The sequence below is a fragment of the Dictyobacter alpinus genome (assembly GCF_003967575.1).
In the GTDB taxonomy this organism is placed as follows: domain Bacteria; phylum Chloroflexota; class Ktedonobacteria; order Ktedonobacterales; family Ktedonobacteraceae; genus Dictyobacter; species Dictyobacter alpinus.
Genome location: NZ_BIFT01000001.1, coordinates 4,613,718 through 4,671,388, shown reverse-complemented (window position 1 = coordinate 4,671,388; position 57,671 = coordinate 4,613,718). Strand labels below are relative to the sequence as shown.

Sequence of the window (57,671 nt, the reverse complement as noted above, 5' to 3'; positions counted from 1 at the left end):
AAAAACGAGGAGAAGCAGGAGCGCACAATGCGCCCCCACATCAATCGGGATCGCCAACAAGCGCTGGACAAACAGAAAGATAAGCAGCCAGGCAAGATGTCGGCCACGATTGGAGTCATAGCCGGATCAGCCCTGACCGTGCTGATTGAGTCCATACGCATGCGCCGTGGTGGCAAATAAACGTTGAGCCACCTCTAAAGTGAGACCGGACCAGCTAAGGCCGTGGGCGAGCAGAGCCGCGCCCCGGGCGACCTCAAAGCCAGCTGGTTCGGTCTCACTATGTGGAAACAGAAAAAACTGGTAGCGATCCTCAAAGTACTCCAGGACCCGCTCCTTCCGTTCAGGGGCAGCACGAGAGAGCAGGACCACATCCTCCAGTTGATGCAGGGCCAGGGTCGCCGCCAGATCTCTGGTCAATTGCTCAAGCAGAGCCTGCTCCATCTGATCCGCTGGACCATCCAGGGCCACCCACTCCCCATAGCCATCAACGATCTGACCATTGCGTAACACTGTCAGACGATAGGATGTCTCCCTGAGTTCCAGACAACAGAAATTCAGCTCCGACCAGCCCGCATCCTGCCGACGCATATGATAGAGCAGCAAAGCCACCACGCACAGCATATCCGCCAGACCCAGACGGGGCCTCATCAACAAACGATACGGCGGAACAGTTGGCAGATAGCGGAGCGAAGGCAAGACAAAGACCCGATGTGAAAGAGAAGACAGGGTAGCCAGGAATGCTGGTAGCGGAGAAGTCTCCAGCGACTCACGCGAAACCAGCGATAGTCTCGTCTCATAAGGGGCTGCAAGCCCGATACTCATCTCGGGATAACAGCCACAGGTCTGCTGCAAATAATGTTCAAGCACCGTTACCTCATCAAAGGACCGGCACTCCAGCACCATATCATCCTCCACCAGACAGGTTCGCCACGCACTGGTGGCATACTCAATACCGATACTGACAGCCATAGAAAGAAAACTCCAATAACCATAGATGCAGACAAAATATTTCGCGTCACTCCACGCGAGTGCCGCCATTATACCATGCCAGGGACGTTGGAGCCTAAGCGTGTCGTCTTGTAGGCCGAGTGGGCACCTTGCGCCAATGGAACATACGCCGAGTGGGCGCCACACGCAAGGCCGCACTGCTGGGTTTTCGTGGGCCAACGCGCATGAACGAGACGCAGTGCTGTGGCGCCTACACAAATCACGGTGGATGTGGCCGCATGGATAGGGAACGTTTGGCGGACCATATTTTCCATCCGGACCCGTCTCTTGACGAATAGGATCCTCAACATGCTTCGGAGGCATGATCGCCAAGCGGGAACGTTGCTGAGCGATCATGCGCACAAATCATGATTGGTGTAGGCGCCACAGGCATGCGATGCTCTCTAAACACGTTTAACCTTTGATCAAGCCGCATGCTGGCCTTGCGTGTGGCGCTACTCGACGTATGATCGGTCCGCTTCTCACGCGGTCCCATCCAGGTTTCATTTATCTTGAGAGAAACGTACTGGCCGCAAAGATTTGAATATACACGTTGTTTTTTGCTTCTTTTTTATTGGCATTCAGGAGCACATTTACGGGGAAATTCTTGTTGTGGGTGTGGCGCCTTTCTTGACGTGAAGTAGATTAATCTGCTACACTTTGACTCAACTAGAGAAAATAACCTCTACTGATATGCCTGGCGAATTTGCTGGCAACGAAGATTTGCGCCATCTATGCATCAAACGCATTTTCCATACGAGGTCCGATTTATGCAAAGTGAAAGTCCAGCATCTACGACCAGCCAGGAGCACACACGGCTGCTCAAGGCGTTGCGTGAAAGCGAATTGTTGCGGGAGTTGTCAGAATTGCTGGCCTCTTCTCTGGATACAACACGCATTTTGCAGGTATTGGTGAAAAGGGCAACGGAGGTCTGTGAGGTCTCGCGTTGCGCGGTCTGGCTACTCGATGAGGCCCAATGTACCTTTCGGCCTTCGGCCTATCATATGTCAACCCAGCATATCAGTGGGAAGGTGTTGCAGGTCGCGGACCGTATGTGGCACCATAGCTCGATCCAGTTTAGCAATCCAATTATTGGGCAGCTCCTGACGGAAAAAGGTGTGCTGGCCCTCAAGGATCTGGCAACAGAGAGTACGCTGCAACCCCTGGCAGAAAAGTTTTTTGTGCGTTCAGTGCTGGTGGTGGCGCTGATTCGCGAAGAACGGATCGTCGGCATGATGTGCCTGGATAATCCTGGCGAGGCCATGGAATTTACGCTGGATCAGCAGCAGTTGGCACGCGCCATCGGGCAACAGGCGGCGGTCGCCATTGATAATGCGCGACTATACCAGGAAGCTCGTAGCGAGCGGCGCCGGGCCGAGCGCTTGATTGAAAGAGCACAATCCATTTATCAGGTGGCCATAGCGGTAAACTCAGGCGAGGAGCTTCCACAGGTCCTACAGATCGCCGCCGAGCATCTGGCCCGTGGCCTGCATAGCGAACATGCCGCAATCGCGCTGCTGGAGAAAAATCAGCTCAAGTTGCTCACCAGACACAGTCCGGCACAACCTGTTGCGATCCTGAACAAACTTCCCCATTTCGATAGCGCCGTCAATACACTGGCCCCACAGTTTGTCCAGAAAGAACATTTCACCGCAGATGAGCTAAGCTGGTTCCAGTATCTACAGATGGAAAATGTGTTGATTATCCCGTTGTTGGCCGGTGGCATACAGCAGTCCGCAGGCAAGACAAAGGGCCGCATACAGGGCCAGGAAAAACACTGTGTCGGCTTTGCCTTTGTTAATTATCGCGCCACAGCCAGGCCACCATCATCGGGCTACCTGGCATTCGCCCAGGATATCGCGGCCCACTGTGCGCTGGCAATCGAGAAAGCCCATAATCTAGCCGAAGCCCGGCGTGCCGAGGCCCTGGCCAATCAACGCGCCAACACACTGGACGCGGTCTTTAACGCCATGAGCGAAGGACTGATCGTCTTTGATGCCAACGGAAAAGTCATGTTGAGCAACGCCAACGCGGCCCGCTTCATCGGGCTATCGCGCAAAACAAAGAAGCAGCTGGCCACCTATCTGGCCCAAAATCCGGTCTACACGCTGACAGGTCAACCATTGGCCGCCGAAAACTTTCCGATATCGCGCGGACTCAAAGGCGAGCGCATCCGTGGTGAACGCTATGTAGGCAAGGCCGGCGATGGTAGTGAGCGCACTATCGAGGTCAATATCGAGCCTTTGTTGGACAATGACAAAAACAAGATCGGTATCGTCAGTGCCTTCCGTGATATCACCGAACAGGTGCGGGTCGAGAAAAAGATACGCCGGGCCCTCGATACCATGCTCCACGCAGCCGAAGCCGTCTCAGGACTGACCGACATCAAAACAATCCTCTATCGAGTCCTGGCCATGACCCTGACCGCACTCAACAGCGAACGCGGCGCGATACTGCTCTACAATGATCAGCAACAAAGCTTTAATCCACTACTCTCCATTGGCTTCAGTGCAGAAGAAATCAGCCCCTGGCTGGCAAAGCAGACCCAGCGGTTAACACCTACAGACCAGGAAGATCACAGTAGCATCATCGACCACAGCATGGTCCTGGCTACACCAATTACCCATAACAAACAACTCCTCGGCATCATGCTCCTGGACCGCTCAACGCAGTCCAGGGTTCCCAGCGAACAGGATCCTCAGACCACCCAGCCCCTACCAATCCTGGGCTTCAACACCTGGGATATGGCCGTCATCGAAGGGATCGCCCAATTCGCCGGACTGGCCATCGAGCAGACGCGCTGGCAACAAGAAGCCGAGATTGCCCGTACCAATGAAGCCAGTATGCGTGAATCCAACGCCCTCAAAGACGAATTCTTAGCCATTACCGCCCACGAGTTCCGCACCCCCCTCACCGTTATCCTGGCCCATAGTCAGATGATGTCACGTATCCTCAATCGTACCGCCGAGGTCGCCCCGGATCTTAAGGAGCGGCTCGACGAGAGCAACTTCTACATCGAGGAGCAGGCGCGCCAGCTCACCAATATCGTCAACACCTTCCTGGAAGTCACGCGCCTCAATCGTGGCCAGATCGAGATCAATGCAGAGGAACTGGATATCGCCGAGATCATTACCCAGATGGTCTCTAAATATAGCGCCACCTCGGCCAACCACCAGATCAGCTGCAAGATTGAGCCCGCGCCGCTCCCCTATTACCTGAGAGGAGATCGCGCCCGGCTCCAACAGATCTTCGCCAACCTGCTCCAGAACGCCATCAAATACAGCCCCGATGGCGGGCCTGTTACCATTACGCTGGCGCAACATCAGCCCGCCAGCATCAAAATCACCATTGCCGACAAAGGCCTTGGCGTCCCACTCACGGCCCAGGAACACCTCTTCGAGCGCTTCTATCGCGCCCCCAATATTAACAGCAGCCAGGCCCGTGGTGTCGGCCTCGGACTCTACATCGTCGCCGAATTCCTGTACCTGCATGGCGGCAGCATCGAAGTCCAAAGCAGCGGCATCGCCGGCGAAGGTAGCCGCTTCATCATCACCCTCCCCATCCTGGAACACACGGACACATCAAAAACACCGTAGCGGCTCAATGGATGTGAGCACAATCGGCAGCAAGGACCGAATCTATGACGACGACGATGATGGTTTGGGTGTGCGCAGGGTGCGGGAATCGGGTACGGTGACGGGAGTGGCGGCAATAGCTGGTTTGCGGGCGGCGCTGAGTTGGCAGAGTTTTTCGCCAAGGCGCATGCCGGGTAGCTCGATCCGGCGATAGAAGATGAAGGAGAGCGGAATAGCGGTGACAATCACCCAGAGGACGTAGGCGGCGTATTTGGCGGGTCCACTCCATTCCATAGCCTGGAAGTGTGGAAGCAGGCTGCCAAGGAAATAGAGGATTAATGGATCATGCCACATGTAGAGGCTGAAGGAGATGAAGCCCAGCCAGCGTAGTGGGGACCATTCAAAAGGACGCTGGAGCCAGCGGGGGCCGAAGAGGATGGCAAAGAGGGCAAAGCCATAGCTGAGCGAGAAACCAACCTGCATGAAGATGTCGCGATAGCCTTCCAGAAATTCGTGGTAGGGATCCAGGAAATGCAGGCTACGACCAATCATGTAGATGACATAGTAATGCCAGAGGTTGACCACACATAAGAGCGTGATGCCAAATAGGAAACTGAAGGGCGCGAGTAGACGCAGGCTACGCCTGGTTTTCGCAATTGGGCTCGCATGCTGGGAATAGATATAGATCATACAAACGAACATGCCGATAGCGAAAGATTCAAAGAATTTGCTGACCGTGCCAAAGATAAAGGGACGTAGCGTATCCGCAAGGCTATGAGGAATGAGGTAATCTAACTGATTGGTATCCGCCAGTTTGAAGCCCCAGTAACGTGTGGCCATACCCCAGGTAAACATGACAAGCAGACAAATGGTCAGTTTAAAAAGACGCATGTTAAGGCTGCCCCAGCGCACCAGTCGGCCCATCAGCCAGGCAATGAGAGGGAGCAAGAGATAAAATTGAAACTCGATCGCCAGGGTCCAGAAAGGCGCATTGAGCTGCTGGTAGGTCGCCGGCAGATCCATGCGGAAGGTCAGGAAGAGCCAGAGCTTATCTCTGTATTGTGGTAGTAAGTAATCAGGACTCAGATAGAGCAGCATCAGGAAGAGCGTAACGTAATAAGCGGGCAGGATGCGGAAAACACGACGAATATAGAAGCGGCGTAGAGAGGGCCACTCGCTATCAAATAACATAGCCTTCGCATAGGGTAAAAATAAGAGAAAGCCTGAGAGCACAAAAAATAACAGGACACCACTCTCCCCCATCAGTGCCAGCGAACTAAAGATCGCGCCAGTATCATCCAGAGCTGGCGACCAGACATGGCCGATAAGGGACCAGAGATTTAAATGGAAACTCACCACACCCAGACAGGCAATGGCCCGAACCCCATCCAGAGAACGAATACTCTTTTTATGCTTGCCATCCTCCAATGTATGTGTAACTGACTGACTAAAAACCTGCATCTGCACAAGCAAATTACGATATATTTCTTGAGTCCTTATACTCCATCTCCACATCACAACCACCATCCTTATTATCTGTCAGCAATTTACTCTAATTCTATTGTAAAGTATGAAAAAAATAGTTCATACAGACCAACTGGTTGACAGTGTAATTTCCAGCAAGGTATACTGATGGCGACTTAGCAGTAGTACAAGGAGATTCCACTATTTATGGCTGCAACCACGCGGCGCTTCGCATCACAAACAGCTGAAAATGATGAACGACGTCTGAAGCTTGTTCAATCCGCCTATCAACTGATCGCGGAAAAGGGCATGGCAGGACTACGCATTCGTGAAGTGGCTGCGCGCATCCATCTGAATCATGCTACCTTGCTCTACTATTTCCCGACCAAAGAAGCATTGATACGCGGCGTCATCGACTACTGCATTCAACAGTTTGAGGTCGTACACCAGCAGCCGGATGCCTCATCACAGCCAACCAGCAACGAGCTTTTTCAGCAACGCTACTTCGCCGACCTTGCCTACCAGCTACGCACAGCACCAGAACTCTTCCTCGTCCTGGATGAACTGCTCCTGCATGCCCGCCGTGATCCTCTCACCAATCACATCTTCACCGAAGCCATGGATATGTGGCTGCAATTCTTAATCCAAAACTTTGAGGATGAAGTCTCCCAGGGACGGCTACGCGCCGACCTGGATGTTAGAAGTGCGGCCTTCATGGTCATCACCTTTTGTCAGGGCATTAGCCTGCTGCTCAATGCTCGCCCTGACGACATTGATAACATTATCCACCAACTTGAGCACTGGCTCCTCAATTCGATTCTACCATCCAGATAGTCACACACTAAATTTAGAGCCTTAGCACTGTTTTACACATCAACGCTAACCACGTGGTTGACATCGCAGCGAAAACTGCGTATAATGGCCAGAGTCAACCACGTGGTTAGCGTTGATGTGATATGGGGATATCTAGCACAATACAAAAAGATGAAACGCATTGCATATGACAAAAAGTAAGCATCTGGGTCTGATTGATGCCTCCGGCATCAATCAGATTTTTCTTGTGCCGTGGCGGAAAATTGTCGGCACTGCCGACAATTTTCCGCCACGGCACAAGAAAACTTTTTGCTCTGCGAAGCAGAGGAGGCATGTGAGTCCGAAAGGGCACTGAATAGTTATGACAAAAAAAGAAAGAGGCACAAAAAGTAATGCAGAAACAAAGGAAACGATCCTGGTTGATGGCGCTACCCTTTGTAGGTGGATGTATTGCCACGGGTTTCCTGGGTAGTTACCTGGGAGGAGGATTCACCAGGCAATCCTGGTATGAGGATAATGCTAAACCTCGGCTGTGGCCGCCTCAATGGTTCTTCCCCACCGTATGGATCGGCAACTATATCTTGATGGGGCTCGCACTCTGGCAGATATGGCTACAGCGACAGAAGAGCAATATTGCGGGATCACTCGTGATCTTTGCCCTGCATCTGCTCCATAATTTCTCATTTTTCGCGGTGATCTATCACTTCAAACGAAGATCGGTCTATGTGCTGATGGATGTGATCGGACTGTTCTCAGGATTACTGACAAACGTGGTGTTTGCACGCATTTCACGTGCGGCGGGCTGGCTGATGTTACCCTATATAGGCTGGCTGTTTTTCACCACAGGTATCAAAGTTCTCTGGTGGCGCATGCAAACTTCAACTATTGATCAGGAATAGAGAGATGGGCTCCGATTACTGACACGCGATGTCCTGTTCTGATTCAGTGAAAGGAAACAAAGGGGTTAGTCGCCGTCAGCTAACCCCATTTATTCTACCCATCATGGACACTTAAAAAAGTTCTCCGAGCAAGATGATATAGTTGAACGATGCCCGCATGGTTGTCGGAGCCGTCAGGTGCACGGTGAAGCCAACCTGGGGCTGGAGCGTGATGTATTGGACAACAACCGGACCTGGATTACTGGTCAGTGTGGTCAAAACGACACTGGCTGAGGTGATACATGGATTAGCGATGGTCGTGTCACGCTGTCCACTCTCAAAGAACCCACTTCCAGATAGCGTTCCCTGTGCCGCCTTCTCCAGCGTACCGTTAAGAATGGCGGGCTGCTGTTGAGCTGACTCAGTAGCAGCATTTTTGTCTATAGGAAAATCGCTCTGGATGGTCCCGATTTCTGCCGGTGAAGTTTTCTGTATGGTCGGTAGATGTACACTGGTTGAACCTGTTTCCTCGCGCAACGGCGAGATCGCAGCCAGATGGATGCCGGTCGTATTGGCCTCTACCGGATGTGCCTCTAGAGGTCTGAAGTCCTCCCTGGTCTCCGCCACCAGAAGATCATCGTGGGACGCCACTAGCGGGCACTCCTTTGCCTTCTGGGAGGCCACACCGGGCACTACCTCCAGGCGGATCCGGGTAGACCTGCCAGCCAGGCGCTGACGCCCATGAGGGTCTCTGGACGTTGGATAGGCCGAACTACTCTTACGCATATCTCTTGGTAGAGGTCCAGTCATAGTCGAGGCGGTACAGACCTCTATATCCGCAATAGATGACAGTGAAGATGCTTTCAGGCTCCTGGAAAGCTCACGAGCAGCGGGCTCAAGCGTAGCCGAGCCGGACATATATTCCCCGGAATGGGATGAGTCGGTCGTAGCATTAAAAGAGCCCAGAGACGACGTTAAACGTTGCGCGAAACGCAACAGGATATTCGAATTGTGTGCAGTGATATTGGGTTTTCTCTCCCCCACCTCACCCGCAGAAAAAACAGCATATGGGGTCGCGTCAGCAGCCGCAATGCATTCAGATTGGATCGCTTCAATCGTACGCGACTGCAAACTAAAACGCGGTGGAACAATGGAGGCATCATACGCGGAACGCGTAAAATTGGTCGATCCACGCTCATCCTCATCCCACTTAAATTCATCTGACAACCCATCCTCTAATGTCTCCTCAACCGAGACCGAGAGGCCGCGACGTTCACGCGCCACACGCGAACGCCATATATGCTGATTTTGTTCCTCATTTTCTTGATGCAACACCATAACAGCTCCCAACACAACACAATTTTCAGACATTCTATACATGTTAAAGTATATAGAGGTATTATAGCATATAAAAAATATATGACCAGTGTATATAGCACATTTTCCTTATTAATATTGATATGCTTCAAAACGCCTATGCTAAAAGGGCAGGAAGGGCAGGCTAGGAAATTTGGTACAATTGCATGTTCCTACTTGAAACTCGGAACAGAAACCGCTACAATAGTGCCTGATCATATAGATCAATACGAACATAGTTATTCATGTTCGTCAACTGACGTGGCGGGCGTCAATATTTCAAAAACTCAGTTAAGGAAGGATTTTCCTAAATGAAACTCAACGGAACTCACAAGTTCAAAGCCAATAGCGCACAGGTTTTCAACGCTATTCTCAATCCTGAAGTACTCAAAGCAAGCATCCCAGGTTGTAACGGTGTCCGTTACGAGGACCCCAACACCCTGTTTGTTGAGATCACCACAGGCCTGCCCGGCCTCCGCGGCCCATATGGTCTTAATCTGAATATCGTCCGCCGCCAGGATCCAAGCTACCTCGAGCTGCAGTTGCTGCGCAAAGGTAAGGGTGGATCTATCAACGCTCTGGCTCAGATCAGCCTTGTTGATGAGGCCGATGGTGCTTTGTTGACGTACAATACCAATGCTGAACTGGAAGGTCTTGTTGCTTCTGCTAACAATCCAATTGGTCAGGGTATTGTAAAGAGCTCTTTGAGCTCATTCTTCAAAAATCTGGAGAAAAATCTCTAATTTTTTGCAGGATGTAAATAAGGGGCATGGATGTGTGGGTGCACACATCCATGCCCCTTATGTTTTTGGAGCTCCCGCTTACCGGGACCATTGCGCTCACCCGCACTCGGGCACTAGAGTGCCCATACTTTTATTTAAGATGTGGTGTTGAATACTGCGCGGTGCGCAGTATTCAACACCACATCTTAAATAATTTGTGCGTTGTGGGCGCACAGTTGCGTCATATCCGGCAATAACTAAAAGCCATGAAATGCAATGCCAACATAGAAAGATGGCAGGCTTTAGTTGCTGGCGTCGGGGGCCTGGAGGTTGGTTTTCAGGCAGGAAAAAAATTGGCCGGTGAGTTTTTCGGCGGTGCTGTTCATGAGGCGGGCTCCGATGCTGGCGAGGGTGCCTCCAACCATGACGTCTGCGTTCCAGTCCATGCGGGTCTCGGTGTCGTTGACTGCTGAGAGGTGCATGGTGCCACTCAGGTCTACGGTACTGCCAGGGGCCTTGCCGCGCGCTTTAACGACCATTTTCTCGGGCTCGACCATCTCTGGTCGGGTCACATCCAGGGTGAATTTGGCTTTCACAGGACCAATGCCGACGGATACAAGGGCTTTCCAGTGTTCTGGCCCCAGTTCTTCCAGGCTCTGAAATCCGGGCGCACAGGTCGCCACTTTACTGACATCTGATAAATATGCCCAGACCTTCTTAATTGGGGCTGCGATTGTTTGCGAACCAGAAAATTGCATAAATAACTACCTTTCGCAAAAAAATATTGAACGTATACCAACTTCATCATATCATAAGCAGCCCTAAGAGCGACATAACCACTATTTCGCCAGTCCAGTACTTATCCCCATAGGGAGATTGACATAGATCTTTATCCCAACAATAATAAATGTGGAGGATTTTGTAATGAACAACGAAAATCGCAATACTATCTATCTTATCCGCCATGGCGAGAATCCTGCGAATATCAACCATGAATTTTCTTATAAAAAAGTAGATTACTCACTCACGCCTAAAGGCAGGCTACAGGCCCAACAGACGGCGGAGTATTTTCAGCATAAACAGATTGATGAAATCTATGCATCACCCCTCAAGCGTGCGCAGGAGACCGCTCAGGCTATTGCTGACGTCAAGCAGTTACCGATAACGTTGATCGAGTCTTTCCGCGAGATTAATATTGGCGATCTGGAGGGACAGGCTCCTTCGGATGAGAACTGGCAACTCCACAATCACATCGTACAGGATTGGGTGGATGGTCAGCATGACAGAACGTTTCCCGGTGGCGAAAACTATACGTCCCTGCTCGGTAGGATGCGCAATGGACTTCGGCAGGTGAGTACAGGCAAGAGCGGCAAAAATATCATCGTCGTCGGACACGGTGGTATCTTTACGCGCACCATCAAAGACATTTGTCCCGATCTGGATCTCGCCGTACTCTTTGCGACCGAAAACTATAATTGCTCGATTACAGAGATCGAGCTACTCACCACAAACGACCAGGTCAGCGGAACCGTCAAGGTCTGGGCCTCATTTGACCACCTTCATGGAGAGGCCGCCAAACTCGTTCCCGGCACCATGATCGTACAACGGCCCGCCGAAATTCAATCGTAGCGGCGAGACGTGTCCCAATACATTCAACGTGACAATTTTTCATGCCCAACCATGATCATGATTGGGAACCTTGACGAGGGCCAAGGAGACGGCAACCCGCAAGGGGATTGCGTCTCCTTGGCCCTCGTCAAGGTTCCTGTTCACGATCGTGTTCGTACGTGTACAGGTTGCAGGGGCAAGCCCTGCCGCTACTATGAGATGCGGCAGAAGACGGCTTTGAGGTATGCGGTTTCGGGCATGGCGATGTTGATGGGGTGGTCAAGGCCATGGGTATAGGATTCGAGGACCTGGACGGGCCGGTGGAGGCGCTGGGCGCTGACTGAGATGGTGCCGAGCAGGTCGTCCATGCCGATGACGCCAGAACAGGAGCAGGTGAGCAGGAGGCCGCCGGGCTTGAGGACTTGCATGCCGAGGTAGTTGAGGCGGCGATAGGCTTTGAGGGCATGGGTACGCGCTCCCTGGGTTTTGGCGAAGGCGGGCGGGTCCAGGATCACACTGTCGAAAAGTTCGCCACGTTTCCAGGCTGCTTCAAGGTACTCAAACACGTCTGAGACGATGAACTCGTGATCGTCGGGATTGAGGCCGTTCATGGCGAAGATCTGTTTGGCGGCGTCGATGGCGGGCTCAGAGATATCGACACTGGTGGTCTGGGCCGGTGGATTGTTCAGGGCGGCATAGACGGAGAAGCCAGCGGTATAGCTGAAGCAGTTCAGGACACGCTTGCCACGGGTATATTTGCGCAAGGACTCGCGTTTATCACGCTGATCCAGGAAAAATCCGGTCTTCTGGCCTTCCCAGAAGTCGATAAAGAAGGAGACACCGTTCTCGCGTACTTCGGCCTGGGCTGGTACTTCGCCAGCGACGACGACAGGTTCCTGGACAAACAGACCTTCACGGCGGCGGGATTGGCTGTCATTACGCAGCAGGATGCCTCGGGCACCGGTCTCTTGCATTAAGGCTTCAATGACCAGTGGACGCAACTGCTCCATGCCTGCGGTATGAATCTGGGCCACGAGAATGTCAGCATAACGATCCACCACCAGACCCGGCAGACCATCACCTTCAGAGTTGATCAAGCGATAGGCGTTGGTGACTTCGGGCTCAAAGACCTCACGCAACTGCATCGCGCTACGGATACGGCGACGCAGAAAGTCACTATCGATCGCCTCATCGGGATCATGGGTCAAGATGCGAATCGCGATATCGGTATTGGCATTATAATAACCACGCGCAATAAATTTGCCGGTATCAGATTTTACATCCAGAATACCACCGTTCTCAACCCAGTGCGGGGCCTGCTGGAGCGCACCCGAAAAGATCCAGAGATGGCCACTTTGTAAACTCTCATCACGACGAGGTTTTAGACTAGTGGCAGGATAATGGATAGCAGACGTCATACCACGTACTCCTTCTATGTATAACCGCTCACGGCGGTAGGAAAGCAAGGGAAAAAGGTCCTTGTGCTTTTTGATATCGGCTTATTATCGCATAGATGCGCAAAAACACAAAAAAAACCGAGGGGGCGCCATTCATAGCGCCCCCTCGATCAAAAAGATGAATAATTGCGGGATAATAAAGACCAGTCGCCTGTTGAGTACTATTGCTTCTGCAAGCGGATCGCGGCCACCAGTGGATCGGTGTGATGCTCTCCCATACGGATCTCTGCCTTACGTAGATTGTTCGCACTATTGATCAAAGCAATATGCGTAAACGCCTGTGGATAGTTGCCTAAGGCCATATCTCTCTCGGAATCAATTTCCTCAGCAAACAATCCTAAGCGGCCAGCATGGGTCAATAAACGCTCAAACAAAGAACGAGCTTCATCGACACGGCCCTGCATGGCCAGGTTATCGACTAACCAGAAAGTGCAGATCGCGAATGTGCCTTCCGAGCCTTCCAGACCGTCTTCCGCGTGGTAGCGATAAAGGAATCCATGCTCATCGGTCAGCTGTTCGATCATACGATCAACCGTTGAACGCATACGCGGGTCATCAGGTGCGATGAAACCGACCAGCGGCAACAGGAGATTTGAAGCATCAAGTGTGCCATCACCATAGGACTGTGTAAATGCACCCAGGGTTGTGTCATAGCCATTCATCAAGATGTCGGCCCGAATCTGGTCACGCACAGCGATCCAGCGTGGGAGATCGGCCTCCAGGTGTTCCTGCTCAGCGGCCCGGATACCACGATCCAGCGCAACCCAGCACATAACCTTGGAATAGACAAAATGACGCAGGCCACCACGGACCTCCCAGATACCACTATCTGGTTCCTGCCAGTGGCTACAAACATGATCAACCAGCATACGCATCATGGACCACAATGGACCATCCAGGGTCTCACCGTAGCGCTCAAAGCTGCCCTGGCGACGGTACAAATGGATACAATCCAGTACCTCGCCAAACACATCCATCTGCTTCTGCTCGGCCGCACCATTACCGATACGGACAGGACTTGAATTGTAGTATCCACTTAAATGATGAAGTTCAAATTCTGCCAGATCACGCTCACCACGGATACCATACATAATCTGTAGATCTTCACCATTGGCGTAAGAGAGACGACGCAGCCAATGGGTAAACGCGCGTGCCTCTTCAGTAAAGCCCAGTACATTGAACGCGTAGAGCGTAAAGGTCGCATCACGTAACCAGGTAAAGCGATAGTCCCAGTTGCGTACACCACCCAGATCTTCAGGCAAAGAAGTCGTAGGAGCCGCAACGATCGCACCCGTAGGAGCATAGGTCATCAGCTTCAGGGCCAGCGCGCTGCGCTCAACCCACTCGGCATAAGGACCGTGATAGCTGCTACCAGCGACCCATTTGCGCCAGGCGTGTAACGTATGAGCCAGTTCAGCATCAAAGTTACGGGTCGGCAACTCTTCTTGTACCAGACGACGTGCTGAACGAGCAGTACGCCCCATGCCAACCGCAAACAATAAACGCTCACCTTCGCGCAACGTTACCTGTGCAACTATCGTCGCATGTGTATCCTCGGCCTCTTTTACCACCTGTACAGAGTACGATGGCAACAGGCCCGCGCCAACAATCGCCAGAGCCACATGTTGCTGACCACTGGTAATCAAAGCTCCCAGGTGATCAGGAACCAGTTCAACATCACTGGCATCGCCAGCATAATTTGGTGTCACCTTGAGGCGCATAGTCACCGACATCTCGCCATGCATGCATTCAACGATGCGCACCATACAGTGGCAAGAACCATCTTCACGAGTCCAGGTATTGTTATTCATAGCCTTATACGGCCATGCGCTCAGGGTCTCAACAGGCATAAAGTCTGTCAGCACCACCTCACCCGCAATACTGGCAAAGCGCGTCTGTAACACATTACTTCCACGCAAGTAACGCTGAGAACCAGGAATATTTCCTTCAGTCGGAGCAATCTGGAAGAAACCGCCCCGCTCAGCATCCAACAAACGACAAAAGATGGCCGGGCTATCAAAGTCCGGTAGACATCCCCAGTCTACTGACCCGTCCGGCGATACGAGTACCGCCGAATGGCAATCGCCAATGACGCCATACGAATTAATCGGCAGATATGTGCGATTGAGTTCGTTTTTCCCAACCATTACACAACACTTCTCTCTTTTTTAATAATTTGTGATAACGACAACCTTAGAAAAACCTTAAAATTTATATTAGAAAAACCTTAGTTCGAAATGTAGTTCCCTTATACCAAAGAAAAACGCAATAGGCAATAGAATGGTAACAGGATTTTAAAGGAATTTCTTTTTTTAATCTTTTGGTTCTTTAAGGTACTTACAAAGACTCACATTTCTGATAACACCAGACATTTTTGCTGTTTTCCCCTATAGACATTGGTAGCCCATATATGCTACGTTACCTTTGTAGGTTTCGACGTTGGTTCCTACTGGAAAGCCGAACTATCCATGTTTTAAGGGCAGCTATTATCAGTATAAAGGGCAGGCATACATGCACGTACTACAACAGGTTATGCGACATCCCGCGGGTAGAATTGGGATCACCCTGGGCCTTACTTTTGGGTTTATTGCTACTTTGATGGGTGAGGCTGGTAAGGCTTTGTTGTTTGCTGGGTTTTGCCGCTTTCTGGCGGGGAAAATGCATTCTCCGCGTTAGGTGATCTCCTTTGTAATGTAAAAAGTAACGGCAGGGCTTGCCCCTGCAACCCGTTCACGTACGTAACGTTGTTCAAAAAACGTGATCGTGTAAAGGCGAACATATCCAGGCGCGTACTGCGTACTGCTTGTGCATGGTCGTGCGTCCACCGGTTGCAGGGGCAAGCCCTGCCGTTATGTGGCTACCAGGTTATAAATGAGGGCAGCGCTGATTGTTGTTATTCAGCGCTGCCATTTATTGCCACTATAACACAGTCTGCAAGGGTTAGCTACGTAGCCATTGGGCGACTTCTGGTGCGAAGTAGGTGATGATCATGTCGGCACCAGCACGGCGGATGCCGGTGAGGATCTCCATGACGACGCGTTGTTCGTCGATCCAACCATTCTGGGCTGCGGCCTTGACCATAGAATACTCCCCGCTGACGTTATATGCAATCACAGGGAGGTCACAGTTGTCCCGTACCTGACGAATGACGTCGAGGTAGGATAGGGCTGGCTTGACCATGACCATATCGGCTCCCTCGCTGAGGTCCTGCTCAAGCTCGCGTAGAGCTTCGCGTACATTGGCGGGATCCATCTGGTAGGCACGGCGATCACCAAACTGTGGGGTGGATCCGGCGGCCTCACGAAATGGTCCGTAGAAGCCAGATGCGTATTTGACCGAGTAGGACATTATGGGGGTCTGGTTAAAACCATGCTCGTCAAGGAGGAGCCGAATCGCGCCGACACGACCATCCATCATGTCTGAAGGGGCCACAATATCCGCGCCAGCTTCGACATGTGAGAGCGCCATTTGGGCTAGCAAATTCAGTGATTCGTCGTTTTGTACGGTCCCATTGTGGATGACGCCACAGTGACCATGGCTGGTGTACTCACAGAGACAGACATCAGTAATGATCAAGGTCTCAGGTGACTCCACTTTGATGCGGCGAATCGCCTCCTGGATCACACCATGTTCGGAATAGGCCTGTGAGCCCACTTCGTCCTTCTCATTGGGAATACCGAAGAGCAGGACAGCCGGGATGCCAAGGTCAGCGACGCGTTTGACTTCGCCACCAATCTGGTCCAGGGGCCATTGCATAATACCAGGCATCGAGGAGATCTCGCTGGGCTCGGTCAGACCTTCCGCGATAAAGAGCGGGTAGATCAACTGATCGACGCGTAGATGCGTCTCACGAACCATGCCACGGATCTTCTCATTCTGACGCAAGCGGCGCAGGCGCACATGGGGAAATGTATTCATCTTCATCCTCTCACTCCACTTCTTTCTTTCTATGATATAAGTGCGCCCAGGCAGGTGGACGCCGCACGGATCGTCTCTTCGAGCATAGCATCCTCAAGAGCAAGCGAGATGAAACAGGACTCAAATTGGGATGGTGGAAGATAGATACCGTGCTCTAACATGTTCCAGAAGTACTGCGCAAAGCGCGCCGTATCTGAATGTTTGGCAACGGTATAATTGACAACTGGCTCTGCGTTAAAGTACAGGCAGAACATGGCGCCGATACGCACAAAGCTGGCCTGGATATGGTGGTCCTGGAGCGCCTTTGTAAAGCCTTCTTCAAGCACCTGACCCTTACGCTCAAGCTCCTGATATTGTCCAGGCTTACGCAACTCGGTCAGGGTAGCGATGCCCGCGGCCATAGCTAAAGGATTACCCGAGAGCGTACCGGCCTGATACATAGGTCCAAGGGGGGCGACCAGAGACATAATCTCGCGGCGTCCGCCATAGGCACCAACCGGCAGGCCACCACCAATAATCTTACCAAAGCAGGTGAGATCAGGCGTAATCTGCGCACGCTCCTGCATGCCGCCGAGCGCGACGCGGAAACCGGTCATCACCTCATCAAAGATCAGGACCGCATGATGGCGTTCAGTCAACTCGCGCAAGGACTCCAGAAAGCCTGGGGTGGGCGGGACAAGTCCCATGTTGGCCGCGATTGGCTCAACGATGACGGCGGCGATATCATCGGGATAGGTCGCAAAGAGTTGTTCAACGGCTGCAGTATCGTTATACTCGGCGGTCAGTGTATTCTGCGTCGTCTGAGCCGGCACGCCAGGACTATCGGGGAGTCCCATGGTAGCCACACCAGAGCCGGCCTGCACCAGCAGCATATCGGCATGTCCATGATAGCAACCGCTAAATTTGATAATCTTGTCGCGACCAGTATAGGCGCGGGCCAGGCGGAGAGCGCTCATCGTCGCCTCGGTCCCCGAATTGACAAAGCGGATCATCTCAACCGAAGGCACCGACTCGATAACCAGGCGAGCCAGTACATTCTCAGCCTCTGTGGGAGCCCCAAAGCTAAAGCCGCGCTGACTGGCATTGATGACCGCCTCAACCACCGAAGGATAGGTATGACCAAGGATCATCGGACCCCAGGACTGCACATAATCCAGGTAACGGTGGCCATCCACATCATGTAGATAGGCCCCATTGGCGCGCTCAATAAAGACAGGCTCGCCACCCACGCCACGAAAAGCACGTACAGGACTATTCACGCCCCCTGGCAGCAACTGCTGGGCCTCCGAAAAAAGCTCCTGCGAACGAGCCAGCGAAAACGCGCCAGAATGTGATGTCTGCATAAATTATCCCCTCAAAATCCTAACCTACGCCCCAAGCGACTCCAGTATCTGATCGAATGGCTCGGCCACACAGGTATACATTGGAGTATCGCGTAAGGTATACATACTGGCCTCGGTCTCACGTAACTCCTGCACCAGATCCAGGAAGTCATGAATATTATCAGTCTCAAACGCCACCACGAACTCCTGGTCATCGATACCAAAGGAGTAGGTCGTATTCAGCGAGACACTCGGATAGGTGAGGCCGACACGGATATGCTCACCCATCATGCGCTTGCGATCTTCCATCGGCAAGGCATACCAGGCACGCGTCTTGATGAAGGGATAGACAAACAGATACTTGCGATCCTCAGGAGTAATTACCAGGCGGGGATCATGGGCACCGCGAGCGTTTTTACCTACATAGACCGAGCGCTTGGTCATCGACAGCATCGAACGTTCCTCACGCAGGTAGGGTCCCATCAGACTGCGGCGCACCAGACTACTGAAACGGCGCAGATTATCCACATCATAGGTCGCCTGCCAGATCATAAAATCGACATCTGAACGCAGACCATAGAGCGAGAAGCTGCGGATCAGCTCATCATCGGCCGCGTAATCGGCGTAGAGCTGCTTGAGTTGCTGCTTGCCTTTGGCGCGTACATCTTCAGGCAACAACTGCCACTGTGGATCCAATTTATAGAAGCTAAAGCGCACTAACTGACGAGGCTGCTTTGGCTTTGGTCGAGCCGCGGCTGGCTGCGCATCAGACTGTGGGGTAGCATTGTCAGCAATTGAAGTTACTTGATCTGCCATTATTTCTTTTCCTTATATAACACTAGTGCATGCACCAGACCCTCGATAGTGAACTCGGTCGCCTCAATATCAACGTTGAGGCCAAGCTCGCAAGCCGTCTGTGATGTAATGGGACCAATACTCGCCAGGAGTACCTGCTGCCGCACCAGTTTGAGGGCGTCAGGGGCACAGCTGTTCAGCCAGGAAACAAAATTGCGTACGGTTGAAGAACTGGTAAAGGTTAAAATATCGAGTTCGCCCTGCTGGAGTTGCAGCAGGATCTCACGTCCGCGCTCATCGTCGCGTGCGACGGTCTGAGTATAGTAGGCAGGCACCTCATCAACCAGCGCACCAGCTGCGCGCAGCTCCAGCGGCAGAATCTTACGCGCCTCAGCGGCCCGGGCCAGCAGCACACGCTGTCCCTTCAGTGAGATACCACGCTCCTGCGCATCATTCAGCAACGCACTGATCACGCCTTCAGCAATATATTCATCAGGAACCAGATCGGCATGTAAGCCATATTCAACCAGCGCCGCCGCCGTGGCTGGTCCAATCGTAGCGATACGTACATTTTGCATGGCCGCGGGCTCATAGCCGAGGTCGCGCAGACGCTGCATACAGATATGGACACCATTGGTGCTGGTCAACACCAGCCAGTCATAGTGTTCAGCCGCAGTAGGAGCATAGAGACGGCGCAAGGCTGCATCCAGCTCAGTCCAATCCGTAGGAGGAACGATATTGATGGTTGGAAACTCAATGGGAGTAGCCCCCAGGCCACGTAAACGTTCACTAAGCGCACTGGCCTGTTCACGTGTACGCGTCACCAGGATGCGCTGGCCCGCTAAAGTAGCAACAGAATTCCTAGACATTGAGACGCTCCCGATCCCGAGGCAGCGTGAGCTCCTGGATAATCTCCTGTGCACCCTGAACCAGAGCCGACTCGGCCAGTGAGACACCGAGTTGATCCGCCTCAGCCAGAGTCGAATGTTCATTCCAGGAAATAGCCTGCTGCACTCGAATGCGTCGCTGACCATCCAGGCTGGCGACGATACCTGCAATCGAAAGAGTTTGGTTGGCAATAGTACTATGGGCCGCCACCGGTAGATAACAGCCAGCGCCCAGGCGGCGCATAAACATACGTTCAGCGGTCGTTGTCGCCTCAACCTCAGCATCGCGCAGGGGAGCCAGTAGCTCCAGAATGCGATCATCGGCCCGGCACTCAAGGGCCAGCGCCCCCTGACCGGGAGCCGGCAACATCAGCTCAACGGGTAAGTAGGTCAGACGATCAGCCAGTTGCTCCTGTAAACCCAGGCGGTGCAGGCCAGCCGCCGCCAGCACAATCCCATCATACTCGCCCGCATCCAGCTTACGCAGGCGCGTATCAACATTCCCACGCAAAGAAAGAATACTCGACTCGGGAGCAAAGTCCCGCAGTTGCGCGGTACGGCGCAGGCTACAGGTGCCGATGCGCAAGGAAGCCGGAGAAAAATTCGTGGCCGCAACGGGCTGCAAACGGCGATCCTCCAGTTGGAACGGCTCACGCGACACAAAGACATCACGTACATCCTCGCGTGGTCCCACAATCACCAGCCGCAGATCATCAGGCTGGACCGTTGGTAGATCCTTTAAACTATGCACGCCCAGATCAATTCTTCCCTCATGTAAGGCCCGCTCAATCTCGGTCACAAAGATTCCATCTGTGCCAATTTGAGAAAGAGGAACATTGGTTACACGATCGCCGGTCGTATGAATATGTTCAACAACGATCTCAAGGCTTGGCCACTGCTGGCGTAATCGCTGGACAATCCACTGGGTCTGGGTCATGGCGAGCTTGCTGGCTCGCGTTCCTATCGTCAGTCGCATGATTATTCTCTTCTAAATTAAACAGATAGCGCATAGCTTCAGCATAGATATGCCCCTGGCCGACCGCCGCCGCATCTTTTAAACGCAGCATGGGAGTATGTAATAATTTATTCATCAAACGATTCGTAAGTTCCTGCACCGCCGCCATCTCACGCTCCGAGAGCGTAGGAGATAACTGACGCATCGTACGGGCCAGCTCTTGCTGACGTAGCGTGTCCGCCTTGCGTCTTAGATCACTGATCGTATCCACCACACCTAGCGAGCTCAGCCAGCGCTCAAAGGACTCAACCTCCTGCGCGATAATCGACTGCACATGCTCAACTTCCAGTAGACGTAGCTGTATACCACGTTCAGCCTCGGATTGCAGATCATCCACATTGTATAAATGTATATGAGTCATGTCGCCGACAGCGGGATCGATATCACGCGGCAAGGCAAGATCGATTAATAATAAAGAACGATCCTCGCGCTGCCGCATAATAGGCTCGATAATATCTGGTGTAATAATCGCATGGGGAGCTTTAGTAGAACTAATCACCACATCAGCATCCAATAATGCCTCAGAAATTTCTTGAAAAGGACGCAGGGTGGCCTGTAAGGATTCAGCTAATTCAACAGCATGGGCATGGGTACGATTAATAATGACAATTTGTTGGGCCCCATTATCCTTTAAATTACGGGCCGCCAGCTCGCTCATCTTACCCGAACCGATCAGCAACACATTCGCTTGATGGAAATCTGGCAGCAGATGACGGGCCAATTGGACCGCAACATGGCTCAAAGAGACCGCATTGCGACTGATGGCTGTCTCGCTGCGAGCTCGCTTCCCCGCTACTACAGCAGCCCGGAAGAGAGCAGAGGTCACAGGTCCGGCATGGCCACTGCCCTGCGCAATCTCTAATGCATCCACCACCTGACCCTGAATCTGCGGCTCACCTGGAACCAGAGAATACAGGCCACTCGCAACCCCAAAGAGATGCGCGACCGCCCGCTCATCCAGAAAGCAATAGCAATGTGACTCAAGTTCAGCCAACGGCACCTGTCGCGTCTCGCTCAAAACACGCAACAGATCCAGGCGCCCCTGGACTGCATCCGAGCATACAGCATACAGTTCAACACGATTACAGGTAGAAAGAAAAACGCACTCGCTCGCTACCTCTCGGGTCGCCTGAAGCTGCTGGGGAATATAACGCGCAGAACAAGCGAGGCGCTCACGCAATGCAATAGGGGCCGTAGTATGATCGACGCCAATAACAATGATATGCATGCAAACCTCATAAACCTCTAAATAATTTTTAGTCTATAGAGATTTTAGCGTTTTTTTTGGGTTAGTCAAGGCTGAATTTCCCGATATCTTATCAGGAGAACACCCTATATATCCTGGTATACCGTGAAACAAGCTGAAGATCCACACAGGCCAGGGGGTAATTTTCGATGTAGCCAGTACCAGTACCTATTTACCTCAGGCCTCCTGAAAGCTGGACCGATATGGGTTGCACAGGTTGTTTGAAAGGATGAGAATGCTATTACCCATTCTCTGTTTCGCGAACATCAAGATAGGTGCATAGGGTGACGCGGAGGGAAAAAAAGAGCATGCCTCCTGTGGTACGCGCTCGGGCTGATGGCCTCTTAATTTCATCCTATGTATTATCCTTTGCTATTGTCCGCACTCGGGCACTAAAGTGCACCATTATGTTATGTTGTGTGGTGGGTGGCGGCAGGGCAGGCGCGCGCCTGCCCTGCCGCCACCCACCACACAACATAATGTTATTTGTGACCTTAGCGGTTAGCAAGTTCCTCTACCAGCCTGCCATGCTTCACTTGAGAAGAGATCAGGATCTGTGCTCCAGCCTCTCTCCCCTAACCTGACGACGCATAAAGCGGGGATGCAAGGGGCGGCCAGCCCCTTGACTGGGGGTTCGGGGGCTGTGCCCCCGGCCTCTCTCTCCTCCTCCCGCCTGCGTAGCAGGCGAACAAAACCACCCACAGCACAACAACAAAGTACTGGTAAGTGCATCCATATTTCCCAATAAAGATAGCAACTAGTAGCAACATACCTTTTTTTCGGATATGATTACAGTAATATGCTACAATGTTCTCTCTTCTAATGAAAAATATTATACGACGCTATTCAGTACCAACCCTGATTCGATGCTAAAAAAGATCAGGGAGCCAGCACAACAAAGGTGAGGTAAATGCTTTTCTGCCCTAAATGTCAGACAGAAGTACCAGACAAGGCGCGTACTTGTCACAACTGCGGTTTTTACCCGATCAACACAACCAGTACATTGGCCGCACCAGCCAGAGAATCATATCAGCCTGCGACAATGCCTCCCCAAAAAAATCCACAACCATCTCTACATACTTATACAAATCAGGACCAGTCTTTATTTCCTCCTGCGCCCAATAGGGCTCCTGTCAGTCCTCCTCAACGTCCAAATAGGGGCGTGTCAACAACCAGTCAGCCACTACGCCGCCTGAATGGTTTTAAAGCTGCTCGGGTAGCACCAGACAAAGCAGCCACGCCTGAACAGTCAGCGCAAGCAGAAACTCCAATCCAGCCACAAAATGTGGAGAAGCCGGAAGCGCCAGCGAATAAGTTGACGCTCACACAGCGCTACAGCGCCGATCAGTCAACTAAAATGGTCGCGGCAGCCTCACAATTAGAGCCAGCGATTGAACAGGATAATGCAACCAATCCTAAAATTCCAGCGATCCCTAAAAAGCCAGCGGTTCCGAACACACCGTCTATACCCAATACGCCTGCGGTCCCAGAGGCGGCGGCTCTACCTGACACGTCTGCGGCCCCAGAAATGGCCTCTATACCTGACACGCCAGCGATCCCAGAAGCGGTGGCCCTACCCAATACGCCAGCTACTCCTGATGCTGCTGCCAGTAAGTTGACGCTGACACAGCGCTATGTTGCCGAGCAGTCAACCACAGTAGTAGCCGCAGCCACACCTGAGCAGATTCCACCTCAACCAGAATGGAAAAAAGAGCCAGAAAAGCCAATCCTGACTCCGGCCCAGGCCAGAGCCATCCAGGGTATCTTACGTCCAGCCTATATCGCCAGCACCAAATCAGTTGTGCGAACCCGCTATAAAACCAGGCATATTCAGCACGCAGACTTCTGGATATTCTTTGCCATCATCATCGGCCTGATTGGCCTGCTTGGCATCTATATATTTATATCCTACCATGGCACAAAGGTTTATTATCCCCATGAGCAGACACGCACCATCACGCTAGTACACACCACCTCTGTAAAAAAGATATAGCCAGAAGGAGACCAGTCCAGATACAACAGGGAACCATAACTATAGAGGAATAGTGGCTCGTAGGTAGCGAGAAAAAGTTGTATGATATAGAAAAATTCATTGGCACGTTGACGGCTCGTGTAAAAAGTGGTGGACTGGGCCCGAGCCGTCATGCAGGAGCAAATTATCTATGATTCATCTTGATCCGCGTTTTACTGCTATCATCAGCGTCCTGTTCATTGTGATGGGACTCTTCAATTTGTATGTGGGACTGAAACGGCTGAGAACCTTGCGGGCGCGAGGCTATAAAACGACGTGGTATAAGCAAGTCGGACTCCTAACGGGTATTGAATATAGCCTGCTCGGCATTGTCCTGCTACTCAATTTAGGAATTTCAACTGGCTTCTTCCCAGACTCACTGGCGGCGGTGATTGTGCCGCTCTACACGATAGTTCTGGTTCTGGCGGCGGCAGTGCTGCTATTAATTCTTTTCCAGGGCATCACAGCCTCACGACGCCGCTCACAGAACGCAAAAGCACCTATCACAACCCCACAGGAAGTAGCAGGTAGTGTAGAGAAAGAGTTAAACCCACAGCAACGAGCCGAGCAGGAGCGTCGTCGTCGTGATCGACGCAAAAAAGCGGCAGCCGCCCGCCGGCGCCAATCGGGTCGTGCTTAAATAGTGCTAACCACAAAGCAATTTTCCTCAACACATTTCAAATTCCCCTCAATGCATGCTCGCTACTTCAGTCGAGCATGCATCTAAATTACGCGCCTGAAACGTGAACATACAGAGAGATTAAAAAGTATCGGCATAAGTTATTATAATGGACTGCACTTCTTTTAGAAGTACCTATGTATTTTCATTCTATAAAATATTGAATATATGGGTCGCTTTAAAATCTCATAAATTTGCTATATGTATTGCTTGAAGGCATACAAATAAAATGGGAGGTTAGCATATGTCTGATGCAAACCAGATCACAACGGCATCTTTGCTTCAAGAAATCAGGCAGCAATTTGGCTTTATTCCTCCTTTTTTTAATGCGGTACAGGTCAATACTTCCCTGCTGCATTCACTATGGAGGCAGACACGCGCCGCCTACATCGAGAATCCATTGCCAGCATTGCTCAAAGAAAAGCTTTTTCTCTACCTATCCTACGCTTGCCGTATTCCATATGATCTACACTACCACTGCGTCCTCTTACATACGACCTATAGCTTGAGTGAAAACGAGATCCTGGCACTACTCAATGCACCGGTGCCAAATGAGCAAGAAATAACCCAGCATCTCGAAAAATTACGCAATATTGCCGAACCACTCAATGCCTGGCCAACCAAAGATGTAACCCTGGAGACGCGCTTCTTCTCCTGCGTGGCCTATATGTTTATGCAAAAACAAAAATCGGGACAATGTCGTAAGGAGTTGAAGCGCCTGCTCGGTAAATATTACGTCTTTTTGATAGCGTTTTTCAACTATATGTATACCTGCCACAATTGGATGCAGGCCTATCCAGAAGCTTTCAAAAGCAAGGACGAATACTTTACCAGGTACTTTGGCGAAGGAACACGGTTGTCTATCTTGCTTGAGGAACGTTTACAGCAGATCAAAAAAGATCAGCAGTTAGCGGACCAGGGTCAGACGGACGTAGATCCAACAAATATAAACATAGTCCAGGAAACGAATGAGCGCATCAATCATTTCCTGGGTATTACGGCCCATGAGCTCAAGACGCCGATCACAACCATCAAGGGCACCATCCAGATTTTGTTGCGCACCGCCAGACGAGAGCTCAAAAAGACCAGTATTACGCTGGAAGAATACAAAAATACGCTAGAGTCACTGCAGCATCTCCTCAACCGGGCAGATAACCAGGTACGTCGTTTAACTCATTTGATCAATGATATTGTCTACATCTCACGTATCCAGGAACAAAAACTGGAGCTCAAACTAGAACGGCACAACCTGACCAGTATCATCCAGGAGGTGGTCGACCTGCACACCCAGTTGTATCCGAATAGAACGATCGACTTTAACGAGCGGCCTGATGATGATCTGCTAGTATTACTGGATCGTGATCATATCGAGCAGGTAATTACCAATTATCTGTCGAACGCCCTCAAATATAGTTCCATGGAACATCCAGTCCAGATCTCGATCAAACATGAAGATGGCAAGGTACGTATGCAGGTACAAGACTATGGTCCTGGTATCTCGGCCATAGATCAGGAGCATATCTGGGAACGCTTCTATCGTGTACAGCAGACAGAGGTGGTTAGCGGTTCGGGGATCGGCTTTGGCATTGGTCTCTACATTAGCCGCTCGATCGTTGAAAAACATGGTGGTGAAGTAGGAGTGCACAGCATTCCAGGCCATGGCACGACCTTCTGGTTCACACTCAATCATCAAGAAGAGAACGAACTGGCAGCAAAATAAAAGAGGAGAGAGAAGACGGCAATCGTCTTCTCTCTCCTCTTTTGTTAGCTACTTTTCAGCCTGACGCCAGGCTGCCTCAACACATTGTCGCATCAGGAGCGCATTTGTTAAAGGTCCAACACCACCGGGGACAGGTGTGAGCGCACCAGCCACTTGCTGGACACCATCAAAGTCTACATCCCCCACCATGCCACCTTCCGGCAGCGCATTAGTACCCACATCAATAACTGTGGCACCGGGCCGCACCATCTCGGCAGTCACCAGCCTGGCTCGTCCAACCGCCGCCACCAGGACATCGGCCTGGCGCGTAAAGGATGCCAGATCAGGAGTACGAGAATGGCAGATCGTGACCGTGGCATTCTGCTGTAATAGCAACAATGCCAGTGGCTTTCCTACGACATTACTGCGTCCAAGTACGACCACATGCTTGCCTGTCAATTCGATTTCGTTACGCTTCAAGATCTCGATCACAGCGGCCGCGGTCGAAGGCTGAAAGCCGGGCAGTCCCAGAGCAAGATTGCCCGCGCTGACCGGACTGATGCCATCAATATCTTTCTCAGGCGCAATGGCATTCGTTACCAGATCCTGGGGCAGATGAGCGGGCAGAGGCATCTGCACGATAATGCCATGCACACGAGGATCCTGATTAAGGCTGGACAGCAGGGCCGAAAATTCCTGGGCGGCCGTCTGCTCAGGTAGCAGCTCTAAGCGAGCCTCAACCCCAACCTCACGCGCAATCTTCATGAGAGCTTTACTATAAAAGCCGGATGCCGCATCCCCCTCAACGCGCACAATAGCGAGTCCAGGAGCATACGTATACGTGTCGAGAAAGCGCTGAACGTCGGCACGTAGCTCGGCCTTCAATGTAGCGCTCAGTGTACGACCATTGAGGAGTGTTGCGCTCACGCCTTACCTCCTACAATCACAACCACTTCCTGGCCCGCGGCCGAAATAGCATCCAGGCCAGCATTCAAGCGGCTATTCAGGGAGCGCACCTGTTCAGCATCCTTCAATGAGTTCAGATTAGCCCGCACCATCCAGGCCGCGCCTGTACCGGCGGCCGAAGCCATCATCGCGGCCGTAGCGATATCGCTCAGGACGTTCTTGTTACCAATCTCGGCGATACGCTGACAATGTCGGACCAGATCGACCGCGCGTTCAATCATCTCAAGCGGCACCAGGGCGGCGGCCAGCAGGCCTTCTTGAATGGCCTGGGTACGTGTAGCCTTCTCTTCAGCGCTCGCACGTGGCAATTTAAAGCTGGCCGAGAGTTTGCCATACGCATCTATATCAGCCTGAATCAATTCCTGAAAACGCGTGCGCAACTGTTCCGTCTGCGCCAGAATGCCTTCAATTTCAGGATGGACTGCGGCATAATCAGCTTTACTCAGTGTCAAACGTGAGACCATACAGGCCAAGGCCGAGCCCATCGCGCCACTGATGGCCGCGGTAGAGCCGCCGCCCGGAGTAGAGCTCGATGAGGCTAGATCATCAAGGTAGGTTTGTAAGGGTTTGTCTAGATACATATTCCACACTTCCATTTCCAATTTCGGGTCTTTCGTTTATGCTTGCATTCTAGCACCCAGGCTGGACATGCGTCGAGTCTGGGCTATATTAGTTCCTCTTTGGCGCCTGCGGCGCCAGATTGGGGATGTGGAGTGTGTGTGGGGCGCGGCCGCGCCCCACACACACTCCACGCTTGAAGTACTGTCGAGTTCATCTCTCCCGGCGCACTACACCACACTCCACAGTGAAAGATTGTGGTCAGGCTTTATGGTCTAGGACTGCCACCTGCGACCAGTCGCCAAAGGAGAGGCCGGCTGCATTGACAGATACGCCGCGCAACCAGGCTGGTAGCAGGGCCGCCAGTTGCTGATGATCCAGGGGCACAATTACAGCCTGGGAGAGCAACTGCTGTTCCGCTTGCTGATAGAGGGCCAGTCGCTCGGAACCTGTTTGGGTTTCGGCCTGAGCTAGCAAGCGATCATAGTCGGGATTATGCCATTGGGACACATTTTGGTCCGAGGAAGATAGAAATGGCGAGGTAAACAGATATGGATCGGCGATCGTGGTTTGCCAGGAGATAATGCCGAACTGCACGTCATGGTTGGCCAGCGCCTGCTGGTATGCCTGATCTTCAAGCGGACGCAGATTCACCTGGATGCCCAGATTCTTTTTCCAGGCACTCTGCAAGGCTACTGTCATGGCCGGAGTCACCCGCGAAGTGGGATAGGCAAAAGTAATAGCTGGCAAGGGATCGACTGATTTGAGCAAAGACTTCGCTTTAGTAGCATTAAACGTGTCTGCCTGGGGCTGATAACCCGGCATCGCGGTTGGTAGCAAAGTCTCGGCTGGTGAGACCGACGAGTTCAGCACCGTCTGGGCGAAATCTTTTTTGTCCAGCGCATGCGCAAATGCCTGGCGTAAGGCCAAATTATCAAATGGAGCCTTGCTGGTATCAAAGAAGAAAGCATCCGTCTGCAACTGCTCGGGACGTGAGAAACCCTTCAATTTTGCCGCCGGCAACTGATCCTGCGGCGCCAGATCCCACACCAGATCGTAGCGGCCCGCACGATTGGCGGTATAGGCTACCCGAGGGTCATTGACAAAATAAACATTGACCTGCTTGAGGACTGGTTTGTTGCCGGCATAATGGGGGCTCGGGACCAGCGTCATCTTCACAGCCCGTGTCAGATCCTTAACCACAAAAGGACCACTCCCAAGTCCCTGCATTGCACCCTCGACGGACCAGGGCTGCTCACCATAGGCTGCCATGAGTTTTTGGTTAACCGGAGCGAAGAGCGGACTGGCCAGGGCGGCGAGAAAATAAGGGGCTGGTTTCGTCAGGCTCACCCGCAAGGTATGATCATCGCTGGCCTGCACGCCTGATAGGGTTTTACTCTGGCCTGCATGCAGTTCGCGCGCCCCTTTGATGATAGACATCAATGTAGCCACCTGGGAAGACGCATTAGCGGGCCGGGCCGCATAGGTCCAGGAATCCACATAGGAACGGGCCGTAACCGGTGAGCCATCACCAAAGGTCAGATCGGGCTTCAAATGAAAGGTATACTGCTTCTGGTCAGCAGAAATTGTCCAGGTTGCCTGATCAGACACTGGCTGTAAATTATTATCGGTCCGCACGAGTCCGCTATAGAGCATACTGTACAGGATTTTCGTGCTGGCGGTCGGCTCGCTCGTTGGATCAAAAGAAGGGACATCCGCGGTCCCGATCAGCGGAATCGTCAGGACCTGATCTGAGGCCAGGGTGGGCTGGCCATTGGTGAGCGTTATCGTTCCGCTGGCAGGGCCACCACAGGATGTCAATAATAGAAGGGCTGTACAGAGCATGAGCAGGGTGGCGCTTAGCCGCCGTACACGTATATATGGGGAACGATAATACATTCCTGGACCTCTCTTTATAAGCACGTTTTTTTGGATTAGCAAACTATTGAGACCATTATAACGGACCTTGCCGTTAAAGACAAAGAGGGGCCTGAAAGGTCATGTTTAGCAGCAGCAATGACCAATGGGGTAACTATACGACAAACAAAAAAGACCTTACTCGTGCTGAGTAGGGTCTCCTGTGTTCTTGATCAACCGAAATACGGTATATCCTCAATTTTGCCGAGTCACTGGTCAGCCATGATTGAAGCTGAGAAGCACTCACGCGAGGTCCACGATGAAGATACATATGTGAAACAAGCCGTACGATCATTAGGGCGACTTCGCTACGCCTGTTACCAGGTGTCCACGTGTCGTCTATCTACCAGGTCGTCTTCCTGGGATCTTGACTTTCCGAAGAAAGTGGGAAAACTCGTCTTGGGTGCGGCTTCGCGCTTAGATGCTTTCAGCGCTTATCCCTTCTCGACATAGCTATCCAGCTCTGGCCCGGGCGGGCCAACTGGCGCACCAGCGGTCGAGCCATCTCGGTCCTCTCGTACTGGAGATGACGCCCCTCAATTTTCCTACGCCCACGACGGATAGAGACCGAACTGTCTCGCGACGTTCTGAACCCAGCTCGCGTGCCGCTTTCATGGGCGAACAGCCCAACCCTTGGGACCTACTCCAGCCCCAGGATGCGACGAGCCGACATCGAGGTGCCAAACCTTGCCGTCGATGTGAACTCTTGGGCAAGATAAGCCTGTTATCCCCGGGGTAGCTTTTATCCGTTGAGCCACACTCCTTCCACTCGGGAATGTGGGATCACTAAGCCCGACTTTCGTCCCTGCTCGACCTGTCCGTCTTGCAGTCAAGCTCCCTTCTGCCTTTGCACTCTTGCGGGTGATGTCCATCCACCCTGAGGGAACCTTTGGGCGCCTCCGTTACTCTTTGGGAGGCGACCGCCCCAGTCAAACTACCCGCCTGATCTTGTCTACGTCCCGGCTCACGGTGACGTATGAGAAACAAACCGCAACGAGAGTGGTATTTCACTGTTGTCTCCCCCTCCCCCAAAGGGAAGGGTTCTCCGACTCCCACCTATGCTACGCACGCTTCAACTCGTTTCCAGGTCAAGGTGTAGTAAAGCTCCACGGGGTCTTTTTGTCCTGTCGTGGGTAACCCGTATCTTCACGGGTACTTCAATTTCGCCGAGTCCTCTGTCGAGACAGCGCTCAACTCGTTACTCCTTTCGTGCGGGTCGGAACTTACCCGACAAGGAATTTCGCTACCTTAGGACCGTTATAGTTACGGCCGCCGTTCACCGGGGCTTAGATTCGCAGCTACGTACACCGCTCCTCGTAACCTTCCGGCACTGGGCAGGAGTCAGCCCCTATACTTCCGCTTTCGCGTTCGCAGAGACCTGTGTTTTTGGTAAACAGTCGGTTGAGCCAATTTCTTGCAACCCCCTCACGCCATCCCGAAGGATATCGCTACTAGGGCACCCCTTCTTCCGAAGGTACGGGGTCAATTTGCCGAGTTCCTTAACAGAGGGTCGCTCGATCACCTGGGGAGATTTCCCCCTGCCTACCAGTGTCGGTTTGCGGTACGGGCGGAGAAGATTCTGGCGAGAGGCTTTTCTCGGCGGCGTAGGGGCCAATGACTTCCGCAGACTTGCGTCCGCTCGCTGCACGTGTCATGCACAGGAAACCGGGATTTTCCTCGGTTTCGCACTTCGCCGTACAGACCCATCCTGTCCAATCGATGGGCTCACCTTCCTTACCGCGTCCCCCCATTGCTCATCACAAATTTCTCCGGTGCAGGAATGTCCAACCTGCTTGCCATCGCCTACGACTATGACGTCCTCGGCTTAGGACCCGACTCACCCTGGGACGATTGACGGTGCCCAGGAACCCTCAGGCATTCGGTGTGTCTGGTTATCACAGACATGACGCTACTCATTCCGGCATTCTCACTTCTGATCGCTCCACCAGTCCTCACGGTCTGGCTTCTCTGCTCCAGAACGCTCCCCTACCAATCCTGCCTAAACAGGATTCCATGGCTTCGGTACCTCTCTTAAGCCTCGATACGTTGTCGGTGCCACGACACTCGACCAGTGAGCTATTACGCACTCTTTAAATGGTGGCTGCTTCTAAGCCAACATCCTGGCTGTTTGGGCGTTGTGACCCCCTTTGACACTGAGAAAGGATTTGGAGACCTTAGCCGATGGTCTGGGCTGTTTCCCTTTTGACGACGAAGCTTAGCCCCCGCCGTCTCACTTGCATGCATACTGTCCTGGCATTCGGAGTTTGGTTGAGTTTGGTAACCAGCACTTGGCCCCTAGCTCATTCAGTGCTCTACCTCCAGGATAGTGTTTCATACAGCTGTACCTCAATACATTTCGGGGAGAACCAGCTATCTCCGTGTTCGATTGGAATTTCTCCCCTATCCACAAGTCATCCCCCAGTTTTGCAACACTGGTGGGTTCGAGCCTCGACGGACTGTCACATCCGCTTCACTCTGCTCATGGATAGCTCACACGGTTTCGGGTCGCATCGCCGCAACATCCGCCTTGTTCAGACTCGGTTGCCCTGGGGCTCCCCAGCTTTAGCGCTGGTTAACCACGCTACGACGATGCACTCGCCGGATCATTCTACAAAAGGCACGCCATCAGCCCTTAGTTCCGCAACGGAACAGTGGCCTCTGACTGCTGGTGAGTACGTGGTTTCAGGGTCTGTTTCATCCCCCTCTCGGGGTGCTTTTCACCTTTCCCTCACGGTACTTGTTCGCTATCGGTCGCTAAAGATGTGTAGCCTTGGAGGGTGGTCCCCCCAGCTTCCCACAAGGTTTCACGTGCCTCGTGGTACTCAGGATCCTGGCCGATTTGAGCTTTCCGTCCTTTACGGGACTCTCACCCGCTCTGGTCACGCTTTCCAACGTGTTCAAGTAAAATGCTCTCCTGTGTTGCCAGTCCTACAACCCCGACCATCTCGAAAGATGATTGGTTTGGGCTCCTCCCGGTTCGCTCGCCACTACTACGGGAATCTCGGTTGATTTCTTTTCGTCGAGTTACTGAGATGTTTCAGTTCACCCGCTGCCCCCCGTCACTGCCTATGTGTTCAGCAGGCGGTCTCCAGACATCACTCTGGAGGAGTTGCCTCATTCGGAATCTTGGGGTTCATCGCTTGTATGCAGCTCCCCCCAAACGTTTCGCCGGTCTCCGCGTCCTTCTTCGGTCTTTAGCGCCAAGGCATCCACCTCGTACTCTGTGTAGCTTGTTCTCTTCTCTTCATCATGTTTGATCTGTGAATGCTTGTTTACCATTCTCCCTCTTGCGAGAAAGAACAGCGATCCTCTGCTTCAACTCTGGCTGACCTATCATGGCTCAGCAAAATTGAAGATATACGGTATTTGGTTGTCAAGGTGCGATGCTGGCAGGTACAACGCCGTAGCGTGGCCCTGTTGACCCCAACATCTGAAGAGTGGAAACCAGCCCAACTGCTGGATGAATACTTTCGTCGTCCTGTTCGACCTGGAAGTGTGATGAGTATAAACGTCTTTCTTTGAAAGAAAGACACCCACCAAAGCTCCCTAGAAAGGAGGTGATCCAGCCGCACCTTCCGGTACGGCTACCTTGTTACGACTTCACCCCAATCACTGACCCCACCCTCGACGCTTGCCTCTCTTGCGAGTTAGCCCAGCGGCTTCAAGTGTTGCCAACTTTCGTGGTGTGACGGGCGGTGTGTACAAGACCCGGGAACGTATTCACCGTAGTGTGCTGACCTACGGTTACTAGCAACTCCAACTTCATGGAGGCGGGTTGCAGCCTCCAATCTGAACTGAGGCCAGGTTTGACGAGATTGGCTCCCTCTCGCGAGTTCGCGACTCTTTGTCCTGACCATTGTAGCGTGTGTGTCGCCCAAAGCGTAAGGGCCGTGCTGACTTGACGTCATCCCCGCCTTCCTCCATTTTAAAATGGCAGTTTCGCTAGAGAAATTCAACTAACGACAGGGGTTGCGCTCGTTGCGGGACTTAACCCAACATCTCACGACACGAGCTGACGACAGCCATGCAGCACCTGTGGATCCGCCCCGAAGGGACAGCCAGTTACGGCTGGTGCAAATCCATGTCAAGCCTTGGTAAGGTTCTTCGCGTTGCATCGAATTAAACCACACGCTCCGCTGCTTGTGCGGGTCCCCGTCAATTCCTTTGAGTTTTAATCTTGCGACCGTACTCCCCAGGCGGACCACTTACTGTGTTAACTGCGACACTGAAGGGGTCGATACCCCCAACGTCTAGTGGTCATCGTTTACGGCTAGGACTACCAGGGTATCTAATCCTGTTCGCTCCCCTAGCTTTCGCACCTGAGCGTCAGGTACTTCCCAGGACACTGCCTTCGCCATCGGTGTTCCTCCGGATATCTACGCATTTCACCACTCCACCCGGAATTCCGTGTCCCTCTGAAGCCCTCAAGTCAGACAGTATCCGAAGTACTTCGTCGGTTGAGCCGACGACTGTCACCCCAGACTGATCTGACCGCCTGCGTGCGCTTTACGCCCAATAAATCCGGACAACGCTTGCCCCCTACGTATTACCGCGGCTGCTGGCACGTAGTTAGCCGGGGCTGATTCCTCTGGTACCGTCCGTTCTCGTCCCAGAGAAAAGCAGTTTACGATCCGAAAACCTTCATCCTGCACGCGGCGTTGCTCGTTCAGGGTTGCCCCCATTGACGAAAATTCCTCACTGCTGCCCCCCGTAGGAGTCTGGGCCGTTCTCAATCCCAGTGTGGCTGATCGTCCTCTCAGACCAGCTATCGATCGTCGTCTTGGTAAGCCATTACCTCACCAACAAACTAATCGAGCGCAGGCTCATCCTCAGGCGCCCTTGCGAGCTTTGCTCTTGCGAGCCTATGCGGTATTGTCGGCGATTTCTCGCCGGTATTCCTCACCTGATGGTAGATTGCCCACGTGTTACTCACCCGTCCGCCACTCCCTGCTTGCGCAGAGCGTTCGACTTGCATGTGTTAGGCACGCCGCCAGCGTTTATCCTGAGCCAGGATCAAACTCGCCATCCAATTTTTATGATTCATTCCAACTCAACGAGCAGGAAGAAATTGCATGAGAATTGCGATCAAGGCCAAGTCTTCCAACATTGGCTGTAATTTGTTCGCAGATTATTGTTGTGATCACCGAACGCGAACGTCCGGGATCGAATTGACAGGAACGTGAAACTTATTCATGTGTTCCAGTTGCTGTTCTGCTTTCCACTCTTCAGTTGTCAAGGTACCATGTGAAACGTTTGTTTCATGTGCAACAAGCGTTGAATGTTTTTTCGTTTGCTTGTCTCACGTGCTGTAGTATCGCAGATCCATTGGGCTTTGTCAAGCGGTTTTTCAACCAATTTTTGACTGACTCCGAAAGTTCGTTTTTTCTTACCCGCCCGCCTGGCAAGCCAGATGAGCCACTGAGAAAAAAGAGCTGGAACTCCCACTGACACAACTTATCGTTGATACGAGTGATGAGATACATGCCATCTCGGAGGAGCCACCTTAACGTGGCACACATGGAGCGAAAGGGACAGGAGCACCGGCACTCAAAGAGCTCGGTGATTGTCGTTTTCTGCAGCTCGATGATTATGCCATAGCTTCTCCATTTCTGTCAAGCCTTTTAGGCCACATTTCCAAAAGTACTTTCAAGAGCAAGAGAAAGCCTTCCAGATACAAGGAAAATGGCAAACTTAAGCAAAAAAAGGAGGCACAAAATTATTTTATTGATGAAACCACATGAGTGCGAGTAGATAATTTGGGGGATCATTCTATACATAATGCTACTGATTATATATAATCACTTGTATTCATTGATGTAGAGAAATGGGAACATGGATGTCCACGTCATTTGAGTTTAATGCGGCGATGGAAAGGACCTTTAATCTATGGAAAAGGATATGTTGTCAGGAGGATCAGGATTCCCAGAACGCTTGAAACGTAGAACGATGTTGAAACTTGGTGCAGGTCTCATCACCACTTTTACGTTAGGTGGTACTGAAGTGTGGAGGCTTGCGCACTCTCCCCAAACGGCGCATGCGGCGGCAGCAGCCACACCTTCCATTATCAGTTGTGCCACATGGGGCGCACGTCCACCAGATGTCCCTGTAAAAGTGTTAAATATTAGCGCCAAAGAGATTCTAATCCATCACACTGTGTTCCCCAATACAACCAACTATACGCTGGCGCAGGCTTATAAGCTGGCGCGTCAGATCCAAAATTTCCATATGGATAGCAACGATTGGATTGATACCGGCCAACAGTTCACGGTGTCGCGTGGTGGCTATATTCTGGAAGGACGCCATAAGAGTCTGGCGGCCCTCCAGAGTGGCAAACAGGTAGTTGAGGGCACCCATTGTCCTGCCATGAATCAAGAATCTATTGGTATTGAAAACGAAGGAACATATACCGCCGCCACACCACCCGAGACCCAGTTGGCCGCGCTTGTAGATTTATGTGCCTATATTTGTGTGCAATATGGCTTACAAGCGAATAGTATCTTTGGGCATATGGACTTCCATTCAACCGAATGTCCTGGTAGAAGATTCTATGCCTTGCTGCCCGCACTACGCAGAAGGGTCGCGCAACGTCTCGGCAGTGGAGCGAGCATGGCCGAACGCAACTGGCCTGAGCTGCGATTAAAGACCAGTGGCATAGGCGTTCAGGTCGTCCAACGCCTGCTCAACAATAAAGGATATGCCGTAGGTGTCAGCGGCACCTTCGAGAGCGCCACCGATGCCGCCATCAGACGGTTTCAGAGCAGCAATCAGCTTCCAGTCAATGGTCATGTCACCAATCAGACCTGGGAGAAGCTGGTTACATCCCTACACACAGGCAGTGCGGGAGCCCCGGTCAGCGCTTTGCAGAGCCTGCTCAATCGCAACGGCTACGGGGTAGGCATCACAGGTACATTCAGCGCAGCGACAGCCTCCGCCGTACGTCAGCTACAACTCTTACACCAGCTCCCGGCGTCAGGATCGGTAGATATCAATACATGGTGTGCCGCCACAGGTGGCAGCGTACGCAGCAGTCTCCTCTAAGCAAACACGAGCTGTCCGCCCTATTTATCTATGCATATTCGAAGAGAAGGACAAAAATGTTTTTCTCTTCGAATATGCACCTGTTTTGCCTGGTCAACCGTCTCTATTATAGACAGAAGAAAGCGTAGTAAGATAGAGAAGGATTCAGTATGACGGCAACCATCACACCATCGATTCATTTAACACGCATCTACGATACCCTCATCGAAACCTACGGCGAAATGCACAACGAGCCCAACTATGATCCGCTGGGTGGACTCATCGGGACCATACTCTCGCAACACACATCCGACATCAACTCTGGCCGAGCTTATCGTCAACTCGTCGACACCTATGCCACCTGGGAAGAGGTACGCGACGCCCCCACCAACAAAGTCGCCGACGCCATCCGCTCTGGTGGACTCGCCAACGTCAAAGCGCCCCGCATCCAGGATGTCCTGCATACCCTCACCGAACAACAACAGGACCAGGGTGGCACCAAAGCACTCGCCGAATTTCTCTACGACGAGATCCAAAAATTCACGCCCGAAGAAGGCTGGAAATACCTCCAGAAATTGCCAGGAGTAGGGCCGAAAACCTCCGCCTGTGTCATGCTCTTCAACATGAATGAGGCCATCATGCCAATCGATACCCATGTCCATCGTGTCAGTAAACGTCTGGGTCTGATCGGCCCCAAGGTCAACGCAAACCAGGCCCACACCGTGTTTGCGAAGATCGCGCCGCCCGACTGGGTCTATGGCCTGCACGTCGGTATGATCCGCCACGGACGCCAGGTCTGCCATGCCCAGCGGCCCAAGTGTGGGGAGTGCCCACTGTACCAGGAATGCGCCTATGTTGGTAGTGTGAACGCGCAGGAAACGGGTGCGTCTTAAAAAGGTTGGCAGCCACAATCGAGCGCACTGCCCTCGCCGAAGCCATCTTCCTGGCCTCCCTGGGTCAAGCATAACTACCACTATTCAAGTTCTGGAATGCACAAGCCGACCCTCTCCCGATGAAAGGAAAGGGTCAACAATTCTGGCGTTTACTGGTTTACAATTATGAAGTGAGCTTAATAGAGTTGATCGGAGTAAGGTTAACAATTCCCCAGCCACGAGCCGAATAGGACAATGGACAGGTCTTGCCATAGCTGTCAGTACAGAACCAGACACGGGCATTACCGGTCTGGTTATTAAAGACGCAGTGCCTGTCGTACTGGTTGGAAAGCTTATAGGTACCATAATGGAAGTAGGTATTCGATGGTAATAGTGCACAGTTTGAAGTTGGGTAGATGCAGACGTAGCCGGATAAGCAGTTATCCGGAACCTCCGGTGGCCCGACAGTACCATTTATCACAGCTTGAGAATTCACTAAATTTCCATGCGCAGTGGCTGCGTAAGCGGAACTGCCGCCATTAAATAGCATCAGCGCACAGAGCATCATCATCATAAGTGCACTGATCACCAGGTTTTTCCGTGAGAACAAATGCATGTTTTTTTCTCCTGCTTAGCTTACTAGATAGCATTAGAATTTAGTTAACGCTCTGGACAAGTTATTCATGTGAGAGACTTATCTGGCTTTAGTACCGATGCATATAGACTACTTTTCTTTAATCAAGATGATAGTTTTATTGGCTTCGGTTTAAGCACTTCACGATTTTAAATAACCCGCACATCACTTTATTTAGTATGCTCGAACATGGTCTATTTCACCACGACAGAGACACGACAATCTAACGACACTTTAATGTTTCTGGAATATGAATCAGAAATGGTAAAATTTTTATAGCTGCAAGCGTATTTATACATGTATAGAAATAACAATCGGGAAATACCTGCTGGTTAGCTACCTTTCTCTATTTAATGGGAGTATTGAATGGAATCAAGACCCAGGACAGATGCTATTTCTTTAGGTCAACGTTTGCTGGCGGCACGCGTGTATGCTAATCATTCACAGGAGACACTGGCGGAGGCAATTGGTGTATCGGCGAGGAGTATTCAGCGCTGGGAGCGCGATCGAGCCGTTCCACAGGGTCAATCACGTGAATTGCTTTGTCAGGCATTGCATGTGTCTCGTGAGACATTGTTTGGTAATATCAGCGGCGTGCCGTCCGTTGAAAAGCCCTGGTGCGTACCATATCAACGCAATCCTTTTTTTACTGGACGGGAAACGCTGCTGAGTCATCTGCATGAGACCCTTTCCCAGCAGAAGATCGCTGCCCTCACTCGATCCAGCGCATTAAGTGGTCCAGGCGGAATTGGAAAAACGCAGCTGGCTCTCGAATATGCATACCAGTATGCGCAAGACTACACAGCGATGCTCTGGGTAGGGGCGGAAGAACCTGAAACAATCATCGCCAGCTTTGTCTCTATCGCCACGTTCTTACAATTACCCGCCAGCCAGGGGTCAGATCACAATAAGGTAGTGACCGCCGTGAGAAACTGGCTCGATACCCACTGCGACTGGCTGATGATATTGGATAACGTTGAAGACCTTGAGATGCTGAAAGAATTCCTGCCTACAGCTAATCGCGGTACCCTGCTGCTAACTACCAGGCGCAGTACGGTCGGTACATTGGCGCTGAGCATAGAAATACCACAGATGTCATTGGAGGAAAGTGTGCTCTTCTTGTTGCAGCGCGCAAGACGCATCGATCCTCACTTACCATTCAATACACAGCTTGATCAACTACCAGATGTAGCGACAGCGCGTATCCTCGCGGAAGTTATGGGGGGACTGCCGCTGGCACTTGATCAAGCTGGCAGCTATATAGAAGAAACACAATGCAGCCTGGACGATTTTCTGCACCTGTTCCAGGATTCACCGCTACAAATGCTCAGAGAGCGCAATGTGTATGCCGATCATCCCTTTTCAGTTGAACGAACCATTCATCTCTCCCTTGAAAAAGTACGCACGGCCTCACCAGAAGCCATCGATATCCTGACAATTTGTAGCTTCCTTGCCCCGGATGCAATTCCAGAGCGTTTATTCACCGAAGGAGCCCCCTATCTGGATGTACCGGCACAAGCGAGCTTAGTCAAACCTCAAAAATTCAATACGGCTCTCAAAGAATTACTGACCTACTCGCTCATTCGCCGTCATGCCCCAACCAAAACGCTGACGATCCATCGCCTGGTACAGACTATACTCAAGACAGGATTAGATGAGGGTATACGTCAGCACCGTGCCACACGCGTCTTCGAGATGGTGAATCAAGCTTTCCCTCTTAATCAGACCGGGATGGAGCTCTGGCCATGGTGCGAGCAGCTACTGCCGCATGCTTTGTTCCTGATCCGGCAGAGTGATAAGGGAACGTGCACTCCTGCGACCCGTTACGCCTTGCTCACAAAAACAGCCAGCTACCTTGCCCAACGCGACCGGTATGCTGAGGCCGAGGCACTTTATCAGCAAGCCCTGCTATTCCTGGAACAAACGCCGGCACTCCTGGATATGGATGTCGCAGTTCTATTAACCAGCATAGCGGATAGCAAGCGCAAACAGGGAAAATATGTGGAAGCCGAAACGCTCTACCAGCGCGCGTCCGTCCACTATCAGCAGTTGCTGATTCCACCGGATAGTGTACAAGCCACGCAGCCATTATGCGGTCTGGCCTGCGTCTTAACCGAGTCTGGCCGTTATGAGGAAGCTGAACGACTCTTTCGGTACATCCTTCACGAACGAGAGCAAGCCCTGGGTGCAGAGCATAGTGATCTCGCCATGCCACTAGAAATGTTCTCTGTCCTGTGCTTCAGAGCTGAAAAGTATGGAGAGGCGCGCGAACTGGCTCAGCGATCGCTCAGATTGCAAGAACAGATGGTTGGACCTGATCACCCCTGCCTGGCTGCGCTATTGTGTACACTGGCACTCAGTTCATGGGCGCAAGGTCAGCTCAATTCACGAGAAACCGAAACTTTATTCCTCAGAGCAATTGCCCTCCAAGAAAAAACCCAGGGGATAGAAACAACTGAACTTGCAGCGCTTCTCAACAACCTGGCGGCTGTCTATATCGAAACAGGAAGATATAGTGAGGCTGAAACATTACTACTGCGTGCATTACATATTCAGGAGCGTATATGTGGGACAGAAAATTTACGCTTCGCTTTTTACCTGGATACGCTAGCAATGCTGTATTTAAAAATGGAAAGATATGCCGAGGCCGAAACAAGCTATCAGCGTACTCTTCAGCTTTTCGAGCAGTACTCAGATACGCTACACCCTGGTATCCGCTATCCTCTGACCGGGCTAGTCAATCTCTATATCAGACAGGAAAAATACGAGGAGGCGAAGGTACTGCTACAACATATTGCATCCCTGCCTGAGCAAGAACCAATCCCAGAAGCAGCAACAGTTCCGCCCTCACACCTCGCTAGCGGTACGAAAACACTGAACCTCTTCGGCTTCACCTGGTCCGAATAAGTGTGCTTTACTAGCCGAAAGAACGAAGAATGCCAGCAAACAGGAGACTTACACAATCTGGAGCATTATCGTCACGCCATACAGAGGTATTTTGAGATAGAACCCTCTGTGGAGGATACAAACACTGTGGAACGAACTACCCGAAGCCCCGAGGCACAGTCATCCGAAATTGGTGATTTCAAATCCGATCCATCTCTGAAACAAGAAGCTGTTAATGTGAGCTTCGATTTCCTTGCTGAATTTTCAAAAATAGTGCGACATGATCGGCTTGAAGCTGGTTATTTTCTATATTTTTGCAGAGTGTAAAACAAATTGTATCATTTGTAAGAAAATACTAATTGAGAGGGGAAACGTATATGTATGATATGACTGCGGCAATTGAACGTGCGGCAAACAGACCATGCCCCGAATGTGGAGGGCAACGTGTTGTCGCCCAAGGCGCAGAACGCTATCAAGTGTACCTCAGGACAGGGTTGGTATCTTCCACAAAAACTATTCCAGTAAGTTGTGTAAACTGCGGATACACGACATTCTATACAAAGAACCCTGAAAAGGTACGCAAATATTACCTAAAACAAGAAAACTGACAGAGGATGGAAAGAGGCAAGCGCATGTAGTAAGCACGCGCCTGCCCTACACGTCAAGGAACTGGTAAACACGCAGTTCCTAATACTCTGGCAGGTCAACATATGAGTCGGACAACACAGTGAGATTGAACATGGCAATAAACAAAGAACAGCAGTGCTATACAATTTGGATCGAAGCAGAAGAATGGTCACCTGGAACATGGAAGCCAGAGGACGATAACACCGATATAATTGTTACCTACCAGGATGGTCGCCGTTGGGTTGCTACGTTCCTCACCTATCAGAATATTGCGACACTCACAGAAAAGAACAAGAAGACAGGTGAATGCTTTTCTGGAGCATACTTTTGGGCAAGTGATATGGTCCTTATTGATGTTGTGACGCGCCAACGAATTGAGGAAGTGATTGATTATCTTATAAAGGTGAATGAGTTTGAAACCACATTTACACAGCTTCCGCCAAAATACGAGTAAAAACAGAAAAAACGAGTTATCTCTCTTGCAAAAAGATAGACTATCCTCTCTTAGCAATTGTTTCCCCGGTCATCAGCAGGCGTGATTTCAACAAATCCTATGATCTGATTGATATGTTCTCCCACCGCCTGCTCCTTGAGCATTTTGCATCGTCTCATTTGTCAAGCCATCACAAAAAGCTGCTCGCCCCATGCATCTAACACATAAAATTTTTTATTATTATATAAATACATCTAGATGTAATTTTTTCAAGAATCCCATTTATATCTTTCCATAAACTCAATAGTAGTGTATACTCTATATAGTCATATTTTTTCACTTTATATCATATATACTTTTCAGGAGATGAAATGCATGCTAGACCTGATTACAGCGGCCATTGTGGCCGCCATCTCTACTGGCGCCAACGCAGGGCTGACCGAGGTGGGAAAAACCGCGCTCACCGATGCCTATCATCAGCTCAAAACGCAGTTAGTCAATAAGTTTGGGCAAGAGGGTGATGTCATGCAGGCAGTAACGCACGTCGAAGCGAAGCCCACATCTGCAGCCCGCCAAGCCGCACTCGCGGAAGAGATCGCGGCTGTCAAAGCCGATCAAGATCACGAGCTCCTCCAGATCGCGCAAGCAATGCTTCAGGTGATTCAGTCGTCCTCAGAACATGCAGCATCTAATCAAACTGCCACTGGCAACTACATTGCCCAGGCTGATCGAGCAAGCAACGCCTCGGTCCACATTGGGACTCCTCTCGCACCTCAGCCTCCCTCATCCACCCACACCCGAAAGGCATGATCCGTCGATGGCAGAGGAACGAGAAAAACCTGGCGTCTCACAAGGAGCGCATGGCAGCTATATCGCTCAGGCGACGCATGAAGCCAATGCGACCGTCAATGTGTATGCGGCTTCCTCATCCCCGGAGGGTCAGAATCGCGCGCGGTTCCTGGACCGGCTACGCACACGCTATCGTGAGCAGTTTTCCCAATCGTTACATGGGGTGTTGCACATGACCCTCACACTGGGGGAATATCCCAAAGCCGTCACGCCTCCCGTACGACTGCTCTATGAACCTGATCAGCGGCCTCCACACCTGTTGCCTGTAGGTACCACACTGACACAGGTCTGTCGACATGCGGGGCACGAACTGCTGGTGCTGGGAGAGCCTGGAACCGGGAAGTCCACATTGCTCCTGGCGTTCGCGTTGGATCTCGTGAAGCAGGCTGAGCAAGATCCCTGCCAGGTGTTGCCCGTCATTGTCCCCCTCTCTTCCTGGGCAAGTAACCAACACCCGATTGAACGGTGGCTCAGCGAGCAGGTCGCCTTGATCTATGACCTCCCCCGACGCCTCTGTGACCGTTGGGTCCGGGAAGAGCGCCTCTTTCCGCTTCTCGACGGCCTTGATGAGATGGAAGAAGCGGTCCGTGGTGACTGTATCAAGGCCTTGAACACCTATCACCGCCAGCATTTGCATCCCCTCGTTGTGACCAGCCGAACAACCGAATATGAAGCGGCAACCACCCACACCCGGCTGACGCTACACAGCGCGGTAGTCGTGCAACCACTCAGCAGAGAGCAGGTGGAGACCTATCTTGAGCAGTGTGGCAAGCCAGTGATCGCGTTGCGTGCAGCGCTCAGAACGAACGAGGCGCTGCAAGAGATCGTGATGACGCCGTTGATGCTCAACATCGTGTTGTTGACGTACCAGGGCACATCGGTCCACGATCTGCCAGTGGCCTTGTCCTTGCCTGACCTGCAACGTCAACTCTTCGCTCGGTACGTGGAACGGATGGTAGCCCGCAAGGGCACGCTCACCTGTGGTTCGCCGCATGATCTGATTGGCTGGCTGACCTTTCTGGCGCGCCAGATGCGCAGTCGCAATCAGACGATTTTTTACCTGGAGCATCTGCAATCCGACTGGTTGGACTTCCAGCAACAATGTTGGTATGAATTGCTCGCCGTCCGATTGCCTGGGGTTTTGATTGGCATCCTTGCAAGCCTCGGCACTGCTTGGCTCGTTATAAACCTTGATTTACTATCTCTGGTGCATGCTGTGACTTTGGGAGGATTGGTGGGATGGTTTGTAAGCACCACTTTATCCCGTGGCGGCGCATTACTCGTGCCACCGACAGAGCACTACAACCCTAGGCGTTGGAAGCTGTTCAGCCGAGACATCCCTGTGAGCATCATCATCGGGCTGCTCATGGGGCTGAGTTGGGGATTGTATCTAGGCCACCAGTATAGTCTCGACAAATGGCGACGAGATGGGATGATCTTTGGCATTGTCTTTGGCAGCTGCAGCCTCGTGCTCAGTCGGATCTTTGGCAGGTTTCCACTTGAAAGTGCCTCTCCTCCACCTCAGGCCATGCAGAGAGGGCCATTGCTGATGCATCGTATCCAAACAATGCATGCACGACGCATCTGGCTGGTGATTGTCATGATAGGAATTAGCGATGGCCTGAGCTACTGGCTGCACTCTAGGTTGAGCGCTGGGTTAATCAGTGGGCTGCATTGCGTGATGGTTTTCAGTTTCGGCAGCATCCTGGCCGACGCCATTCTCTCCGCCCAATCTGAGCGTATTGTCCTCACTGAACACCTCCATTGGACCTGGCAACGTCTGGTGAGAAGCCTGCTTACTGCCAACCATGGAAGGGAAACGCTCCTGACAGCCAGCATGATTGGATTGAGCAATGGGCTGATCAGCGGGTTAATCAATGGGCTGAGCGGCGGGTTAATCAGCGGGTTAATCAGCGGACTAAGCTATGGGCTAAGCTATGGGTTAAGCTATGGTTTCCTCTACTGGATGCTCCTCGGACTGTTTCAGGGAGTCGAAAGCGCACAGATTGAGGATCATACGCGCCGTCTTCCCAATCAAGGAATCCGACGTTCGTTGCAGAATAGTGTTCGCATGGCATTTGTCAGCAGTCTCCTAATCGGCGTGACCGGCGTGCTGAGCATTGGATTGAACTATGGAATAGCCGTTATGCTGAGGCCTTGGGTAATCCTCAGCATAATAAGCGATGACATGGTGCGGATCGTTCTCATGATCGTGTGTGGTGCACTGCTGGTAGGTGCCTCACGTGGTGGACTGGCAGTCCTCCGTCACTACATCATCCGTGGGCTGCTTGCGCATTCCCATCTGTTCCCCTGGCATGCGCCACAATTTCTGGAGGAAGCTACCGCACGTGTTTTGCTGCGGCGCATCAGTGGTGGCTACAGTTTCCCCCATCGTCTCTTACTGGACTATTTTGCGGACCTACCTCACCCAATGCCGTGATGGTTAGGTCTGTCTCGCTGTTGTGCCGCATCACATCGCCTCTGGTCCTTGTCCCCCTTGCCACTGTTTTTACCTGACTAAGCAAACACGACCAGAGGAGGTGAATATCCGTATCCCTTTTTATTTTGTTTTCTCTGACACCTGGAGGCTAAAATGGTTACTCCCCAGGAGCTTGACCCGCTATATAAACCTTCCACAAATAGCAATATTGCGCGGGAAGGGTGTGCCGAATTCGCTATATTGTTACACCAACTCCCGCAGGACGCGAAGCAGATTTTTATTGGTGCGGCAGCAACAAAGCCAAGTTTATGGATGTGCAGCGCTGTGCTGTTGGCATCTCAGCCGAGATAGCGTTTGAGTCGCATATGCTTGCAGCCTTCCCGCTGGAAGCCTTTGGGAAAGCGGCACAAATAATACATACCCAATTTCAGCATTTCCTCTTTTATCAAAGGGAGAGACCACCGCAGTTTTACCACTTGTTCAATCTGCTGGCCGTCAGGCAGGTTGCGACAAATTATCCGGAGTACTTCCCCAAGGAAGTGGTCACAGATACGCAAACCTGGTTGGAACGCAATTGGCAGCTTTGGGCCGATGGCACGGGCATGAATTGCATACTATTCAATATGGCTGGTTAATTGGCTGGGGGCAAACACCAGTCGCTATTTAGTTCGGGCAATCATAAATAAAGGTATCCATTGTCACAAAGCAGAAAGGGCAGCGGCAGCCAGAGCACCTGGAATCATTCGCAGTTGCTTGCCATCTGAAAGGACTCCTGGCATATCAATCCAATGCCTTAACAATAGCAAAGGCGCTTGAGGATGTCAGTACTCATCAGATCTCACTTTACTTCTCATGAGATAACACTATAGAGCTGACTCAAAATCGGCAGTATATGGAACGGCTGGACAGGTTGTTCATGGGAAGTGGGGTGAAGGAAAGGTTGGGCTTTAAAACCACTAAAGAGTGACGTGAGCAACTCTTGTTATTTCCTGGAATGGCGGCTCTGTTTTGAGAGGCAGAAAAAAGAATAGTTCATATACATTGTCTTTCAGCACAATGTATATGAACTATTTACTCATGATCACGCAATAATCGAAACGGTTTCCAGGAGTTTTTCTCCTGGTTGGTGATCACCTTCGATGGTGGTTTGTGCTTTCGCCTGTTTTTTACTGATGCCTTTCGTAAATAATCGCCAGCAGGTCTCTTGATCCATGCTTACGGTCGTGTTTGGTGGATACTCAACACTTTTCGAGAGAGACCACTTGTTCTCGTTCCCCACCAGATACCATGTATCGCCAGCATCACCCGTCACGACAAACTTAACGACCGTCATGTCAGAAACAGGAATATCTCTATACGTATATGGCAATGCTCGTACAAAGGTATCGAGGACAGGGTGAAAAAAGCGTCTCTCTTTGAATCCTGGCCGCCCGACTGCGTCTCGTATCTGCTGCTGGTGCAACCATCTCTCTGTATATTCTCTGGCGGTATCAAGCCATACAGGAGCAGGATCGGGTCCGGCCCAACTGACGACGCCACCCATAGCCATTTGATCCTGGGAGCGTACATAATCGTAAAATTGTTGTCCGGTCCATGCCAGGAGATCCGAGAGGAGCCGTGGGCTGACGCGTGTTAAAGCCTTTACCCATAGTTCATTGGCTTCATTAATATTTGTAACCAGATTTGCCCACTCGTGCATATCTTTGTCGCGAAAAAAAGGATTGCTGAAATGATCTCTTTTGCCAGAGAGATACCCGATATCATCGCCTAACAGATGAAGCCCGATATCCTTTACAGTCCATCCTGGACAAATCGTTGCTCGTTCCCAATCTTCAGCTTCCAATTGAGAAAAAAGCTCCACTAACTGCTTTCGCTCCTGTGGAAAAAGCTCGATAACCATAATAGGTTCAACTGGCTGCATGTTACTCCTCGCGGCTCTAATAAGTTCACCAAGCCCGGCATATGCGGTTCCCATATCTGCCAGTATAACTGATTTTATATCTGCCAGTATAACTGATTTTAGTCGCAGGTGGCTTGATTCATTCTGAAGCAAGGGAAAGAGAACTGGGGGAGACGGCTTGCTCCAGGTTGGTAAAATATTTCATGACAAACTGACGGAAGGCCAGGGCTGGCTGAGAGAGATAATGTTTCTCCTGCCAGGCGATGCCAAGAGTACGCTCACAGGTAGGATTCGTCAGATGGATGCATGCTAAGGTTTGCTCATTGGCTTGTTTCTTCATCAGTGCCGGCGTAAATCCCACGCCAAGTCCAGCTTTGACGAATCCATAGAGGGTCGCAGGCTCATCTATTTCGTAAGGAATGGAAAGCGTGATGCCTGCTTGCTGGCAAAATGTATCGATCAGGTCACGCAGACCACTGCCAACCTTCTCAATCACCACAGCTTCGTGGGCTACTTCACGCAAAGCGATGTGCTTCTGCCCGGCAAGTCTATGCGTACTGGGAACAACCAAAAAAATTTCTTCGGTCAGCAAGGTTCTCCATTGGATACCAGGCTTGACGAGCGGTGTGGATAAGAAGCCGAAATCATAGGCACCAGTTTCGAGCTGCTGGGATATTTGGGTCAATGGGCATTGGGATAAGCGGAAGCGAATGGAAGGGTGTAAGGCTTTGAAGTGTTGTAACAGGTCAGGAATCCAGGGGAGTGAAGTCGCAATCAGCGAAACCTCTCCTTGTTCGAGCCCGGCCATATCTCGGACTTTGCGCTGCCCCTCCTCCAATTCATAAAAGATGGCTTCAACATGTTCAAGGAATGCTTTTCCGAACTGATTGAGCTGAAGAGATCTTTCTTGCCGATCAAAAAGAGGAACGCCAACCTCTTTCTCCAAACGACGAATCGTTTTACTGAGCGAAGGTTGAGCAATGGAGAGTTCCTCAGCCGCTTTCGTCATATGCTCTCTGCGTGCCACCACGCGAAAATATCTTAATTGAAGAAGATCTATCTACTCTTTCCTTTCGTAACGATAGCTTTGTGGCTATGGGTCCATGTCTCATTATGTCTTGTTCTTCTCTCTCTCGTCAAGATATGATTAAAAGGTTGTTTCGGCAGGTACTAATCACTTCTCACAAGATGCGCTCTTTACCTGAAACACTTTTTATACTTAGATAATATCTAATTCTCGTCTCAAGGGAAGTGCTGAGTTTTCTGCCAGTCTGGAGAGCGCAGGCACCCCAGACATAATTATTGGTCGGTACAGAAGGGAGAGGCCGTATTGTGCTTCATAATGCGTCGTGTCCAGACTCGAGAACATTTTTGAGCAGGTGTTTGCTCCCTTGTATAAAGCGAAAGGCAGAAATCAGATGACAGAGAATGCTATAAGTCCGATTATCCGAGAAGTAGAGCAGGGGGAGAGAACGTTTCTTTCTGAGAACTGGTATCAGGTGTGGAAAACGACGGGAGAGACGACGAATGGGATGGTGGATACATGGTTTGAAGTAGTCCCACCGCAGATGGGACCGCCAGAACATAAACATGCCCAATTCGATGAGTGTTTCTGGGTTGTAAAAGGAACCTTTTTGATCAAAGTCGTCGAACGCATCGTGAAAGCCTCTGAGGGTGCATGGATCTTCATTCCTCGTGGGACAGCCCATGCCTTCCGCAATGTGGGCACGGAAGATGGTCAGTTGCTCATCGAGGCGTTGCCAGCAGGACAGATGCGCCAGTACTTTGAGGCCGTCGGCGTCGTATTACGGACTAAGCCAGACGACCGACAAGCGCTCCATGACGTCGATGAGCGCTATGGGATCATCGAGGTTGGGCCGCCGCTGCAAGGAGAAGACACTCCGCCTGTGCGTTAGGCCGTCGGTCGGTGGAGGAACCTCGCGGCTATTCCTCCACCTTTTCTTGGAGTTCCTCATCGAGAGAGCCCGGACTCCATCAGAATTTCCAACGCTTGTACGGAAACGTGCATATCCCGTCCCTACTCAAGCCGGGTATACCACTCAGGGCAGACTCCAGCGAGCAGAGCCACTTCTGCCCTCCGTAAGCCCGGCAATGGGTGGCAATCTCATTGCCGGGAAAAGGCCGAACCTATGCGATGCCGAATCCCATCAGAACATAGACATCACATGTCCGGACTTATTAAGCTCCCAAATGCTGGACCTGCTCACAGGTATGGTAGTCTTTGAGCGTGATGGTTGTGGATATTTTCTCCATAGCCTTTACGATTTGTCCAAGAATGAGGCCTTCCAATGGCAGAAAAGTAAACAGACGCAACATCTGGTTCTGGAACCAGAGGTGGGCACTGGTGCGTGGCGTGAAGCCCTTGATCGCTCTGAGCGCGAACTGTTGGTTCGCCTCAACGTATGAGCGCATGGCACTCTCATAGCGAGCAAACGCTGTATGGTAGTCCCCACCAGCCTCAGCGAGTTCTCCAGCCAATACATAGGCACCCACCAATGCCATGCTCGTTCCTTGTCCCGAGGCTGGTGAAGCACAATAAGCGGCATCACCCAGCAACGCCGTTCGACCAGTTGACCAGTGTTCCATCTGGATCAGACTCATTGAATCGAAGTAGAAATCAGAAGCTTCCTGCGCCATCTCAAGCAATCTGGGGGTCTGCCAGCCTGTATCCGCAAAGGTGCTGGTCAGAATTTGCTTCTGCTGCTCGCTGTCACGATGATTATAAGATAATGGCGGCGCATTAAAGATAAAGAGTGCTCTAGCCTGAGTATTCTCGCGGGCACTGTAGATGCAGGTGAGTTTCTTTGGACTATTGTAGTATAGCTCCTGATGATCAAGATGCAAGAAGTTAGGGGTAGAAAAGATGGAGATGTAGGCGCCAAGATGATGGATAAATTGTGACTCATCCCCAAAGGCCTGTCGGCGCACATTGGAATGTAGACCATCAGCACCAATGACCAGATCAAAAGTACGCGTTGTACCGCTTTCAAATGTTACAGTAACCCCATCATCATCTTGTTCCATAGCTGCAATAGAGTCACCGAAAAGATATTCCACGGCTGATTGGGTGCGCTCGTAAAGGATATGCGCCAGATCACCACGCATAATCTCGTCGTCTTTTTCCGCACGCCCTTCTAAGAAGTTTGCAGAGACAGTAGCCAACGGCTTGCTTTTTCCATCAACGAATGTCGATGTTTTCATATTCGTGCTGGCGTTGCGGATATCCTGCATAATCCCCATGCGTTCAGCCACCTCGACCGCGACCCCACGGATATCCACTTTATAGCCACCCTTACGAAGCTCTGATGACAGCTCCACCACAGTAGGATTGAAGCCATATTGACTGAGCCAGTACGCCAGTGCAGGTCCCGCGACGCTAGCCCCAGAAATTAAGATATTCTTGTTTTTAGTAATTTTATTACTATTCATTGTATACCCCTTCTCTATGAGATGTTACCTTCAGATAGCTTACTGGCAGGTAGTGTTGTTTAAATCTATGTCCAGAGTATACGTAACTAATGTGCGGCTGCCTATTCCCCAACCGGGTAATTATGAGGGTAAATTGCTAGATAAGTTGGTCGCGGCGGGCAACCTCACCCGCCTCTACACGATTGGTGACACCAAGCTTGCGATAAAGGCTTTTGATATGAGCTTTGACCGTATTGACAGAGACTATGAGCATCTCAGCAATCTCTGGATTACTCCGTCCAGCCACCAGCAGAGTGAGAACCCGCTGTTCCTGGGCTGAAAGGGCATCAAATGGCTTAGCTGGATCTGTGGTAAAACGGCGTGAGGCTATAAAAGCTTGCAGAATGCTTTGTGCATAGCTTCGTAGAGGTTGCTCGGTAAGGGTGGGTAGCAGAGAACGCAGGAGAAGGGCTAGCGGGTTGCCTTCATCGAGGAAAAGGCGCATGAAACCCTCATGTCGCGCTTGTGCAAGAACCAGGGAAAGTTGCTGGTGAGCCAGCTTCTTCTGTTTGAGAACAAAATATGTTTGTGCTAACAGAAGCTGAATTTCAAAGGCACGACGGGAGTGTTTTTTTTCTCGAGACGAGGTGAGAAGTTGCTCCAGGATAGGCAGGACTGTTTCTCCCTCTCCTTGTGCAAGCCTCAGGCGTACATGGAGAAGGTGTAGCGCTTCTTGCTGCAGGGTAAATGTGCTTTGTTCATAGCCAGCGAGTACATCAAGTGTACGCGCAGCGGCAGTCAGATCATCATCCTTGATCTGTAATCGCGCTTGCACAGTCAAAACTTCCGGAATAAGAAGGAGGATATTAGGGGATGAAACGGCCTGCAGGCGCACAAAAAGAGTACTCAGATGCTGCTGCACGCGGACTTTCTCTCCACGTTCATGGAGTAAGAGGACTTTCAAGATTTCCACATTTGTGCGTGCTTCCTCGATCCAGAGGTGATCACTATAGTATTCAAAGGTCTTTTGCACCAATTGCTCTGATGCCTCAAGCTGCTTCCACGCTGCATCTATCTGGTTCCACTCATAGGAGATCCGGGCCAATCCACAGGTGGCTGCGGCTTGATACAGTACGTCTTCTGGCCCATCACTCTCCACGAGCATCTGCTGATAGTACGAGGCTGCCTGATGCAATTCACCTGCTTCAATACAAGTATCGCCAAGCATCATCCCGATCGCGTTGGTAAAGATGCCATCCCCGCTACCCGAACGCTGGATGTATGCCTCAAGAAAATGTTGTCGGGCTTGCTCAAAGTATCCCTCTTGCATACATTCGCCACCAATAACAATGAGACTACCAATACGCCAGTCGATCCACACACCGGGTTGCCGCTCCATAGTCTTGTTTCCTTGCGCTACGTCGATTGGCAGAAATTGGAGCGCATGGCGAGCGTAATCAGCAGCAGAGGCAAGATAGCTATGACCATAATTCATACGTAAAGTTGCACGTAAAGAGGCAATGGCGCTGAGCAATGCTAAATTTTTTTGCTGCTGTGCCCACTCTTCCACCACTTGAAGATGATGATCAGCCTGTTCCCAACCCAATTGAAGAGGGTCAGAGAAGAACCGAGCCTGGACGAAAAGGAAACATAAGATTGGATGCGTACGTAATGTCTCCTCAGGCAACTGTTCCAGCCAGTGGCACATGGTGTCGTGCTCAGAAAAATATGTGCTCGCATTAAGTTGTGCGATAAAGGATGCGGCCTGCTCAAATGCCTGTGCGGATAAGGCAGCCTCGATCGCCTCGACTGGCATAGCGTGCGCTGCATACCAATAGCTGGCTTTGAGAGCCAACTCACGCAATGCATCTTCGCCCAGGCGCTGGGCGGCCTCAGACCGCATTGTCGAGGCCCAGAGACCATGATAGCGATACCACACCTGCGCAAGCGCGTCACCCTCCAATGCCTCCATAAAAAAACCTGAACGAAGAACTCTCTCCAGGTACTCGGCGCTGTCTCGTCTACCAGTCACTGCATCACAGAGAGAACCAGTCAGACGGTCCAGGATGCTGGTCTGGAGCAAGAAGAGCTGGAGAGAGGCTGCTTCAGAAGCCAGGACTTCGTGCAAGAAGAACTCTTGAATAAATTGGTTGGATGCCAATCCCAGTTCCAGGTGCGAGAGCGCCTCCTCGATTGCTTGCGCAGACCGATGATGCTGCCAGTTCAGTGCGATCAGGCGCAGTCCCGCGGCCCAGCCCTCTAGTCGCCTATCAAGCCGGTTTACCACCTCAGAGGAGAGGGACTGGGGGATTGCTTGTTGAAAGAAGAGCCTGCTTTCCTCCACCGAGAAACGCAAGCCGGTACTCTGTAAGTCTAGCAGGTCGCCGCTAGCACGCCAGCGTACCAACGGAAGGGGTGGCTCACTACGTGTGAGGATGATCAGATGCAAGTAAGCAGGCAGGTGTTCGATAAAAAAGGTCATGCTTTCATGGAGACGCGCATACTCGATAAGGTGATAATCCTCCACGACCAATACCGTCGGAGAATCTGAGCGCGCCAGATCATTGAGCAGGAGGGTCAGGATCATCTCAAGGTGCAGTGGTGGAAAAGGCCATTGCGGAACCTGAACAAGCTGTGCCAGAGCAGCCTGTCCCAACTGCGCATGAACCATCTGGCAGGCCCGAATCAGTGAGAACCAGAAACGCGCCGGATCATTATCACCACGATCCAGCGCCAGCCAGGCCACAGTTGAGACATCCTGCTGTACATTGACCTGTTCCTTTAAACGGGCAATCCATTGGAGAACAAGTGTGGTCTTGCCGAAACCAGCTGGAGCGCAGAGCAGGGTGAGTTTCTGGCTACGCCCATTATCCAGTACGTCCAGCAAGCGTGGACGATCGATCAGGATAGCGGGAAGGCGGGGAGGATGCAGTTTGGTTTCCAAAATCTGAAGCTGCGCATGCACAGGGACGGATCTGGGAACATCGTGTTCCGCTAGTGTAAAGCGGGCACTAACCTCTTCCAGGCGCGCAATCGTGAGGTCAGCAGTACGGCCAAGATAACGCTTTTTGGTGCGCCCCTGGATAGAACGATAGGCATACCAATAAGCATCGCCACGCTGGAGCCGCTCCTTCCGTACCGTATAGCGTTCACCTGCCAGGTTTTGAAAAGCGAAAGACGAAATAGTGTTGAGCCACTGCACCCAGTTTTCTTGAGAAGCAGTAATCTCAGGCATAAGGACAAGAGAGCCATTAGTGACGATATAACGTTGCTCTTGTGGAGAGAAGATCAACAGGTGCAATGGAGCTTTGGCCATAGTCCTCACAATCCTTGCTATGTATGGCTCTTACCTAACAGATAAGCTGAGTATACCATTGAGGCTATAGATCTTTATAATAGCGCATTAATGGTAAGCCGATGTAGCCAACCTTCTCGTATGCTCTTCTCGCGGGCGCATGGCCTGGATCGCCACCCGTCCCAACGACGGCGAGCTTTACCCCGCGTTCTTTCATCCTCTCAAACACAAAGGTATTCAATGCGGTCCCGATACCACGATTTTGATAGTCGGGATGGACGGCCAGCAGATCAACTTCCCCTGTTTGGTTTTCGTCATTGATTGTGTAGGTAATAAATCCAGCCACATGCCCGTCTACATCCGCGACATAGACGCTGGTCTGCCCGTCACGACAATACTTTTCAACCACTTCTTGCTGCTGCTTTTTCCAATCAGGATACATCAATGTATAGATACGCTCACCCAGTACTTGCTGGAATGACTCAAACACGGGGGCCCAGGCTAATAGTGATAGCTGAACAATAGGTTCTATATCTTTATCGGTCATAGATCGAATCAATATGCTCATTTTTATACTCCTTTTTTGTCATAATCTTTTACTAATAGTGGTTACAGGGCCCCATATCTACTTGATAGCAACCTGGCGAAGCAACCGCTTGCTTTGAGCGACCCTCCTCTTTGGGAGAGACTTTACCAAAAGCGAGACAGGCTGTCAAATGCGGTATTGATCAACGCAAAGCCACTGTTTGGGAATGAGGAGAAAGCCCCAAAAACATGATATATACGTGTGGGGCTACCCACAATACTTTCAACGTAACGACCAGGATCGTGATCGCCATGCCCTTTCTCCCCTGGTCTACACTGGGGACCGTCACTTCTTCCGGGGCGTCGGAGTTTCAGAGCCGAGTGCGGAGAGATAGCCGTAGAACGCAAAGCGGTGGAACCAGGTGGCCATTTGTTTAGGCGTATAGCGCTTTTCGCTCTCTAGCCACCAGACGATGGTACCGATCAGGACATGGGAGAGCTGCGTAAGAGCCAGTCCTTCGGGCATGGCTGAAGCAGTCAGTGTATCTGGCGCCACCAGTTGTTTCATGGATTTTTCTTTCTCAAGCATGAGCTTTATCGTGTGCTCACGCATCCTGGCCGCAAACCACGGGCTCCCGTTGTTCCCCAACATCGCTTTGTACAGTCGGGCATGGTCAGCCACATGCTCGAAGAATTGGACCCAGATCTCTGGTGGAATCTCTGCCTCTTTCTCAGCAGGATCTTTGTGCATGGGATTCATATGCTCCATCAGGTAGTTGGCTGTTTCCTCAAAGATCCCAGCCACCAGATCATATTTATCCTGATAATGGCGGTAGAAGGTGGCTCGGTTGATCATGGCCCGTTCGGCAATATCGCCCACTGTGATGGCCTCGAAGCCTTTCTCGGCGATCAGTTCAATCATCGCCTCTTGCAAGAATTTATGGGTGCGCCGAATGCGCAGGTCGGTCTGTGCTGTGTGCGACATTTTTCCCCCTTTGTTGCATAAGTAACAAGTGACAAACATTGATGCTTGTTCTGTAACTATTGTCCAAACTACACTGTCTATTGTAACAAGTTGATGTCTTTGCAACAAGTTGTTGCTATGATAGACAGCATATGGTGTGGTCATACCACAAGGAGTGAAATATGTCACAGAGTCGCTTAACAAACGAGGTATGGATTTTGGGCGCCACCGGTCGCGTAGGACGCGCCGTAGCCGCTCGTCTCGTTGAGGGAAACGTTACACCTACGCTGGTTGGGCGGGACGAAAAGCGCCTGGGTCAGCTGGCCGCAAGCCTTGATACAGAGCCAAGGGCTGTTGTCGCCGCTTCACCTGAGGCCGTTGCGACTGAGATAAGCCGGCAGAGGCCAGCTCTCGTCATCAACACTATCGGTCCTTTCACTGAAACGACACCACTGATTGCGCGCGCTTGCCTGCCCTACAGTCACTACATCGATCTGGCAAACGATGTGATCTCCGTATCCGCGCTACTTGATCTGCATGAGCAAGCGGTCGCTGCTGGCCGCACGCTGGTAACAGGAGCTGGATTCGGCGTGCTGGCTACCGAGAGCGTTGTTTTGAAACTGTGTCAGGATCGTCCGACTCCTGATCGCGTGCGCACAGACGCGCTGGCCTCAGTTGAGATTGAGGCAGGAATGTTTGGTGAAGCCCTGGCCGCAACCATCATTGATAGCCTGCCCTATGGAGGACGCTGCTACAAGCATGGCCGCCTCGTGCGTAACCAGGTTAGTAGCAACCAGCTTAACATTACCCTTCCTGATGGCTCAAGTGTCGCCACCGCCAGCGTGCCATTTGGCGAACTGATCGCGGCACAGCGAGCCAGCGGAGCGCCCAATGTACTGTCCGCCTCCAGCGAGGCACCGATGGGTCCTGCTGTCCGTGTGATTCTGCCATTGGTAATCGCGCTATCACATATAAAGCTGCTACGCACCTTCGCCAAACACCAGCTTGCCCGCCTCAAATTCTCCTCGCGGGAACGTCCGCGGGAATACTCATGGGGACACGCCTCTGTGCAATGGTCCGACGGGACCGAGCAGCAAGGCTGGCTGCGCGCCGGCGAGGGCCAGGCGTTTACCGCCGCGGTGGCAGCCACAGTTGCTGACCGGCTGCTTCAGGACAAAGGTCGGCCAGGAGCATATACCCCTGGAGCGCTCTTCGGGCCGGAGCTAGCCGAAGCTGTCGGCGGTACATTTCTGGTCACCACTTCACCTGTACATTCTTTATAGTAAAGAAAGGATAGGACTTTTTGAGTATCACATGTAGAGGTGAACACGGAGCTTCCTGTGTTCACCTCTATATGTGAATAGGGTTCGCCGCCGGAGATTGCTTCATCCTTTTGGCCAGTTACAAAAAAAACCTGCGAGTGCTGCATGCTTTAAAAACATACTCGTTTCTCGCTAGCACCCTTTATGCGATCTGCTCTTCAAATAGCTTGTACACATACATATTATAGTATATACTTTAAGTCATATAGACCACTATACATTTGGATGTGGCTAGCAGTTTTATTTCATCGCATGTTGGAAAGGAACTTTGTAGCATGGACAAGGATGTAATAGCCGCCGATGGATCACACAATGATGGTGTGAAGCGGCGCACGGTGCTCAAACTTGGTGTTGGTGTTGCCACCTCGTTAGCAATGGGTGGAACCGAGGTCTGGAGCCTGGTACATGATCCAAAGGTGGCACAGGCGGCGGCCCACGGAACTCCCTCGATCATCGGTTGCGATACCTGGGGAGCGCGCCCACCAGTTTCTCCGGTCACGGTGCTGAATATTAAGAGTAAAGAGATCATCATCCACCACACTGAATTCCCTAATACAACCGATTACTCTATGCAGCAGGCCTACAAGCTGGCGCATGATATTCAG

General features: G+C 51.6%; 42 protein-coding genes and 2 rRNA genes (2 of these 44 cut by a window edge). 20 read left to right on the top strand and 24 right to left on the bottom strand.

Annotation, left to right across the window (positions count from 1 at the left end; genetic code table 11):
• Positions 1-180, top strand: partial view of a YihY/virulence factor BrkB family protein gene (locus EL633_RS18480; protein WP_126628599.1) — the final stretch only. It extends 1,080 nt beyond the left edge of the window; the window shows 180 of its 1,260 coding nt (coding positions 1,081-1,260); its start codon lies off the left edge, out of view; the stop codon is at positions 178-180.
• On the opposite strand, the gene EL633_RS18475 is transcribed toward EL633_RS18480, so the two are convergent.
• A complete protein-coding gene (locus tag EL633_RS18475) occupies positions 127-969 on the bottom strand; it encodes a DUF1464 family protein (RefSeq protein ID WP_161982243.1) in 843 nt (280 codons plus the stop codon). The genes EL633_RS18480 and EL633_RS18475 overlap by 54 nt on opposite strands.
• A 788-nt stretch (positions 970-1,757) precedes the next feature.
• Here EL633_RS18475 and EL633_RS18470 point away from each other — a divergent pair.
• Entirely contained in the window at positions 1,758-4,583 is a 2,826-nt protein-coding gene (locus tag EL633_RS18470; RefSeq protein WP_161982242.1) for a sensor histidine kinase, read from the top strand.
• Positions 4,584-4,625: 42 nt separating this feature from the next.
• Here EL633_RS18470 and EL633_RS18465 read toward each other — a convergent pair whose 3' ends face one another.
• The gene (locus EL633_RS18465; RefSeq protein ID WP_246039221.1) at positions 4,626-6,029 is read right to left on the bottom strand and encodes an acyltransferase family protein; all 1,404 of its coding nucleotides are present in this window, start codon (positions 6,027-6,029) and stop codon (positions 4,626-4,628) included.
• Positions 6,030-6,233: 204 nt separating this feature from the next.
• Here EL633_RS18465 and EL633_RS18460 point away from each other — a divergent pair, with 204 nt between their 5' ends.
• Entirely contained in the window at positions 6,234-6,860 is a 627-nt protein-coding gene (locus EL633_RS18460) for a TetR/AcrR family transcriptional regulator (RefSeq protein ID WP_126628595.1), read from the top strand.
• 371 nt (positions 6,861-7,231) lie between these two features.
• Positions 7,232-7,738, top strand: a complete 507-nt coding sequence (locus EL633_RS18455; protein ID WP_126628594.1) for a TspO/MBR family protein — start codon at positions 7,232-7,234, stop codon at positions 7,736-7,738.
• 111 nt (positions 7,739-7,849) lie between these two features.
• Here EL633_RS18455 and EL633_RS18450 read toward each other — a convergent pair whose 3' ends face one another.
• Positions 7,850-9,055, bottom strand: coding sequence for a hypothetical protein (locus EL633_RS18450; protein WP_126628593.1), 1,206 nt, complete (start codon positions 9,053-9,055; stop codon positions 7,850-7,852).
• 329 nt (positions 9,056-9,384) lie between these two features.
• Between EL633_RS18450 and EL633_RS18445 the strand changes: the two genes are divergently transcribed.
• Complete coding sequence (locus tag EL633_RS18445) at positions 9,385-9,816, top strand: SRPBCC family protein (protein WP_126628592.1); 432 nt, start codon at positions 9,385-9,387, stop codon at positions 9,814-9,816.
• A gap of 281 nt (positions 9,817-10,097) precedes the next feature.
• Here EL633_RS18445 and EL633_RS18440 read toward each other — a convergent pair whose 3' ends face one another.
• Positions 10,098-10,553: an SRPBCC family protein gene (locus tag EL633_RS18440; RefSeq protein WP_126628591.1), complete on the bottom strand. Its 456-nt coding sequence runs from the start codon at positions 10,551-10,553 to the stop codon at positions 10,098-10,100.
• 166 nt (positions 10,554-10,719) lie between these two features.
• On the opposite strand from EL633_RS18440, the gene EL633_RS18435 reads away from it, so the two are divergent.
• On the top strand, positions 10,720-11,424 hold the full coding sequence (locus tag EL633_RS18435; protein ID WP_126628590.1) for a histidine phosphatase family protein: 705 nt from the start codon (positions 10,720-10,722) through the stop codon (positions 11,422-11,424).
• Positions 11,425-11,615: 191 nt separating this feature from the next.
• Here EL633_RS18435 and EL633_RS18430 read toward each other — a convergent pair whose 3' ends face one another.
• The 8 genes from EL633_RS18430 to hemA all read right to left on the bottom strand — a co-directional run bounded on the left by EL633_RS18430 (position 11,616) and on the right by hemA (position 22,025).
• Positions 11,616-12,821 (bottom strand): class I SAM-dependent rRNA methyltransferase, encoded by a 1,206-nt coding sequence (locus EL633_RS18430; protein WP_126628589.1) that lies wholly within the window; start codon positions 12,819-12,821, stop codon positions 11,616-11,618.
• Between the two features lie 200 nt (positions 12,822-13,021).
• Complete coding sequence (locus tag EL633_RS18425) at positions 13,022-15,007, bottom strand: glycoside hydrolase family 15 protein (RefSeq protein WP_126628588.1); 1,986 nt, start codon at positions 15,005-15,007, stop codon at positions 13,022-13,024.
• 793 nt (positions 15,008-15,800) lie between these two features.
• A complete protein-coding gene (gene hemB, locus EL633_RS18420; protein ID WP_126629472.1) occupies positions 15,801-16,778 on the bottom strand; it encodes a porphobilinogen synthase in 978 nt (325 codons plus the stop codon).
• Positions 16,779-16,807: 29 nt separating this feature from the next.
• A complete protein-coding gene (hemL, locus tag EL633_RS18415; protein WP_126628587.1) occupies positions 16,808-18,121 on the bottom strand; it encodes a glutamate-1-semialdehyde 2,1-aminomutase in 1,314 nt (437 codons plus the stop codon).
• Positions 18,122-18,145: 24 nt separating this feature from the next.
• Positions 18,146-18,916, bottom strand: coding sequence for a chlorite dismutase family protein (locus EL633_RS18410; protein WP_126628586.1), 771 nt, complete (start codon positions 18,914-18,916; stop codon positions 18,146-18,148).
• The gene (locus tag EL633_RS18405; RefSeq protein WP_161982239.1) at positions 18,916-19,764 is read right to left on the bottom strand and encodes a uroporphyrinogen-III synthase; all 849 of its coding nucleotides are present in this window, start codon (positions 19,762-19,764) and stop codon (positions 18,916-18,918) included. The genes EL633_RS18410 and EL633_RS18405 overlap by 1 nt, the downstream gene beginning before the upstream one ends.
• Positions 19,757-20,758 carry a hydroxymethylbilane synthase gene (gene hemC, locus EL633_RS18400; RefSeq protein WP_126628584.1) on the bottom strand — a complete coding sequence of 334 codons (1,002 nt, stop codon included), beginning with the start codon at positions 20,756-20,758 and terminating at the stop codon, positions 19,757-19,759. The genes EL633_RS18405 and hemC overlap by 8 nt, the downstream gene beginning before the upstream one ends.
• Complete coding sequence (gene hemA, locus EL633_RS18395; protein ID WP_126628583.1) at positions 20,664-22,025, bottom strand: glutamyl-tRNA reductase; 1,362 nt, start codon at positions 22,023-22,025, stop codon at positions 20,664-20,666. Before hemA ends, hemC begins: the two co-directional genes overlap by 95 nt.
• A 1,180-nt stretch (positions 22,026-23,205) precedes the next feature.
• Here hemA and EL633_RS18390 point away from each other — a divergent pair.
• The 3 genes from EL633_RS18390 to EL633_RS18380 all read left to right on the top strand — a co-directional run bounded on the left by EL633_RS18390 (position 23,206) and on the right by EL633_RS18380 (position 26,453).
• Positions 23,206-24,036 (top strand): hypothetical protein, encoded by an 831-nt coding sequence (locus tag EL633_RS18390; RefSeq protein WP_126628582.1) that lies wholly within the window; start codon positions 23,206-23,208, stop codon positions 24,034-24,036.
• Positions 24,037-24,205: 169 nt separating this feature from the next.
• On the top strand, positions 24,206-24,694 hold the full coding sequence (locus tag EL633_RS18385; protein ID WP_126628581.1) for a hypothetical protein: 489 nt from the start codon (positions 24,206-24,208) through the stop codon (positions 24,692-24,694).
• A 283-nt stretch (positions 24,695-24,977) separates the two neighbouring features.
• A complete protein-coding gene (locus EL633_RS18380) occupies positions 24,978-26,453 on the top strand; it encodes a sensor histidine kinase (protein ID WP_126628580.1) in 1,476 nt (491 codons plus the stop codon).
• A gap of 48 nt (positions 26,454-26,501) precedes the next feature.
• Here the strand turns inward: EL633_RS18380 and EL633_RS18375 are convergent, their stop codons facing one another.
• The 4 genes from EL633_RS18375 to EL633_RS18360 all read right to left on the bottom strand — a co-directional run bounded on the left by EL633_RS18375 (position 26,502) and on the right by EL633_RS18360 (position 33,109).
• On the bottom strand, positions 26,502-27,359 hold the full coding sequence (locus tag EL633_RS18375; RefSeq protein WP_126628579.1) for a bifunctional 5,10-methylenetetrahydrofolate dehydrogenase/5,10-methenyltetrahydrofolate cyclohydrolase: 858 nt from the start codon (positions 27,357-27,359) through the stop codon (positions 26,502-26,504).
• Positions 27,356-27,979, bottom strand: coding sequence for a cyclodeaminase/cyclohydrolase family protein (locus EL633_RS18370; RefSeq protein WP_161982238.1), 624 nt, complete (start codon positions 27,977-27,979; stop codon positions 27,356-27,358). Before EL633_RS18370 ends, EL633_RS18375 begins: the two co-directional genes overlap by 4 nt.
• 238 nt (positions 27,980-28,217) lie before the next feature.
• Positions 28,218-29,855 (bottom strand): peptide ABC transporter substrate-binding protein, encoded by a 1,638-nt coding sequence (locus tag EL633_RS18365; RefSeq protein WP_126628577.1) that lies wholly within the window; start codon positions 29,853-29,855, stop codon positions 28,218-28,220.
• Between the two features lie 292 nt (positions 29,856-30,147).
• Positions 30,148-33,109, bottom strand: a 23S ribosomal RNA gene (locus tag EL633_RS18360).
• Between the two features lie 130 nt (positions 33,110-33,239).
• Between EL633_RS18360 and EL633_RS36610 the strand changes: the two genes are divergently transcribed.
• The gene (locus EL633_RS36610; protein ID WP_161982237.1) at positions 33,240-33,395 is read left to right on the top strand and encodes a hypothetical protein; all 156 of its coding nucleotides are present in this window, start codon (positions 33,240-33,242) and stop codon (positions 33,393-33,395) included.
• A 28-nt stretch (positions 33,396-33,423) separates the two neighbouring features.
• Here EL633_RS36610 and EL633_RS18355 read toward each other — a convergent pair.
• Positions 33,424-34,902: ribosomal RNA gene (locus tag EL633_RS18355) — 16S ribosomal RNA — on the bottom strand.
• Together the 16S and 23S rRNA genes form the textbook arrangement of a ribosomal RNA operon.
• Positions 34,903-35,759: 857 nt before the next feature.
• Here EL633_RS18355 and EL633_RS18350 point away from each other — a divergent pair.
• Positions 35,760-36,911 carry a peptidoglycan recognition protein family protein gene (locus EL633_RS18350; protein ID WP_126628576.1) on the top strand — a complete coding sequence of 384 codons (1,152 nt, stop codon included), beginning with the start codon at positions 35,760-35,762 and terminating at the stop codon, positions 36,909-36,911.
• Between the two features lie 149 nt (positions 36,912-37,060).
• Complete coding sequence (locus tag EL633_RS18345) at positions 37,061-37,783, top strand: endonuclease III domain-containing protein (protein ID WP_126629471.1); 723 nt, start codon at positions 37,061-37,063, stop codon at positions 37,781-37,783.
• A 163-nt stretch (positions 37,784-37,946) separates the two neighbouring features.
• Here the strand turns inward: EL633_RS18345 and EL633_RS18340 are convergent, their stop codons facing one another.
• A complete protein-coding gene (locus EL633_RS18340; RefSeq protein WP_126628575.1) occupies positions 37,947-38,258 on the bottom strand; it encodes a hypothetical protein in 312 nt (103 codons plus the stop codon).
• Positions 38,259-38,762: 504 nt separating this feature from the next.
• Here EL633_RS18340 and fxsT point away from each other — a divergent pair.
• The 5 genes from fxsT (at position 38,763) to EL633_RS18320 (ending at position 46,266) form a co-directional block, all read left to right on the top strand.
• Complete coding sequence (gene fxsT, locus EL633_RS18335) at positions 38,763-41,303, top strand: FxSxx-COOH system tetratricopeptide repeat protein (RefSeq protein ID WP_126628574.1); 2,541 nt, start codon at positions 38,763-38,765, stop codon at positions 41,301-41,303.
• A gap of 718 nt (positions 41,304-42,021) precedes the next feature.
• The gene (locus EL633_RS18330) at positions 42,022-42,363 is read left to right on the top strand and encodes a hypothetical protein (protein WP_126628573.1); all 342 of its coding nucleotides are present in this window, start codon (positions 42,022-42,024) and stop codon (positions 42,361-42,363) included.
• Positions 42,364-42,717: 354 nt separating this feature from the next.
• Positions 42,718-43,152, top strand: a complete 435-nt coding sequence (locus EL633_RS36605) for a Het-E N-terminal domain-containing protein (RefSeq protein ID WP_161982236.1) — start codon at positions 42,718-42,720, stop codon at positions 43,150-43,152.
• Positions 43,153-43,159: 7 nt separating this feature from the next.
• Positions 43,160-45,631, top strand: a complete 2,472-nt coding sequence (locus tag EL633_RS18325) for an NACHT domain-containing protein (protein ID WP_161982235.1) — start codon at positions 43,160-43,162, stop codon at positions 45,629-45,631.
• A gap of 221 nt (positions 45,632-45,852) precedes the next feature.
• A complete protein-coding gene (locus tag EL633_RS18320) occupies positions 45,853-46,266 on the top strand; it encodes a hypothetical protein (protein ID WP_126628571.1) in 414 nt (137 codons plus the stop codon).
• A 446-nt stretch (positions 46,267-46,712) separates the two neighbouring features.
• Here the strand turns inward: EL633_RS18320 and EL633_RS18315 are convergent, their stop codons facing one another.
• Complete coding sequence (locus EL633_RS18315; protein WP_161982234.1) at positions 46,713-47,552, bottom strand: maleylpyruvate isomerase family mycothiol-dependent enzyme; 840 nt, start codon at positions 47,550-47,552, stop codon at positions 46,713-46,715.
• 118 nt (positions 47,553-47,670) lie between these two features.
• Entirely contained in the window at positions 47,671-48,591 is a 921-nt protein-coding gene (locus EL633_RS18310; RefSeq protein WP_126628569.1) for a LysR family transcriptional regulator, read from the bottom strand.
• A 358-nt stretch (positions 48,592-48,949) separates the two neighbouring features.
• Between EL633_RS18310 and EL633_RS18305 the strand changes: the two genes are divergently transcribed.
• Positions 48,950-49,447, top strand: a complete 498-nt coding sequence (locus EL633_RS18305; RefSeq protein WP_126628568.1) for a cupin domain-containing protein — start codon at positions 48,950-48,952, stop codon at positions 49,445-49,447.
• A gap of 283 nt (positions 49,448-49,730) precedes the next feature.
• Here EL633_RS18305 and EL633_RS18300 read toward each other — a convergent pair whose 3' ends face one another.
• From EL633_RS18300 to EL633_RS18285, 4 genes are all read right to left on the bottom strand, one after another.
• The gene (locus EL633_RS18300) at positions 49,731-50,981 is read right to left on the bottom strand and encodes an FAD-dependent monooxygenase (protein ID WP_126628567.1); all 1,251 of its coding nucleotides are present in this window, start codon (positions 50,979-50,981) and stop codon (positions 49,731-49,733) included.
• A 136-nt stretch (positions 50,982-51,117) separates the two neighbouring features.
• Positions 51,118-54,276 (bottom strand): winged helix-turn-helix domain-containing protein, encoded by a 3,159-nt coding sequence (locus EL633_RS18295; RefSeq protein ID WP_126628566.1) that lies wholly within the window; start codon positions 54,274-54,276, stop codon positions 51,118-51,120.
• A gap of 64 nt (positions 54,277-54,340) precedes the next feature.
• Positions 54,341-54,823 carry a GNAT family N-acetyltransferase gene (locus tag EL633_RS18290; protein ID WP_126628565.1) on the bottom strand — a complete coding sequence of 161 codons (483 nt, stop codon included), beginning with the start codon at positions 54,821-54,823 and terminating at the stop codon, positions 54,341-54,343.
• A 303-nt stretch (positions 54,824-55,126) separates the two neighbouring features.
• Complete coding sequence (locus EL633_RS18285; RefSeq protein ID WP_161982233.1) at positions 55,127-55,765, bottom strand: TetR/AcrR family transcriptional regulator; 639 nt, start codon at positions 55,763-55,765, stop codon at positions 55,127-55,129.
• A gap of 161 nt (positions 55,766-55,926) precedes the next feature.
• Here EL633_RS18285 and EL633_RS18280 point away from each other — a divergent pair, with 161 nt between their 5' ends.
• Both EL633_RS18280 and EL633_RS18275 read left to right on the top strand, forming a co-directional pair.
• The gene (locus tag EL633_RS18280) at positions 55,927-57,027 is read left to right on the top strand and encodes a saccharopine dehydrogenase NADP-binding domain-containing protein (RefSeq protein WP_126628563.1); all 1,101 of its coding nucleotides are present in this window, start codon (positions 55,927-55,929) and stop codon (positions 57,025-57,027) included.
• 314 nt (positions 57,028-57,341) lie between these two features.
• Positions 57,342-57,671, top strand: partial view of a peptidoglycan recognition protein family protein gene (locus EL633_RS18275; RefSeq protein ID WP_126628562.1) — the start only. It continues 822 nt past the right edge of the window; the window shows 330 of its 1,152 coding nt (coding positions 1-330); its start codon is at positions 57,342-57,344; its stop codon lies off the right edge, out of view.

Coding starts and splice junctions, on each gene's coding strand:
- EL633_RS18410 (WP_126628586.1), bottom strand. CDS start 18,916: ATGGCAGATCAAGTAACTTCAATTGCTGACAATGCTACCCCACAGTCT.
- EL633_RS18445 (WP_126628592.1), top strand. CDS start 9,385: ATGAAACTCAACGGAACTCACAAGTTCAAAGCCAATAGCGCACAGGTT.
- EL633_RS18450 (WP_126628593.1), bottom strand. CDS start 9,055: ATGGTGTTGCATCAAGAAAATGAGGAACAAAATCAGCATATATGGCGT.
- EL633_RS18425 (WP_126628588.1), bottom strand. CDS start 15,007: ATGGTTGGGAAAAACGAACTCAATCGCACATATCTGCCGATTAATTCG.
- EL633_RS18380 (WP_126628580.1), top strand. CDS start 24,978: ATGTCTGATGCAAACCAGATCACAACGGCATCTTTGCTTCAAGAAATC.
- EL633_RS18455 (WP_126628594.1), top strand. CDS start 7,232: ATGCAGAAACAAAGGAAACGATCCTGGTTGATGGCGCTACCCTTTGTA.
- hemL (WP_126628587.1), bottom strand. CDS start 18,121: ATGCAGACATCACATTCTGGCGCGTTTTCGCTGGCTCGTTCGCAGGAG.
- fxsT (WP_126628574.1), top strand. CDS start 38,763: ATGGAATCAAGACCCAGGACAGATGCTATTTCTTTAGGTCAACGTTTG.
- EL633_RS18440 (WP_126628591.1), bottom strand. CDS start 10,553: ATGCAATTTTCTGGTTCGCAAACAATCGCAGCCCCAATTAAGAAGGTC.
- EL633_RS18325 (WP_161982235.1), top strand. CDS start 43,160: ATGGCAGAGGAACGAGAAAAACCTGGCGTCTCACAAGGAGCGCATGGC.
- EL633_RS18285 (WP_161982233.1), bottom strand. CDS start 55,765: ATGTCGCACACAGCACAGACCGACCTGCGCATTCGGCGCACCCATAAA.
- EL633_RS18405 (WP_161982239.1), bottom strand. CDS start 19,764: ATGTCTAGGAATTCTGTTGCTACTTTAGCGGGCCAGCGCATCCTGGTG.
- EL633_RS18330 (WP_126628573.1), top strand. CDS start 42,022: ATGGCAATAAACAAAGAACAGCAGTGCTATACAATTTGGATCGAAGCA.
- EL633_RS18430 (WP_126628589.1), bottom strand. CDS start 12,821: ATGACGTCTGCTATCCATTATCCTGCCACTAGTCTAAAACCTCGTCGT.
- hemA (WP_126628583.1), bottom strand. CDS start 22,025: ATGCATATCATTGTTATTGGCGTCGATCATACTACGGCCCCTATTGCA.
- EL633_RS18460 (WP_126628595.1), top strand. CDS start 6,234: ATGGCTGCAACCACGCGGCGCTTCGCATCACAAACAGCTGAAAATGAT.
- hemB (WP_126629472.1), bottom strand. CDS start 16,778: ATGAATACATTTCCCCATGTGCGCCTGCGCCGCTTGCGTCAGAATGAG.
- EL633_RS18470 (WP_161982242.1), top strand. CDS start 1,758: ATGCAAAGTGAAAGTCCAGCATCTACGACCAGCCAGGAGCACACACGG.
- EL633_RS18305 (WP_126628568.1), top strand. CDS start 48,950: ATGACAGAGAATGCTATAAGTCCGATTATCCGAGAAGTAGAGCAGGGG.
- EL633_RS18370 (WP_161982238.1), bottom strand. CDS start 27,979: ATGTATCTAGACAAACCCTTACAAACCTACCTTGATGATCTAGCCTCA.
- EL633_RS18300 (WP_126628567.1), bottom strand. CDS start 50,981: ATGAATAGTAATAAAATTACTAAAAACAAGAATATCTTAATTTCTGGG.
- EL633_RS18280 (WP_126628563.1), top strand. CDS start 55,927: ATGTCACAGAGTCGCTTAACAAACGAGGTATGGATTTTGGGCGCCACC.
- EL633_RS18290 (WP_126628565.1), bottom strand. CDS start 54,823: ATGAGCATATTGATTCGATCTATGACCGATAAAGATATAGAACCTATT.
- EL633_RS18315 (WP_161982234.1), bottom strand. CDS start 47,552: ATGCAGCCAGTTGAACCTATTATGGTTATCGAGCTTTTTCCACAGGAG.
- EL633_RS18435 (WP_126628590.1), top strand. CDS start 10,720: ATGAACAACGAAAATCGCAATACTATCTATCTTATCCGCCATGGCGAG.
- EL633_RS18345 (WP_126629471.1), top strand. CDS start 37,061: ATGACGGCAACCATCACACCATCGATTCATTTAACACGCATCTACGAT.
- EL633_RS18350 (WP_126628576.1), top strand. CDS start 35,760: ATGGAAAAGGATATGTTGTCAGGAGGATCAGGATTCCCAGAACGCTTG.
- EL633_RS18475 (WP_161982243.1), bottom strand. CDS start 969: ATGGCTGTCAGTATCGGTATTGAGTATGCCACCAGTGCGTGGCGAACC.
- EL633_RS18295 (WP_126628566.1), bottom strand. CDS start 54,276: ATGGCCAAAGCTCCATTGCACCTGTTGATCTTCTCTCCACAAGAGCAA.
- EL633_RS36605 (WP_161982236.1), top strand. CDS start 42,718: ATGCTAGACCTGATTACAGCGGCCATTGTGGCCGCCATCTCTACTGGC.
- hemC (WP_126628584.1), bottom strand. CDS start 20,758: ATGCGACTGACGATAGGAACGCGAGCCAGCAAGCTCGCCATGACCCAG.
- EL633_RS18385 (WP_126628581.1), top strand. CDS start 24,206: ATGATTCATCTTGATCCGCGTTTTACTGCTATCATCAGCGTCCTGTTC.
- EL633_RS18365 (WP_126628577.1), bottom strand. CDS start 29,855: ATGTATTATCGTTCCCCATATATACGTGTACGGCGGCTAAGCGCCACC.